Annotated in this window: 54 protein-coding genes and 3 pseudogenes (1 of these 57 only partly in view); 25 read left to right on the plus strand and 32 right to left on the minus strand. The window is 57.4% G+C overall.

Annotated features, from left to right (window positions below; translation table 11 throughout):
- Positions 1 to 687: pseudogene (locus ACQ4N7_RS03995) on the plus strand (cobyrinate a,c-diamide synthase); the annotation flags it as partial.
- 99 nt (positions 688 to 786) lie between these two features.
- On the opposite strand, the gene ACQ4N7_RS04000 reads toward ACQ4N7_RS03995, so the two are convergent.
- From ACQ4N7_RS04000 to ACQ4N7_RS04010, 3 genes are all read right to left on the minus strand, one after another.
- Positions 787 to 960 carry a hypothetical protein gene (locus tag ACQ4N7_RS04000; RefSeq protein WP_430710342.1) on the minus strand — a complete coding sequence of 58 codons (174 nt, stop codon included), beginning with the start codon at positions 958 to 960 and terminating at the stop codon, positions 787 to 789.
- A gap of 255 nt (positions 961 to 1215) precedes the next feature.
- Positions 1216 to 1875 (minus strand): hypothetical protein, encoded by a 660-nt coding sequence (locus ACQ4N7_RS04005; RefSeq protein WP_430710343.1) that lies wholly within the window; start codon positions 1873 to 1875, stop codon positions 1216 to 1218.
- Positions 1876 to 1894: 19 nt separating this feature from the next.
- Positions 1895 to 2176 carry a hypothetical protein gene (locus tag ACQ4N7_RS04010; protein WP_430710344.1) on the minus strand — a complete coding sequence of 94 codons (282 nt, stop codon included), beginning with the start codon at positions 2174 to 2176 and terminating at the stop codon, positions 1895 to 1897.
- 294 nt (positions 2177 to 2470) lie between these two features.
- On the opposite strand from ACQ4N7_RS04010, the gene petG reads away from it, so the two are divergent.
- A complete protein-coding gene (petG, locus tag ACQ4N7_RS04015; protein ID WP_071527173.1) occupies positions 2471 to 2584 on the plus strand; it encodes a cytochrome b6-f complex subunit V in 114 nt (37 codons plus the stop codon).
- 29 nt (positions 2585 to 2613) lie between these two features.
- Here the strand turns inward: petG and ACQ4N7_RS04020 are convergent, their stop codons facing one another.
- Positions 2614 to 3861 carry an FGGY-family carbohydrate kinase gene (locus ACQ4N7_RS04020; RefSeq protein WP_430710345.1) on the minus strand — a complete coding sequence of 416 codons (1248 nt, stop codon included), beginning with the start codon at positions 3859 to 3861 and terminating at the stop codon, positions 2614 to 2616.
- Between the two features lie 54 nt (positions 3862 to 3915).
- Complete coding sequence (gene apcB / locus ACQ4N7_RS04025) at positions 3916 to 4425, minus strand: allophycocyanin subunit beta (protein WP_430710346.1); 510 nt, start codon at positions 4423 to 4425, stop codon at positions 3916 to 3918.
- 488 nt (positions 4426 to 4913) lie between these two features.
- Between apcB and glnA the strand changes: the two genes are divergently transcribed.
- Positions 4914 to 6332, plus strand: a complete 1419-nt coding sequence (gene glnA, locus ACQ4N7_RS04030; protein ID WP_430710347.1) for a type I glutamate--ammonia ligase — start codon at positions 4914 to 4916, stop codon at positions 6330 to 6332.
- 54 nt (positions 6333 to 6386) lie between these two features.
- A complete protein-coding gene (locus ACQ4N7_RS04035; RefSeq protein ID WP_430710348.1) occupies positions 6387 to 7181 on the plus strand; it encodes an arginase family protein in 795 nt (264 codons plus the stop codon).
- 148 nt (positions 7182 to 7329) lie between these two features.
- Here the strand turns inward: ACQ4N7_RS04035 and ACQ4N7_RS04040 are convergent, their stop codons facing one another.
- The 7 genes and pseudogenes from ACQ4N7_RS04040 to rsmH form a co-directional block, all read right to left on the minus strand.
- Positions 7330 to 8121, minus strand: coding sequence for a helix-turn-helix domain-containing protein (locus ACQ4N7_RS04040; RefSeq protein WP_430710349.1), 792 nt, complete (start codon positions 8119 to 8121; stop codon positions 7330 to 7332).
- A gap of 632 nt (positions 8122 to 8753) precedes the next feature.
- On the minus strand, positions 8754 to 12359 hold the full coding sequence (locus tag ACQ4N7_RS04045; RefSeq protein ID WP_430710350.1) for a PAS domain-containing protein: 3606 nt from the start codon (positions 12357 to 12359) through the stop codon (positions 8754 to 8756).
- Between the two features lie 209 nt (positions 12360 to 12568).
- A pseudogene (locus tag ACQ4N7_RS04050) lies at positions 12569 to 14047 on the minus strand (diguanylate cyclase).
- A gap of 573 nt (positions 14048 to 14620) precedes the next feature.
- A complete protein-coding gene (locus ACQ4N7_RS04055; RefSeq protein ID WP_430710351.1) occupies positions 14621 to 15181 on the minus strand; it encodes a DUF4334 domain-containing protein in 561 nt (186 codons plus the stop codon).
- A gap of 309 nt (positions 15182 to 15490) precedes the next feature.
- Positions 15491 to 15700 (minus strand): hypothetical protein, encoded by a 210-nt coding sequence (locus tag ACQ4N7_RS04060; RefSeq protein WP_430710352.1) that lies wholly within the window; start codon positions 15698 to 15700, stop codon positions 15491 to 15493.
- A 145-nt stretch (positions 15701 to 15845) separates the two neighbouring features.
- Positions 15846 to 16031: a hypothetical protein gene (locus ACQ4N7_RS04065; protein WP_106871858.1), complete on the minus strand. Its 186-nt coding sequence runs from the start codon at positions 16029 to 16031 to the stop codon at positions 15846 to 15848.
- A gap of 196 nt (positions 16032 to 16227) precedes the next feature.
- Positions 16228 to 17100 (minus strand): 16S rRNA (cytosine(1402)-N(4))-methyltransferase RsmH, encoded by an 873-nt coding sequence (rsmH, locus tag ACQ4N7_RS04070; protein WP_430710553.1) that lies wholly within the window; start codon positions 17098 to 17100, stop codon positions 16228 to 16230.
- 112 nt (positions 17101 to 17212) lie between these two features.
- Between rsmH and ACQ4N7_RS04075 the strand changes: the two genes are divergently transcribed.
- From ACQ4N7_RS04075 to ACQ4N7_RS04090, 4 genes are all read left to right on the plus strand, one after another.
- Complete coding sequence (locus ACQ4N7_RS04075; RefSeq protein WP_430710353.1) at positions 17213 to 18397, plus strand: photosynthetic/respiratory NAD(P)H-quinone oxidoreductase subunit H; 1185 nt, start codon at positions 17213 to 17215, stop codon at positions 18395 to 18397.
- 143 nt (positions 18398 to 18540) lie between these two features.
- Complete coding sequence (locus ACQ4N7_RS04080; RefSeq protein WP_430710354.1) at positions 18541 to 19263, plus strand: glycoside hydrolase family 24 protein; 723 nt, start codon at positions 18541 to 18543, stop codon at positions 19261 to 19263.
- A gap of 760 nt (positions 19264 to 20023) precedes the next feature.
- A complete protein-coding gene (locus ACQ4N7_RS04085; RefSeq protein WP_430710355.1) occupies positions 20024 to 21262 on the plus strand; it encodes a glycosyltransferase family 4 protein in 1239 nt (412 codons plus the stop codon).
- Between the two features lie 225 nt (positions 21263 to 21487).
- Entirely contained in the window at positions 21488 to 22903 is a 1416-nt protein-coding gene (locus tag ACQ4N7_RS04090) for a cytochrome P450 (protein ID WP_430710356.1), read from the plus strand.
- Here ACQ4N7_RS04090 and ACQ4N7_RS04095 read toward each other — a convergent pair.
- Both ACQ4N7_RS04095 and trpS read right to left on the minus strand, forming a co-directional pair.
- Positions 22889 to 23812 (minus strand): methylenetetrahydrofolate reductase, encoded by a 924-nt coding sequence (locus ACQ4N7_RS04095; protein WP_430710357.1) that lies wholly within the window; start codon positions 23810 to 23812, stop codon positions 22889 to 22891. The genes ACQ4N7_RS04090 and ACQ4N7_RS04095 overlap by 15 nt on opposite strands.
- A gap of 85 nt (positions 23813 to 23897) precedes the next feature.
- Positions 23898 to 24908: a tryptophan--tRNA ligase gene (gene trpS, locus ACQ4N7_RS04100; RefSeq protein WP_430710358.1), complete on the minus strand. Its 1011-nt coding sequence runs from the start codon at positions 24906 to 24908 to the stop codon at positions 23898 to 23900.
- Positions 24909 to 25099: 191 nt separating this feature from the next.
- Here trpS and ACQ4N7_RS04105 point away from each other — a divergent pair, with 191 nt between their 5' ends.
- Complete coding sequence (locus ACQ4N7_RS04105; RefSeq protein WP_430710359.1) at positions 25100 to 25405, plus strand: hypothetical protein; 306 nt, start codon at positions 25100 to 25102, stop codon at positions 25403 to 25405.
- 62 nt (positions 25406 to 25467) lie between these two features.
- On the opposite strand, the gene ACQ4N7_RS04110 is transcribed toward ACQ4N7_RS04105, so the two are convergent.
- The 5 genes from ACQ4N7_RS04110 to ACQ4N7_RS04130 all read right to left on the minus strand — a co-directional run bounded on the left by ACQ4N7_RS04110 (position 25468) and on the right by ACQ4N7_RS04130 (position 29221).
- Entirely contained in the window at positions 25468 to 26181 is a 714-nt protein-coding gene (locus ACQ4N7_RS04110) for an alternative oxidase (RefSeq protein WP_430710360.1), read from the minus strand.
- 547 nt (positions 26182 to 26728) lie between these two features.
- Positions 26729 to 27418 (minus strand): phytanoyl-CoA dioxygenase family protein, encoded by a 690-nt coding sequence (locus ACQ4N7_RS04115; protein ID WP_430710361.1) that lies wholly within the window; start codon positions 27416 to 27418, stop codon positions 26729 to 26731.
- 114 nt (positions 27419 to 27532) lie between these two features.
- Complete coding sequence (locus tag ACQ4N7_RS04120) at positions 27533 to 27790, minus strand: hypothetical protein (RefSeq protein WP_430710362.1); 258 nt, start codon at positions 27788 to 27790, stop codon at positions 27533 to 27535.
- A 328-nt stretch (positions 27791 to 28118) separates the two neighbouring features.
- Positions 28119 to 28670, minus strand: a complete 552-nt coding sequence (locus tag ACQ4N7_RS04125) for a hypothetical protein (RefSeq protein ID WP_430710363.1) — start codon at positions 28668 to 28670, stop codon at positions 28119 to 28121.
- Complete coding sequence (locus tag ACQ4N7_RS04130; protein ID WP_430710364.1) at positions 28667 to 29221, minus strand: restriction endonuclease; 555 nt, start codon at positions 29219 to 29221, stop codon at positions 28667 to 28669. The genes ACQ4N7_RS04125 and ACQ4N7_RS04130 overlap by 4 nt, the downstream gene beginning before the upstream one ends.
- A 465-nt stretch (positions 29222 to 29686) precedes the next feature.
- On the opposite strand from ACQ4N7_RS04130, the gene ACQ4N7_RS04135 reads away from it, so the two are divergent.
- Positions 29687 to 29926, plus strand: coding sequence for a hypothetical protein (locus ACQ4N7_RS04135; protein ID WP_430710365.1), 240 nt, complete (start codon positions 29687 to 29689; stop codon positions 29924 to 29926).
- Positions 29927 to 30381: 455 nt separating this feature from the next.
- On the opposite strand, the gene ACQ4N7_RS04140 is transcribed toward ACQ4N7_RS04135, so the two are convergent.
- Complete coding sequence (locus tag ACQ4N7_RS04140; RefSeq protein WP_430710366.1) at positions 30382 to 30612, minus strand: hypothetical protein; 231 nt, start codon at positions 30610 to 30612, stop codon at positions 30382 to 30384.
- 154 nt (positions 30613 to 30766) lie between these two features.
- Between ACQ4N7_RS04140 and ACQ4N7_RS04145 the strand changes: the two genes are divergently transcribed.
- The 7 genes and pseudogenes from ACQ4N7_RS04145 (at position 30767) to ACQ4N7_RS04175 (ending at position 38919) form a co-directional block, all read left to right on the plus strand.
- Positions 30767 to 31864, plus strand: coding sequence for a DUF362 domain-containing protein (locus ACQ4N7_RS04145; RefSeq protein ID WP_430710367.1), 1098 nt, complete (start codon positions 30767 to 30769; stop codon positions 31862 to 31864).
- 166 nt (positions 31865 to 32030) lie between these two features.
- Positions 32031 to 32882, plus strand: a complete 852-nt coding sequence (locus ACQ4N7_RS04150; RefSeq protein ID WP_430710368.1) for an STAS domain-containing protein — start codon at positions 32031 to 32033, stop codon at positions 32880 to 32882.
- Positions 32883 to 32908: 26 nt separating this feature from the next.
- Positions 32909 to 33325, plus strand: coding sequence for an STAS domain-containing protein (locus tag ACQ4N7_RS04155; protein ID WP_430710369.1), 417 nt, complete (start codon positions 32909 to 32911; stop codon positions 33323 to 33325).
- The gene (locus ACQ4N7_RS04160) at positions 33312 to 33710 is read left to right on the plus strand and encodes an anti-sigma regulatory factor (RefSeq protein ID WP_430710370.1); all 399 of its coding nucleotides are present in this window, start codon (positions 33312 to 33314) and stop codon (positions 33708 to 33710) included. Before ACQ4N7_RS04155 ends, ACQ4N7_RS04160 begins: the two co-directional genes overlap by 14 nt.
- A 14-nt stretch (positions 33711 to 33724) precedes the next feature.
- On the plus strand, positions 33725 to 34732 hold the full coding sequence (locus ACQ4N7_RS04165) for an ATP-binding protein (protein WP_430710371.1): 1008 nt from the start codon (positions 33725 to 33727) through the stop codon (positions 34730 to 34732).
- Positions 34729 to 36882 carry an ATP-binding protein gene (locus ACQ4N7_RS04170; protein WP_430710372.1) on the plus strand — a complete coding sequence of 718 codons (2154 nt, stop codon included), beginning with the start codon at positions 34729 to 34731 and terminating at the stop codon, positions 36880 to 36882. Before ACQ4N7_RS04165 ends, ACQ4N7_RS04170 begins: the two co-directional genes overlap by 4 nt.
- 9 nt (positions 36883 to 36891) lie before the next feature.
- A pseudogene (locus ACQ4N7_RS04175) lies at positions 36892 to 38919 on the plus strand (hybrid sensor histidine kinase/response regulator).
- Positions 38920 to 38946: 27 nt separating this feature from the next.
- On the opposite strand, the gene ACQ4N7_RS04180 reads toward ACQ4N7_RS04175, so the two are convergent.
- The 5 genes from ACQ4N7_RS04180 to ACQ4N7_RS04200 all read right to left on the minus strand — a co-directional run bounded on the left by ACQ4N7_RS04180 (position 38947) and on the right by ACQ4N7_RS04200 (position 45842).
- A complete protein-coding gene (locus ACQ4N7_RS04180; protein ID WP_430710373.1) occupies positions 38947 to 40146 on the minus strand; it encodes an acetate/propionate family kinase in 1200 nt (399 codons plus the stop codon).
- 37 nt (positions 40147 to 40183) lie between these two features.
- The gene (locus tag ACQ4N7_RS04185; protein WP_430710374.1) at positions 40184 to 40822 is read right to left on the minus strand and encodes a histidine phosphatase family protein; all 639 of its coding nucleotides are present in this window, start codon (positions 40820 to 40822) and stop codon (positions 40184 to 40186) included.
- Positions 40823 to 40896: 74 nt separating this feature from the next.
- Positions 40897 to 41535 carry a histidine phosphatase family protein gene (locus tag ACQ4N7_RS04190; RefSeq protein ID WP_430710375.1) on the minus strand — a complete coding sequence of 213 codons (639 nt, stop codon included), beginning with the start codon at positions 41533 to 41535 and terminating at the stop codon, positions 40897 to 40899.
- Positions 41536 to 41583: 48 nt separating this feature from the next.
- Positions 41584 to 44112 (minus strand): glycogen/starch/alpha-glucan phosphorylase, encoded by a 2529-nt coding sequence (locus ACQ4N7_RS04195; protein WP_430710376.1) that lies wholly within the window; start codon positions 44110 to 44112, stop codon positions 41584 to 41586.
- 95 nt (positions 44113 to 44207) lie between these two features.
- Positions 44208 to 45842 (minus strand): alpha-D-glucose phosphate-specific phosphoglucomutase, encoded by a 1635-nt coding sequence (locus ACQ4N7_RS04200; protein ID WP_430710377.1) that lies wholly within the window; start codon positions 45840 to 45842, stop codon positions 44208 to 44210.
- Positions 45843 to 46028: 186 nt separating this feature from the next.
- Here ACQ4N7_RS04200 and ACQ4N7_RS04205 point away from each other — a divergent pair, with 186 nt between their 5' ends.
- Positions 46029 to 47015, plus strand: coding sequence for a GNAT family N-acetyltransferase (locus ACQ4N7_RS04205; RefSeq protein WP_430710378.1), 987 nt, complete (start codon positions 46029 to 46031; stop codon positions 47013 to 47015).
- A gap of 26 nt (positions 47016 to 47041) precedes the next feature.
- Here ACQ4N7_RS04205 and ACQ4N7_RS04210 read toward each other — a convergent pair whose 3' ends face one another.
- A complete protein-coding gene (locus ACQ4N7_RS04210) occupies positions 47042 to 47632 on the minus strand; it encodes a DNA-3-methyladenine glycosylase (RefSeq protein WP_430710554.1) in 591 nt (196 codons plus the stop codon).
- Positions 47633 to 47743: 111 nt separating this feature from the next.
- On the opposite strand from ACQ4N7_RS04210, the gene ACQ4N7_RS04215 reads away from it, so the two are divergent.
- From ACQ4N7_RS04215 to ACQ4N7_RS04225, 3 genes are all read left to right on the plus strand, one after another.
- A complete protein-coding gene (locus ACQ4N7_RS04215; RefSeq protein ID WP_430710379.1) occupies positions 47744 to 47866 on the plus strand; it encodes a hypothetical protein in 123 nt (40 codons plus the stop codon).
- A 147-nt stretch (positions 47867 to 48013) separates the two neighbouring features.
- Positions 48014 to 49624, plus strand: coding sequence for an MBL fold metallo-hydrolase (locus ACQ4N7_RS04220; protein ID WP_430710555.1), 1611 nt, complete (start codon positions 48014 to 48016; stop codon positions 49622 to 49624).
- 130 nt (positions 49625 to 49754) lie between these two features.
- Positions 49755 to 50153: a PPC domain-containing DNA-binding protein gene (locus ACQ4N7_RS04225; protein ID WP_430710380.1), complete on the plus strand. Its 399-nt coding sequence runs from the start codon at positions 49755 to 49757 to the stop codon at positions 50151 to 50153.
- Between the two features lie 37 nt (positions 50154 to 50190).
- Here ACQ4N7_RS04225 and ACQ4N7_RS04230 read toward each other — a convergent pair whose 3' ends face one another.
- From ACQ4N7_RS04230 to ACQ4N7_RS04250, 5 genes are all read right to left on the minus strand, one after another.
- The gene (locus ACQ4N7_RS04230; protein WP_430710381.1) at positions 50191 to 50613 is read right to left on the minus strand and encodes an HNH endonuclease; all 423 of its coding nucleotides are present in this window, start codon (positions 50611 to 50613) and stop codon (positions 50191 to 50193) included.
- Positions 50606 to 51016 carry a hypothetical protein gene (locus ACQ4N7_RS04235; RefSeq protein WP_430710382.1) on the minus strand — a complete coding sequence of 137 codons (411 nt, stop codon included), beginning with the start codon at positions 51014 to 51016 and terminating at the stop codon, positions 50606 to 50608. The genes ACQ4N7_RS04230 and ACQ4N7_RS04235 overlap by 8 nt, the downstream gene beginning before the upstream one ends.
- Before the next feature lie 156 nt (positions 51017 to 51172).
- On the minus strand, positions 51173 to 52126 hold the full coding sequence (era, locus tag ACQ4N7_RS04240) for a GTPase Era (protein ID WP_430710383.1): 954 nt from the start codon (positions 52124 to 52126) through the stop codon (positions 51173 to 51175).
- Position 52127: 1 nt separating this feature from the next.
- The gene (locus ACQ4N7_RS04245) at positions 52128 to 52565 is read right to left on the minus strand and encodes a secondary thiamine-phosphate synthase enzyme YjbQ (RefSeq protein ID WP_430710384.1); all 438 of its coding nucleotides are present in this window, start codon (positions 52563 to 52565) and stop codon (positions 52128 to 52130) included.
- A gap of 149 nt (positions 52566 to 52714) precedes the next feature.
- Positions 52715 to 53038 carry a hypothetical protein gene (locus tag ACQ4N7_RS04250; protein ID WP_430710385.1) on the minus strand — a complete coding sequence of 108 codons (324 nt, stop codon included), beginning with the start codon at positions 53036 to 53038 and terminating at the stop codon, positions 52715 to 52717.
- Between the two features lie 294 nt (positions 53039 to 53332).
- On the opposite strand from ACQ4N7_RS04250, the gene ACQ4N7_RS04255 reads away from it, so the two are divergent.
- The 3 genes from ACQ4N7_RS04255 (at position 53333) to trxA (ending at position 54931) form a co-directional block, all read left to right on the plus strand.
- Entirely contained in the window at positions 53333 to 53692 is a 360-nt protein-coding gene (locus tag ACQ4N7_RS04255) for a hypothetical protein (RefSeq protein WP_430710386.1), read from the plus strand.
- Positions 53693 to 53979: 287 nt separating this feature from the next.
- The gene (locus tag ACQ4N7_RS04260) at positions 53980 to 54366 is read left to right on the plus strand and encodes an alr0857 family protein (RefSeq protein ID WP_430710387.1); all 387 of its coding nucleotides are present in this window, start codon (positions 53980 to 53982) and stop codon (positions 54364 to 54366) included.
- 61 nt (positions 54367 to 54427) lie between these two features.
- On the plus strand, positions 54428 to 54931 hold the full coding sequence (gene trxA, locus ACQ4N7_RS04265; protein ID WP_430710388.1) for a thioredoxin: 504 nt from the start codon (positions 54428 to 54430) through the stop codon (positions 54929 to 54931).
- 28 nt (positions 54932 to 54959) lie between these two features.
- On the opposite strand, the gene ACQ4N7_RS04270 is transcribed toward trxA, so the two are convergent.
- The gene (locus ACQ4N7_RS04270) at positions 54960 to 55667 is read right to left on the minus strand and encodes a hypothetical protein (RefSeq protein ID WP_430710389.1); all 708 of its coding nucleotides are present in this window, start codon (positions 55665 to 55667) and stop codon (positions 54960 to 54962) included.
- A 145-nt stretch (positions 55668 to 55812) separates the two neighbouring features.
- Here ACQ4N7_RS04270 and ACQ4N7_RS04275 point away from each other — a divergent pair, with 145 nt between their 5' ends.
- Positions 55813 to 55851, plus strand: the 5' portion of a protein-coding gene (locus ACQ4N7_RS04275) for a hypothetical protein (protein ID WP_430710390.1). 1860 nt of this gene lie beyond the right edge of the window; the window shows 39 of its 1899 coding nt (coding positions 1-39); the start codon lies at positions 55813 to 55815; its stop codon lies beyond the right edge, outside the window.

The raw sequence follows: 55851 nt of genomic DNA on the forward strand, positions 1-55851 counted from the left end.
ACCTACCCACCTACCCACCTACCCACCCTTTCCCCTGCCCCAAAGCCCCGTCTCGCGATCGCCCAGGATGCCGCCTTCAGCTTCTACTACCCCGACAACCTCGATATCCTCAAATCCCTGGGAGCCGAACTGATTCCCTGGAGCCCGCTGCGGGACGAACACCCGCCCGCCGATATCGATGGCCTGTACTTTGGCGGTGGGTTCCCCGAAATGTTTGCGGCTCAGCTGGCGGCCAACCAGGAGCTGCGCACCAGGCTGAACGTGCTCTTGCGGGCAGGCTTACCGGCCTATGCCGAGTGCGGCGGGCTGATGTATCTGGCGGCAACCCTAGTCGATTTAGATGACCAGCCCTGGCCGATGGTGGGGCTCCTGCCCACGACGGTACGCATGACCCCACGGCTGACCCTGGGCTACCGTCAGGCGATGGTTCAGCAGCCCAGCTTTTTGCTGGCGCAGGGGCAATCGGTCTGGGGGCACGAGTTCCATCGCTCTCAGACCGAGACGGAGCCAGATTATCCCGTTTACCAGCTCAAGCGCTACGGGGCCGAGCAGCCCCATGCCGTCGAGGGCTGGAGCCTGAACCAGGTACAGGCATCGTACCTTCACCTGCACTGGGGCGGCTGCCCAGAGGTAGCTCAGGCCCTGGTTGCGGCCTGCATCCGCTACCGCAAACGGGCCGTTGTTTGAATAAAAAACCTCTTTCCCAATGCGGGAAAGAGGTTGCTGGTTCGCTTCGTACCAATCTTGAATCAGCGATCGCGATCGGCTGTGCTCTGGCTGAAAACCTTACAGATAGGCCTGGCCCATCAGGGCAGAGACTTGAATGTGGCGCTGGGCTGTCCAGCGATCGCCGTTAGCAGATTTGCTTGCTTGCATACCGGGCACATAGCCGCCGCCCAATGCATCGCTCATTTGCACAAGCTGTTCAGAATTCCAGGTTTTGTGGGCTTGGTTTTTCATGACGCCTCCTTTTGAATACATATGCATAGTAACAAAACTGTATTTTCATATACCAAAAACGACGTTTATGCGTTGCATGAGCAGAATTGATGCACAGTCCCTCTTAAGGATGAGGCGCTCAACAATAATTTGTTCGCGCCAGTCCATAACCAAAACAGACTCCCCACCCTGATAGCGGAAAGCCTGTTTATAAGTCATTGCGCCCATTGCTGGGCGCGATCGGTTCTGAGCTTAGCCCAGAGAGTAAAACCTACCCTAATCGCCAAAGCTAGACATAACGGTTTTAGCTGATTCGATCGCTTCAGAGAGCAGGGTAGCGTGCTCGGTCAGGGCAGTGGTGCCTGCGGCGGGATCAGCCGCATCAAGGGTAGTCGTATCTTGCGACAGCAGCGCGATCGCCCCTGACACCTCTTCAAACGCCTTTTGCAGCTCATCAAACTTGGTGCCCAGCTGCATATCAATAGCCTCTTTGAGCTGGCTGGGGGCCGCCTCTAGAGTGGATTTGAAGGAAGCCGCGTCGGCAACTAGGGTGTCAAACGAGGTGGAGGCCGTATCTAGCGCCGCCTTTGCGCTTTCAATTTTGGGATCGAGGGTGGTTGTACCAGCCGAGGTAGGCGCGCTAGCGGCCTTGCTGAGCTGCTTGGTCAAGTCTTTAGTGACAGACTTCAGCGGCTTGACCGCTTCAGAAAACGAATCTTCTAAAGCGTCTGCATAGTCGTCTAACACTGTCTCTACAAATTCTTGGGCCGCCTGGGTCATTTTGAGATCCATCGTTTCGGTCAGAGTGCCCTTGGGCGCGGCCAGCGCTTGAGACGATGCACCCAGCCCGCTCAAAAAGACTAAGGTAATGACCAAAACCCCAGCCGCTATAGCTCTAAATGCTCGGCCAGTGAGTTGAGGCAGATGAGTCAGCATGAAACTGTTCCTAAAAATTCTAAAGAACCACGAACCGCAAGCTGCCCATTAACTTGCCAAAAGTGCAGTTTATCCAGGGCAGTAGCGTGACCAAAACGACCAAAAAAAGCAAAACAACAGGGCTAAGGCGTTGCGAGCCGAAGCGATCGCCCCTGACCTCAGCACAGAAATTTACAGAGAGCAATGCACAATCTTGAGCTAAAGAATCGCCAAGGGGTGTCTCTGTATACAGTCCAGAAGCACTGTACACAATCACCTCATCTTTTTCAATAAGCGCACAAAAATCAAAAGACTCTCTCAAGCATTTGTGCCGCTTAACGGGTATAGTTTTTGTCTCAAACAGCTCATTGCTCCTTTCAAAGTACGGCTATTTGGGCTTTTTTGCTGCTCCTCAAAACCTGAATACACTAGGAGCCAGTTGCCTAAAATATCGGCAATTCCTAACATTTGGTCGGTGAATTGTAGCGGCAGCTCTGTCGCTGGCTGCGACCACTGGCCCAAGCCAAGCCGGTAGCACGACTTGAAAGCCCCTCCTCAGGCTCTGATTAGTGCTATGGTAAGACCTATATATTTTGTTGAAATTAGGAGTTTAGCTGTGGTTGAGCCGTTACTGAGTGGCATTGTTCTAGGGTTTATTCCTGTCACCCTGGCTGGCCTGTTTGTCGCCGCTTATATGCAGTACCGCCGGGGCAACGAACTCGGTCTGTAGGCCAGTCAGCCCAAGGCTCTGTAAGCTAGCTAGCCTAAGGCCAGGTAAGCACTACCTACCGCCGCCTCAATCGAGGCGGCGTTTTTAATGGGCACCGCCATGAGCCCTGCCCGCAGCTGTCGCCAGGTTTCGTTGGCGGCCCCGCCTCCGGCGGTATAGATCTGCCGCAGCGGCGAGGCACCTAGTTCAGCCAGCAGGGTGTAGCCTCGCTGCTCGATGCGGGCTATGCCAACCAGCAGACCGTGTAAAAATTCTGCGTCGTTCTCTGGTCGAGGGGTAAGGCGAGGGGCTAAACCAGGATCGTTGATGGGGAACCGCTCCCCTGGCTGGGTCAGGGGGTAGTAGTCTAGGCGGGTTGGAGCCGCAGGGTCGATCTGCTGGCTTAGGGCCGCCAGGGCATCTCGGTCAAAGAATTTTTCGAGTACGGCACCGCCGGTATTGGAAGCGCCGCCCACTAGCCAGAGGTGGCCTAGACGGTGGCTATAAATGCCGTACTCCACTGCATCGATGCGGCGATCGCTGAGCAGCTTGATCACCAGGGTCGAGCCCAGCGACGTGACGCCATCCCCTGGGGCGCTGGCCCCGCTGGCCAGAAAGGCCGCAATGCTGTCGGTGGTGCCCGCCACCACCTGACACTGGGGCGACAGGCCAAACCGCTGGGCGATCGCCGCCGTTACCGGCCCTACCCCCTCACCGGGAGCCAACACCCGAGGCAGCACGGCAGTCCAGGGCTGCCCCAGCATCTCCGGCGGATAGCTCAGGCTACCGACGTCGTAGCCGAGCTTGAGACTGTTGTGGTAGTCGCTCAATCCCCGCTGGCCGTGGAGCTGGGCGCTGAGCCAGTCGGCCTGGTGCAGCAGGTAAGCGGCTCGCTGCCACAGGTCTGGGGGCAGGCTCTGGTGCCACCACACCAGCTTGGCCAGGCTGGAGGTAGCGCTGGCGGCGGGGCCGTTGGGGGCGATCGCTTTAACCCTGTCTAAGCTTTCTGGGCAGGGGTGGTTGTAGAGCAGCGGCGGGGTGAGGGCAGAGCCGCTGCGATCGCACAACACCGCCGTCCCCGAGGTGCCGTCGATGGCCATACGGCCAATGTGCGGGGCGATCGCCTCGGGCAGCGCCTCTAGCAGGCTAAACAGCGCTCGTCGCCAGCCCTCAGGGGCGGGCAGGTCAGGGTAACCCAGGCGATGCTGCCAACAAAGATGCCGCTGTGGATCGACCACAGCGGCACGTACCCCAGAGGTACCAAAGTCTAGGCCTAGAGCTAGGGGAAGGTCAGTCACAAAGTAACCACATCGCTACGGGCGCTGCGGGCCGCACCATTCGCCCCGCCCTGCCTAGATGCTAACTTCGCTAATTGAGCGGGTCATGTAGTCGAAGGGATAATCGACGACGGAAGGATCGGTAACACCGGCCTCCTGTACTTTGGCCTTGACGATATCTTTCATAATATTGATGCCAATGACCGTGGGGGCAATGGGCACACCCAGGGAGTTGTAGGTTTCGCGCAGGCCCGTGAGCACGCGCTCGTCAAGCACGTCGGGGTTGCCTGCGACCAGGGCATAGCTGCCGTAGCGCAGGTAGTAGTCCATGTCGCGCAGGCAGGCGGCGTAGCGGCGGGTGGTGTAGGCATTGCCGCCGGGGCGAATGAGCTCGGGCACCTGGGCAAACAGCGTAACGCCAGCCTCTTTAACAATGCCAGCGGCGTTGGCGCTAATGACCGCCGCTGCTTTGATGCGATCGAGGCCGCTGTCAAAGTAAGACTTGATAGAGTCGAGGGCGTTGCTATCGAGGTAGCGCCCGGTGTTGTCGTAGGTCCTGATCAGCGTGGTGACAGCGTCCCGCATAGGTGGTTTCTCCCAACTCTCACTTGGCAAACAGCATTTTAATAAATCAACGGTTGCAGGCGCGGTGCGCCCACCCCTGGCCAGAGGCTCTAACCTCTACAGTAGCCATGTTTTATTCTCGAAAGAGTTTACCACGGGGGCTTGGCCCCTGAGCGACCCAGCACCGCCAGAGCCTGGGCTTTATGAGTGAATTGTTACAAAACATCATGGTCTGTCACAGGGCTTTTGTTGGCTTTCCCTGACAAAAAGTATTGGTCGATACAAAATAGGCTAACCCCTCTCCCTAGGATGATTCAGATGAGTTGATGCCTATGGAGCCCGCCGCGTCGGTATGCCCGTGTCGATCATCCCGTATCGATCAGCACAGGGGTATGGCTTGTCTTGGGCCACCGCAGCAGGGTAGACCTATCGGTGCTAGGGCATCACCAACGACGTGTTAAGTCGGTTCTCCCGCAGTTTGAACGCTAAACGAGGCTAAGGAGTAGTTCATGGCAACCCCAGCAGACATCCTGAAATGGATTGAGGATGACGGCATTGAGTTAATTGACCTGAAATTTATTGATATGCCGGGCATCTGGCAGCACCTCACCGTGCACAAGAGCCAAATTGACGAGAGCAGCTTCAGCGATGGGGTAGCCTTCGACGGTTCCAGCATTCGGGGCTGGAAGGCCATCAACGAGTCAGACATGATGATGGTGCCCGATCCCGACACCGCCTGGATCGACCCCTTCATGGCTCACCCCACCCTGAGCATGATCTGCACCATTAAAGAGCCGCGCACGGGCGAACTGTACTCCCGCTGCCCGCGTGCGATCGCGACCAAAGCGATCGAGTATCTCAAGTCCACCGGCATTGGCGACACCGCCTTCTTTGGCCCCGAGGCCGAGTTTTTCATCTTCGACGACGTGCGCTTCGACCAGAACGAGCACTCGGCTTACTACTACGTCGATAGCGTCGAGGGCCGCTGGAACACAGGCCGCGAAGAAGTGGGCGGCAATCTGGGCTACAAGCCCCGCTACAAAGAGGGCTACTTCCCCGTTGCCCCCACCGACACCTCCCAGGATATGCGCAGCGAAATGCTGCTGGAGATGGCCAAGCTGGGCGTACCGATCGAGAAGCACCACCACGAAGTGGCCACGGGCGGTCAGTGCGAGCTAGGCATTCGCTTTGGGCGACTAATCGAGGCCGCCGACTGGCTGATGATCTACAAGTACTGCATTAAGAACGTCGCCAAGCGCTGGGGCAAGACCGTCACCTTCATGCCCAAGCCCTTGTTCAACGACAACGGCTCTGGCATGCACACCCACCAGTCGATCTGGAACAACGGTGAGCCTCTGTTCGCAGGCGATCGCTACGCCGGGCTGAGCCAAATGGCTCTGTGGTACATCGGCGGCATTCTCAAGCACGCCCCCGCTCTGCTGGCGCTGACCAACCCCACCACCAACTCCTATAAGCGTCTGGTACCCGGCTTCGAGGCTCCTGTGAACCTGGCCTACTCCCAGGGCAACCGCTCCGCCTCGGTGCGCATTCCCCTCTCCGGCGACAACCCCAAGGCCAAGCGCCTGGAGTTCCGCTGCCCCGATGCCACCTCGAACCCCTACCTGGCCTTTGCCGCCATGCTCTGCGCCGGTATCGACGGCATCAAAAACCAGATCGACCCCGGCGATCCGCTAGATGTCGATATCTACGACCTCAGCCCTGAGGAACTGGCCAAGATTCCCTCGACCCCCGGTTCGCTGCTCGATGCCCTCAAGGCCCTCGAAGCTGACCACGGCTTCTTGACCAGCACTGGTGTCTTCACCGAAGACTTCATCAGCAACTGGATCGAGTACAAGCTCGACAACGAAGTTAACCCCATGCGCCTGCGCCCCCACCCCTACGAGCTGGCTCTCTACTACGATTGCTAGAGTAGGTGAGCTAGTTCCTAGTTTAGGAGTATGAACAGAGGAGGCCAGGGCTTAATGCTCTGGCCTCTTTTGCTTGTTTCAATGTTAGATGAGCTATTGATGCCAGCATCCTCAACCAGAACCCTCAACCTCTTTTTCCCGCAGTGGCAGGGGTCAGCAAGACTTGAACTTTATGAAGGGGCTAAGCTGCTTCATAAGACTCTACACAACAAAATCTCCTTTGAACAAGTTCCTATTTCTCTAACGTACTCACTTACTATTGAGAAAAATATTTTTGGGTACAGCCAAATATTTTCTCAGCTTTTAGATGCCCGTAAAGTGATTCAAGCCCACAACCCAGAACGCATTTTGACTATTGGAGGAGACTGCGGCGTTGAAATTGCGCTTCATAAGATGCCCCTGAGGGTTTTGCTGGGCGAGGGTGACGCCGAGATTGTCAAGCGTGCTTTCTCAACCTTACGACCAGAGCAGGTATTTCTAATTGGAGCAAGAGAGTTTGATCTAGCCGAAAAGAGCGTGATTTTGGAAAAGGGATTGTCTGTTTTCTCTGCGAAAGATATTAATCTTGAGAGCTTTGGTAAGGTGTTTTCGGCCCTAAATGAGGCGGGTTCTGACAAAATTTACATTCATCTTGATTTAGATGTCATTGATCCTGAAGAATGGCCCCATGTTGCCTGCCCCACTCCAGGCGGGATATATGTGGACAAGCTTAAGAGTTTTTTGAATTCCTTAAGAAAAAACTTTGATGTCGTTGGTTTTAGCGTGCTGGAATTCTTGCCCACTGGTTCTAATCATTCAGCAGCTTTAGAAATTGCCCCTATGCTTGAAGGCATTGAATTAATCCTTTGAAGCCCCTTGCTTCAGCTACGTCATAGAACTTGTCTAAACTAGAATAATGTCTCAGCTAAATTTAAAGGCTTGAGTCAAAATAAGTCACAACGAAGAAAGCATAGGTTTAACTGTTGTGTCTATTTTGCCCCACTCAGCTCAGATATACCTATTTAACCTGCGCTCTCAGCACTGCATGGGTAGCCTCATCGGCGGCAAACAAGTGCTCCACTCGTAGTGACGCTAGAGTGATATCTTGCGGTGTACCAAAGGTTGTAAACATGCTGAAAAATGCCAGTTCGCCGTACTCAGTGGCGTAGCGCGTTGTCAGTACGGGTGCTGTAGGGCGCGTATGTAGATTTTGCTTACCAAGGCGAAGGTATAGCATGGCTTCAAACGCGTCTACCTTGGGCGTCAGTGCAGGTTGTACAGAGGCTTCGTGCCGCAGGTGTGCCAGCAGTGGAGGGCCAACCTCCTCTAAATTGACGATTGGTTTGGCGAACCCTTCTGGATGAGACAACAGATCTAGCAGATTGATTGGCGCATCGGTTGGTAAATCGATCGCTCCTGGCATCAACGCAGCGGCCAGCCACTGGCCGCCCCGGTTTAGGCGCAGCAAATTCCAGTGCTCGTCTATTACCAGCGCGGGCATCGGGTCGTGGGCACATAACAGCTGCTCTAGTGCTGAGTTGATTTGCTGTAGCGCCGGATCATCCAGTAGTGCAGCGGTGTAAACCGGCGCGTAGCCCGCCTGTAACATGACCTCGTTGCGTACCACCAGCGGGGCTTCTAGCTCTTGTAGCCAGGCCATTAGCAGCTCGCGGCTGGGCTTGGCGCGGCCGCTTTCCACAAAACTTATGTGCCGCTGAGACACCCCCAGGCGCAGCGACAGCTCGAGCTGACTCAGCCGCCGAGCCTTACGCACCTGGCGCAGGGTACCAGTCAAGGTTGAAGTCGACATGTCGATCGCCAAAATTAAGCCACGGCCAGCGCCATTTCATTACCTCTGAGGTAATTGATTCTATAACGTAGACGCTCAATACTGGACGTGCCCTTTCTCAAGAGGTTTAGTTATGCAACGCAGTTTGATTGTCTTGACCCTTAGTTTGTTTGGGGCCCTGAGCGCCGTAGCACTTTGGCAGTATGGCTATTGGGGCATTCTCGCACCCCACTTTCAAAGTTTTGGGGAAGGCCAAGTCTTGGCCGATCTGGTTATTGCCCTGAGCCTGGCCATGGTTTGGATGTGGCGAGATGCTAAAGCAATCGGCCGTAACCCGTGGCCTTGGATCGTTGCCACTCTTACCACAGGCTCGTTTGGGCCATTGTTTTATCTTCTGACTCGCCGACCAGCGGTTGTAGACCAGGGCCTCGACAGCTGACCCACAGCCGAAGAACTGCCCTAGGGCGCAAGGGTTGGAGGCATTTGAGATAGCCGTCTCGGCTGTCCAGAGCTAGACAGAATGCCAGTGCCACATCCTAACCACACGGCCCCGATTCTACAGAGGTCGAATTGTAGGGTCAGCCAAAGGCTCTATGGCATGGGCCTGGCGCACCAGGGGGTACCTCAGCAGCTTCTGGGATACCCCCAAATTCTTAGTTTTTAGTGGTGATGGCCTGCTGGAGCAGCGCGTGAATGAGGTCGAAGGCGAAGTTATTGCAGTGCAGATTGAGCAGGTCGGCCAGGGGCCGGTGGTCGGGGGTGAGTTGGGCAACTAGCTGGGTGAGGCGTTGGTTGTCGAGACTGAGGGTGGCTTCGTGGAGCTGGGCGAGGCGGTCTGGGGGCAGGGTGCGCAGGGTGGCGATCGCATCGGTATCGGCTATGGGTGCGGCGGGCGCTGCCGTCGGCTCTGAGCTGTAGGTATACTGCACCCCCAGGTGCTCGGCCAGCTTGGCCAGCACATAGTCAAGCTGAAAGGGCTTGCGCACAAAATCGTCGCAGCCGCGAGCGATCGCCAGGGCGCGGTCTTCTTCAAAGGCGTTGGCGGTGAGAGCAATAATTTTGGTGGGGACTAGGCTAGCGGCCTGTTCTTGCCTGCGAATGGATTGGGCCACCTCGCAGCCGCTCATGACCGGCATGCGCATGTCGAGCCAGATCAGCTGGGGTTGCCAGCGCTGCCAGAGGGCGATCGCCTCCTGCCCGTCTTTGGCTTCGCGAACATCGAACCCGGTGGCCCGCAGCAGCTGGGTCAAGAGCTGCCGGTGCATATCGTCGTCATCGCTGACTAAAATGCGGTAGCGGGGCTGACCAGCCGCCAGCCCGCTAATCTGGGCGGGCAGCACAACCGATTCGGCGACATCCACCGTGTCGGCCACCGGCATGGGAATGGTAAAGGCAAAGGTAGACCCCAGGCCCAGCTGGCTCTCGACGGTGAGGGTGCCGCCCAGCAGCTGCACAAACTGACGGCTAATCGACAGCCCCAGCCCGGTTCCCTCGTATACGCCAGCCCCCTGGTTGACCTGCACAAAAGGCTCCAGCAGGCGATCGAGGTTGTCGGCCGCGATGCCAATGCCGGTGTCGGTGACGGCAAAGGTCATAGGTAGGGTTTTAGCGGCAGGGGGGCGATCGCTAGCCGCCGGAGCCACTCGTAAACAGACCTGCCCCTGCGGCGTAAACTTAATCGCGTTGCTAATCAGGTTAATTAGCACCTGGCGCAGCTTGGCTTCATCGCTGTGCAGGTAGCAGGGCAAAGCCGGATGGCGATCGACCACAAACGTCAGCCCTTTGCCCCTGGCTCGCAGGTGAAACATATCTTCTAGTGTGCGCAGCAGAGCGTCTAGATCAAAGCGCAGAGGGTTGAGGCTGACCTGTCCCGACTCAATTTTGGCCATTTCAAGAATGTCGTTGATCAAGTCGAGCAGGTGCTCACCGCTGCGGTTGATAATCTCTAGCGATTCACGGGTGCTGCTGCCCAGGGCAAAGTCGCGGGCCATGAGCTGAGAAAATCCCAAAATGGCGTTGAGGGGAGTGCGCAGCTCGTGGCTCATGTTGGCCAAAAACGTACTCTTCGCTTGACTCGCCATCTGGGCCGCTTCCATCGCCTGTTGCAGGGCCATAGTGCGATCCTGCACCCGCTGCTCTAGCTCCTGGTTTAGGGTTTTAAGCGCGGCCTCGGCCTGCTTGCTATCGCTAATGTCTTCGTAGCAGCCCAGCACCCCAATCACGACGCCGTTGGTGGTAGTCAGCGGCACTTTGCTGGTCCGAATCCAGATCTGTTCGCCCGTGACGCTGGTGGTGAGTTCCTCAAAGCCCAGTTCGGGCGCTTGGCTGGCCATAATTCTGGCATCGGTAGCCCGATAGGTCTGGGCGTGGGCGGTCCAGGGCAGTTCAAAATCGGTTTTGCCAACAATTTGGTCTGGGGTGAGCCGATAGTCGTTGGCAAAGGCCGGGTTACAGCCCAAAAAGCGGGAGTCGCGGTCCTTCCAAAACACCCGCTGGGGAATAGTATCAAGCACCAGCTGCATCATATTGCGCGATTCTTGCAGCGCCTGCTCGACCCGTTTGCGTTCGGCATCCAGCCGCGCCCGATCGCGCATGTCTCGATAGATCATGGCGACGCAGAGGGGCGCGTGGGTATCGGGGTCGCGCACTAAAAACAGCGTTTGCTCGGTCACAATCTCCTCCCCGGTTTGGCGATCGAGAAAGACCGACTCGCCGCGCCAGTAGCCCTGCTCCATCACAACGGGTAGGGTCTCCCGCTCAAACTGAGAGACTGCCGCTGGGCTGAGAAAAACGCTCCAGGGTTGGCCGATACCCGCCTCAGGCGATAGGCTTAACAGCCGCTGCCCAGCCTGATTTAGGTAAAGCAACTCGCCCGTAAGGCTGGTCATGCCGATCAGGTCGGTGCTGTTTTCGACAATGGCGGCTAGCTTTTGAATGTCTTGAGTGCGCTGCTGCACCCGCTGTTCAAGTTCGCCGTTGAGCCGTTGCAGGGCCAGTTCGGTCTGCTTTAGGTCGGTAATGTCGCGCACAAAGCCGTTCCATTCCAGGTCGCCATTCTCCCGCTGCCAGGGGTGTAGGGCCTCAGCCTGCAGCCACTTCAGCTCGCCACTGGGGGTAAGAATGCGGTGCTCAACCTGAAAACCCCGCTCAGGATAGTGAATTGAGTCTTCCATGCGGGCGATCAGCAGAGGCACATCCTCGGGGTAAACCAGCTCCCATACGCTGCTGGAGTTGGCCATGGCGGCAGCGGCGGTAACGCCGTAAAGGGCTTGACATCCCTGGCTTATATACGTGAACGCATCGGTACCATCGGCATGGCGCAGGTAGCGGTACACTACTCCGGGCAGGGTCTCGGTCAGCTGTTGAAAGTAAATTTCACTCTTCTGCTGGGCCCGCTCGGCCATTTTTCGTTCGCTGACGTTGCGCACCATGGCCAGTACCCAGTTGTCCTGGTAAGGGACAATGCGCACCTCCTCATACTGAATGCGATCGCCAAAGCGCAGCTGCTGCTCAAATCGCTGCAGCGTGCCGGTAGCCAGGGTGCGCCCAATGGCCGCCAGCCACTGCTGAGCCAGGTCTGCCGGAAAGAAATCGCTCAGGTAGGAGCCCATAATCCGGGAGGCCTCCACCGCAAGGAGTTCGCCGCTGAACTGGTTGTACGAAAAATCGACGTACTGCCCCTGCTCGGTCAGCACCGTCATCACGTCGGGCACCGCCAGGAGAATGGCCCGCCTTTGGGCTTCGCTGGCCCGCAGCGCCCTGGCCGTTTCGGGATAGTCAGCCGACTCAGGGGTAGCCAGCTGGCGGTTGAGATCGCTCAGGTTGGCAATGCGCTGCTGGGCTGCCGTCAGGTCGGCCCGCAGCTGCACCAGTTCCTGCTCGTAGTGATAGCGCCGCAGCGCCTCGGCCATCGTCAGCCGCAGGTCAACGGGGTGCCACGGCTTCGGCATACAGCGGTAGATCTGCCCCAGCGGCAGCAGCGCCGCGATCGCCTCCATGTCCTCCACATCCAGCAGCAGCAGCAGCGCTCGTGGAAACTGACGGTAGAGCAGCTCAATCCAGGCCGGGCTAACTAGAGCCTGAGCGGCCATCACCAGGGGGAGATCGGAGTCAGTGCCGTCGATTGCCTGGAGTTGGGCGATCGCCTCCGAGGCCGTAGCCGCCTGGGCAACGCGGTAGTCTAACTCCTCTTTGACCAGCTGAGCCCTGACGAACGGTAGCGTCAGCGGGTTGTCGTCAACACAGAGAATAGTAGCCATGGGGGGCACTGAAAGCTGAAATAGTTGAGTTAGGGCGACGGAACACACCTAGTCGTACAGAGCCGATCGCACCCTTCAAACCTGGCTCTCTGCCATCATGCCCATGCCTTACAGACAAATGCCCGTTTGTCTACCCTGGCCTAGGCCTATTCCTCAAATCATAACTCTGAACCACGGTATGCCTACAGGGTGCTGTCTCCGGCAACAGGCTACCCTTCTTCATCGCCAACGGTTATATCCTCTGCCCTGGCGTCGCTGCCTGAGCCATCGCTGAGGCGCGTTGCTGAGGCCGCCAGACAAACCCGGTTGCCGCCCTGCCGCTTGGCGGAGTAGAGAGCTGTATCAGCCTCTCTCAGCAGCGTTTCTACCGTTCTTGCCAGGCTGGGAACCTGGCTAGCGACCCCCAAACTCAGGCTGACTCGCTCACAGTCGGGTTGTGGTACCTCCAGCCGCAGGTGGGTAATAGCTGCCAACACCTGCTCAGCCACCTGGGCTGCTCCCTACATATTGGTGTGGGGCAGCAAAATGGCAAATTCTTCGCCGCCGTAGCGGGCAACCATATCGGCGGGGCGCTTGACCACCGATGCGATCGCCGCGGCCACCTGCCGCAGGCATTCGTCTCCGGTGGCGTGGCCGCACAGGTCGTTAAACCGCTTAAATCGGTCAATATCGCCCATAATCAGCGAGATCGGCTCCTGCATGCGGGCCAGCCGCAGCCATTCTGCCTGCAAATATTGGTCAAAGGCGCGGCGATTGGCCACCTGCGTCAGCCCATCCTGAGCGGTTAAAATCTGCAGCTCAGCAATGGCGGTCTGCATCTGGGTCACGACCTGCTTGTACTCGGTGATGTCTTTGAGCCGCGCTACCAGGCCATCGCCCAGGCGGCTGGCCATCAGCTCAAACCACAGCGGAATTTCGCCACTGGGTTCACAGAGCAGCTCATACTGTAGCGACTCGCGCCGCTCCACCACCTGAATAAACAGATTCAACAAGTCGTCGCTGGGGTAGTTGATCAAAGCCTCGGAGAGGGGGGCTCCGACCAGCTCGGCAGGCGATCGCCCGGCCCAGCTGGCCCAGGCCCTGTTGCCTAGCAGCCACTGAAAGTCTTCGATTTCTCCCTGCTGGTTGCGCACGGCTCGAAAAGCGGCAATGCCGTCGGCCAGAGAGTCTAACACCTGACTCAGCCGGTGGTAAGACTGCCCCATTTGCGCCAGTGACTGCTGCTGCTCTGCATTTTGCTGGTGCAGGCGACGGTTCTCGGTCTGAAGCTGGATCTGGAGCTGTTGAGCCTGAAAGTGATACTCTACCCGCGCCAGCACCTCCTCAATTTGAAAGGGTTTAGCGATGTAGTCAACCGCCCCCAGCCCAAAGGCCCTTACCTTGTCCTCAGCGTCGTCTAAAACGCTGAGAAAAATCACCGGAATTTGGCGCGTTCTGTCGTTGGCCTTCAGCCATTCACACAGTTCGTACCCGCTCATCTGAGGCATGCGAATGTCTAGCAAGACCATATCGGGCAGCACTCTTTCTACCCTTGACAGCGCCAGGGCAGCGCTTCTGGCACAGCACACCATGTAGCCCTCCGAAGACAGCGCCTGCAGCAGGAGTCGCAGATTGTTGGGAGTATCATCCACTACCAAAATTTCTTTTGGCCTTTCCCGCCGGCCCATTAGCGCAGAATCGTACGACATACCGCAGGAACTCGCTCAGTCATCAGTAAGCGATTGTAGTGTTTATCATTCTCACTCAGTAAGCGTATTGTTCGTGAGTTTGGGCGGCAGCTCTCTGCGATCGCAACCTAACAGAGGGCAAACCCCTTAGACGTCTGCAGAAATTTCCCGATTGTAACGGTAACCAAGCTCAAAAAATCTTGGCTAAAACCATTGTGTCGGCAGCGATCGCGAGACAAATAGAGCACCCCCTGAGTCCAGCGGCTGCCGCAAAAATACAGGCGACAAAAACCGCGCTAGGACCGCGCTAAGCAGGTGGTTCTAAATATAAGGATGCTGTAGCGTGAGTTGTGGCGACCGCCCAACGCACCGCCACGCCTGGGCTAATGCGTAACGCTGACGCGATCGCACATCCTACGAACAATTGAGGCGACCCACTTACCTCAGACGCACCACGAGCAAGAATTACGAAACTGAGATGCACTCACTGTCTTCGCTAAGCCGTCAGTGAAGTTGTTGTATCAATTCGATCTTTTTGAGCCATCTTCGTGAGACCAATACGAAAAATTCTGGCCGTTTTTTACTGCTACCTACCTACTCCAAAGGCGCACGGTGTAATACAAAAAAGAACGGCTGTTCCGCTCCCTTTAAATCCATCAGGCCAAGCATTGTATTGTCGTTGATTTTGCGAAAAACATCGTTAATAGGCAGGGTGTCATAGATCATAGTTGCAGACACTTTGCCTCGATAGTGGGTCAAGCGCAGCCGCGCACAGGAACGGCTGGTAGAAACCAGACCAATGCCCAGCTGAAAAATACGCCCCGCCGCCTGAGACTTGGGAATCGGCAAGCGATTTAGCCACTGAACCACGGGCAGCGCCCAGAGGGGGTTAACGCTTGCGGTGCCGCCACCCATTGTCTCAAAAACTAGCGGGTGAACGTGCTCGGCATGCTCAAACCGCTTACCGTGCCAGTAGTAGGCCTCAAGCGCGCCGTCTAGGGCATGCCCAGTGGGAAAGCTCTCTCCCCGCCACGAGCCGATTAGGTCACCGACACCGGCTGTATCCAGCCCGTCGAAAAGTTCCAGAGCTTCAGCCGTGCTGCTTGCACCAATACCGGCACCATCTGAGTTAATGAAGCTTGAAAATGTCGTCACGCAGGCCCTATTCAACCGTGCAAAGTGCTGGGATGGCTAAGAGCAGGTCAGAACGAGCATTAGTCGTTTCTGTACCACCGCTCAACCCTACCACCAACCACTGTAGAGCATGGGTAGCGTGGCTAAACCGGCTGAAAGTTAGAGATAGCTAAGTACTTGCGGTAGATAGCCCTCTGGCCAATTGATGTAACTTACCCCCAGCCTAAAGCTCGTCATCACTGGCGGGCTTTAGGCTGGGAAACTGCTCATTTGAAGGGGCAAGGGCAACTTAAATACCGCACTGCCCCAACGCTCTCGTTGACAGCTGGCTTAGTATTGATACTGAGCGCTCGATCGCGTGTAGTCCCGCAGGGGAATAGCGCGATTTAGCGCCAGGTTTTTGGCAAATCGAAACAGACTGTCGTAGTTGTGCTGCCGACACACCAGACGCCCGTCGCCCGAGTAGCCACTGCCGTTGTCGCGCAGTTCAACAACCAGATCAGACACGTAAACAGAGAAAACTCGAGTTGCAGCGTTCATTGGTTTCGCGACCTTGGATAAGAAAGAATGACTGTAGCGACGATTCCTCACACGCCGAGTCAACCCTGAGACGGAGTCCAGCTATTGTCTGGTAAACACCCTATCTAGGGCAGACCAAAGGCCCCAATTGGTGGCCCATTAACTATCAAAGAGACTGAATATTGGCGGGGTCTACGTAGTAGCAGGCGGCACTGTCTAAACAGATACGAGCCCACCCCGCATCGCTGACATCAACCAGCTCATAGGTTGTCTCTTGAACGAAGAAACCGCGGTGATCCCGAGTGCCAGGCAGCACAGAAAAGCGGTAGTTGCCGTCGTTTTGAGTATTCATGGTGATTTGTAAAAAGAATTTAATGGGACAGGAAACCTTCCCTGCTCCTCAATCTTATATGAAGGAACTGTGAGGCAAAACTATTTCTTGCGAATTAATTTTAATCTTTACCTTGGTTTGCGGAATTGTTGCCTCAAATACGGTTGCGACTATTCCTTCATCAATAAACATAACAATTGCGGCTTTGAACGATTGGCTACAGCACAACAATACGCTCAGCTACTCGCAGCTTGGCCGAGCGGGCGCGAGGATTTTGGCTCAGTTCGGCTTCGGTTGCAATCACCGGCTTTTTGGTCATGACTTTGAGGTCAGAAGACTCTTTGAGCGTGTGCTTGACCAGTCGATCTTCCAGGCTGTGAAAACTGATGATCACTAATCGTCCGCCAGGGGCCAGCCAGGTCGGGGCGACCTTGAGCAGAGTCTCTAGTACCTCCAGCTCTCGATTGACCGCAATGCGCAGGGCCTGAAAGGTGCGGGTCGCCGGATGAATGCGGCCATAGCGGTAGCTGCGCGGCACGCAGTGGGAGATGGCCTCAGCCAGATCGGTCGTGGTCTGCCAGGGGCGCTGGCCGACAATTTTGCGGGCGATCCGGCGCGAGAGGCGCTCTTCACCGTAGGTGTAGATCAAGTTGGCCAGCTCGGTTTCGTCCCAGTGGTTGACGATGTCGGCGGCGGTCAGATCCTGGCGCAGGTCCATGCGCATGTCGAGGGGGGCGCTCTGGCGAAAGCTAAAGCCGCGATCGCCCACGTCGAGCTGCACCGAGCTCACCCCCAGGTCGGCCAGAATGCCGCTAAAGGGCGCACCCGAGGGCTTGAACTCGGCAAAGTTGCCGTGCCAGTAGGACACGCGATCGCCAAACTCGGCCAGATTGGCCTGGGTGGCCGCGATCGCCGCAGCGTCTTGGTCGACCGCTACCAGGCTCACCGTGGGGTCAGCCGCCAAAATTAACCGGCTGTGGCCGCCGCCGCCAGCGGTCGCATCTAAGTAGCGGCCACCGGGCTGAATGTTAAGCCCTTCGATTACGGCCTCAGGCAGCACCGGCACATGATTAAACTCTGGCTCTGCCATCAGCAATCCCAATCCCTGCTCGGTATCGCACTCTGTATCGCAAACTGAGGCGATACCCATTAAGATACTCAAAGATACAGCAGAACAGTACTTTGGCCATTGGGTAGCCCCTATGTCAATCATTGAAACTAAGACCGAACCCATGGTGCTCAACATGGGGCCTCACCACCCCTCGATGCACGGGGTGCTGAGGCTAATTGTCACCCTCGACGGCGAAGACGTCGTTGACTGCGAGCCGGTGATTGGCTACCTGCACCGAGGCATGGAAAAGATCGCTGAAAGCCGCACCAACCTCATGTTTGTGCCCTACGTTAGCCGCTGGGACTACGCGGCGGGCATGTTCAACGAAGCTATCACCGTCAACGCCCCCGAGAAGCTGGCCAACATTGAGGTACCCAAGCGAGCCAGCTACATTCGCGTCATCATGCTGGAGCTGAACCGCATCGCCAACCACCTGCTGTGGCTTGGTCCCTTCCTGGCCGATGTCGGTGCCCAGACTCCGTTTTTCTACATTTTCCGCGAGCGCGAACTGATCTACGACCTGTGGGAAGCTGCTACGGGCTATCGCATGGTCAACAACAACTACTTCCGCATCGGTGGTGTGGCGGCCGACTTGCCCTACGGCTGGCTCGAAAAGTGCCTCGACTTCTGTGACTACTTTTTGCCCAAAGTCGACGAGTATGAAAAGCTAATTACCAACAACCCCATCTTTCGCCGCCGCATTGAAGGGGTAGGCACCATCTCCCGCGACGACGCGATCGCCTGGGGTCTGTCTGGCCCCATGCTGCGCGGCTCGGGCGTCAAGTGGGATCTGCGCAAGGTTGACCACTACGAGTGCTACGACGACTTTGACTGGGACGTACACTACGAAACCGCTGGCGACTGCATGGCCCGCTACCAGGTACGCATTCGTGAGATGCGCGAGTCGGTCAAAATCATTCGGCAGGCCTGCAAAAACTTGCCCGGCGGCCCCTTCGAAAACCTGGAGGCCAAGCGCATGGCCGAAGGCCCGAAGTCGGACTGGAACAGCTTTGACTACCAGTTCATCGGCAAAAAAATTGCCCCCACCTTCAAAATCCCCGCTGGAGAGCACTACGTGCGCTTGGAAAGCGGCAAAGGCGAGCTAGGCGTCTTTATTATGGGAAATGACAACATCTTTCCCTGGCGCTTCAAAGTGCGCGCCGCCGACTTTAACAATCTGCAAATTTTGCCCCACCTGCTCAAGGGGGTTAAGGTGGCCGATATTATGGCGATTCTGGGCAGCATCGACATCATCATGGGCTCTGTAGACCGCTAAATAGGGTGCCACCCCAGCCCAGGTTTTTGAGCTAATGAACTAATATAGCGATGGCTGCTCTGCCTGCAGGACTAGGTAAAGCAGCTTTCGCTTGCCAGGCTAGCTGCCGCTGTTCAGACCTGTTCCTGATCGTTTCGTCGCCTGTGACCTCACTGCCCTCAAGCTCGTCCCCTCATCTAGCCCGACAGCGCCGTATTCAGCAGGCAAAACGGCGGCGAGCGGTGACGATTGCGTTTTTGCTGCTGCTGGTGGGGGGCGCGCTGAGCCTGCGATCGCTGCCTCGCACCTCGCTGCGGCACATTCAACAAACGGTGTGGGTCAGCCATCCCGAACCGCTAGCGATGGCTGGCGGCGACCCCTACATCAGGGCGCTAATGCGGACCATCTCGGCGGCTGAGTCCAACATCAGCAAGCCCTACAACGTGCTCTACGGCGGGCAGTTAGTGGCTCAGCTCAATCGCCACCCCAATATCTGCGTTGAGATTGTCGCTGGGCCAAACCAGGGCCGCTGCACCACCGCCGCCGGACGCTACCAGTTTTTAACCAGTACCTGGCAAGAAAAGGCTCGGCAGTACCACCCCAAATCGTCTAGCTGGTTCGGGGCCTGGGGCGACTACAGCTTTGACGCCGAATCTCAGGATTTGGTGGTCTACAACTGGCTCAAAGATTCCTCAGCCTGGAATCTCGATATTTCTACCGCCCTACGCGAAGGGCGGTTAGACGAAGTCTTGCGCCACCTGTCTGGCACCTGGACCAGCCTCGGCTATGGTATTGAATCAAACAGCATGACAGCCCGACTACCCCGCATCTACGACAGTCTACTCAAGGAAGAGCTAGAGCAGTCGTCCTCGGGGCGGTTGCCTTAGGGCTGTCATCAATTTTGGCCATCATCCTTGTAGGCAGTTACGATCTACCTCCAGCGTTGCTACAACGCTCGCAACCGCTGCCCTAGAAAATCCCTCTGTGGCCACGTCCTGATTCAGGTGACGGTTGCTATAGCTGATGGTCTAAGCTACCAAATCAATCAAATCAATACAGTGGCCAGGGTCTTACCTTACGGTAGCAGAGCACCAGGACACCACCACCGGTAGTCGCAGGGGTTGTATGGGATAGCATTACGAGTATCGCGCCAGCGTAATGCATCAGCCCAGGCCTCGCGGCGCGTTGGGCGGTCGCCACAACTCACCTTACAGCATCCTCTATTGAGGACCACCTACTTAGGCGTGCTGGGTGAGCTTTATTGCATTACGCACGGCGATGATCTACTCCGCGAATTTAGTTGAGATCACCAATTTACTGAAAGGCTAATTGCCATGTATTTTTTGTCTCCCTAGCCATCCGGTCCGCCCACCGCGATGTTCAATCGGAGCCAATAAAGATATCTTTAAGTTAATTATTTTTTGATGAAGATTGCAGGGCCAATTGGGGAACTATAACGTCTGGTGGAGAAGAAAGCCTTTAGAATTCACTCGGGCCAGTTTCCATTGGACGCATAAACTCGTTATTTTGTGTCGTTTTCAATCAACAGGTAGTTTTAGATACTTTTCGGAATACTTGAGACATTGCCGTAAACAATTATTTTCTCTAGACTGTAGACTATAGCTGTATCTAATAAATTTAATCCCTATGTCTAATTTGGCTGGAGTCCGCCTGGTGATTCTTCAGTATGCCGGCGATCTGCGAGAGACTTATCAGCTTCTCTCCCAATCCGGCAAGCAACAATATTTTGGTCATAAATATATTTTAGAAAGCATCCTTGCGATTGGCCAGCAAGTCAATGAGGTAATCTTTGTTTGCTGTAGAACGAATTCTGAATACAACGAGGTTTTAGCACCTGGATTGCGTGCTGTCGGCGGTAATCTTGACCCCTATAAAGATACTAGTCATCTCCTCGATTTGCTTGACCAGCAAAAACCTACCCATTTAATTGTCCATTTCCCTGTGACCTCTGCGTTTAAGTGGGCTAAGCGCAACCAGGTAAAGACGATGGGACTGTTCGCTGACTCATTTCAGGGGAGCAACATTCTTGCTAAGCTCCGTCACAGACGGTTGGCTCGCGTGCTGAATGATAAAGCAATTGATTTAGTGGCCAACCACGGCTTGAGTTCGTGTCATTCTCTAGAGCATATTGGCGTTCAGTCTGGCAAAATCATCCCCTGGGACTATCCATACGAAACGACTCCCGAAGATTTTACGCCTAAGAGTTTAGGAAATGCACCGATTGGTGAGCGAAATATTGTCTACGTTGGTGCTATTCATGAGGTTAAAGGGGTAGGTGACATCTTAAATGCCCTGGTCATACTGAAGGACGCTGGTATAACCCCTAACCTAACTCTGATTGGGAGGGGAGAACTAGATTCTTTTCGAGCCGAAGTTGACCGCCTGGGGTTAGATAAGCAGGTGGTTTTAACGGGAGGATTGCCCAATGATCAGGTTTTAGAAAAGATGCGCTGGGCTGATGTGGTTGTAGTGCCTAGCCGCCATGTCTACCCAGAAGGATTGCCTCTGACGATATACGAAGCGTTAACGGTTAGAACGCCATTGATTCTTTCCGACCACCCTATGTTTTTGCAAAAATTTGAGCTAGGAAAAGATGTGCTGATGTTTCCTGAGAAAGACGCCGTCTGCCTGGCTCGCTGCATCAAGACTCTGCTCACTGACGCAGGGGTCTACAACACCCTGTCCTTAAATGCTGCCGACGCCTGGGCTAGGCTACAGCTGCCCGTTAAGTGGCATGACCTAATTGGGCAGTGGATCGCAGATACGCCGGAGAGTCGTCAGTTTTTATTTGGCCACAGCTTGGGGCAGTGCTCGTATCAGCAGCAGCAGCTCAAGTCTAGCCCAGTCCTGTCAACGCTGAGCTGAGCGCACCAACTGAGAGCAGAATGGCCGCTGCTGAGCCTGGGCAGGTAGCTGAGGTGGTCTGGCCTGAGGTGGTCTAGCATGGAAGGGTTGTCTACCAAATCATGCATGAGCGCCCTCGATTTGTAGGGGTACGGTATGTGTCGCCCCTGCAGGGTCCCTGACGATGAATCGGGGTTGACCAAATCAGATTTCGTATTAGGCAGTAGCTCGGACTGGTCTAACTCTATGTCTATCAGCATTTCTACGCTTTCCGGTTCTAAAACGCCCTTTTGGCAGCGCGCTCCTAAGCTGATTCTGCGCCCGCTAGAGTACTTCGAAGACAACTATCGCCGCTACGGCCCAGTATTTCAGGTGGGAGAAGGGCCGCCGCCTTCGATCTATGTGGCCGACCCGGCGGTAATTCAGGGCATTTTTCAGGCTGATGCGGCTCAGTTTCATGTGCCGCCCCAGAGCGCGGGCAGCGGGTTGACCTTTTTGCTGGGCGATCGCTCTCTACTGCTGCTAGATGGCGATCGCCACCGTCGCCATCGCCGCTTGCTGATGCCGCCGTTCCACGGCGATCGCATGCGGGCCTACGGCGATGTGATCTGCGATCTGACCGCGCAGGCGATGGCTGACTGGCAGCCGGGCACGGCGTTTAACGTGCGGGCCGCCATGCAGGACATTACCCTGCGGGTGATTCTCAAGGCGGTGTTTGGGCTGGAGGACGGCGATCGCTACGATCGCCTGCGGCAGCTGCTCAGCACCCTGCTGGAGGGGTTGGGCACGCCCTTTAGCGCCTTTTTTATTTTCTTTCCGGGGCTGCAAAAGGACCTGGGGCCGATCAGCCCCTGGGGCCGGTTTGTGCGTATCAAAGCCGAGATCGACGCTCTGATCTACGCCGAAATTGAGGAGCGGCGGCGGCAGCCCCAGCCTGAGCGCACCGATATTCTGTCGCTGATGATGGCCGCCCGCGACGAGCAGGGCCAGCCCCTCAGCGACGGCGAGCTGCACGACGAGCTGATGACGCTGCTGGTGGCGGGGCACGAAACCACCGCTTCCGCGCTGACCTGGGCGCTGTACTGGGTGCACTGGCTGCCGGAGGTGGGCGATTCCGAGACGGAACGCGTTGCGAAGCGCCTGCGCCATGACCTCGATCGCCTGGGTCCAGAGGCTGACCCCCTGGCGATCGCCAGCCTGCCCTACCTCACAGCCCTCTGCCAGGAAACCCTGCGCATTTACCCGGTGGCCCCCACCACCGGCATTCGCATTCTCAGCCAGCCGCTGACGGTGGCGGGCTACGAGTTTCCGGCGGGGGCGGTGCTGTTTCTCAACATTTACCTGGTGCACCACCGGGAAGATCTCTACCCCGAACCCGATCGCTTTAGGCCCGAGCGGTTTTTGGAGCGGCAGTACTCGCCCGCCGAGTTTTTGCCCTTTGGCGGCGGCCACCGCAGCTGCATTGGCATGGCCTTTGCGCTGATGGAAATGAAGCTGGTGCTGGCCACCGTGCTGCGCTACTGGGATCTGGAACTGGCCCCACGCGATCGCCGCCCGCTGCGCCCCGTGCGACGCGGCCTCACCCTGGCCCCGCCGGGCAACCTGAAGCTGGTGCCGATCGGCCAGCGGGTGCCCCAGGCCCAGGCCCTACCCCTGAGCTAGCGCTGCATCCACTGGGGCAACGCCCCCCTGGTCTAAAATCTGAGGAATCAAATCTTCGCGGCGCACCGCCATCAGGTGTACGCCCTGGCACACCTGCCGGGCCGCCTGCACCTGCTCGGCGGCGATCTGTACCCCCTCTTGCAAGGGGTCAGCGGCGGCGGCCAGGCGATCGACAATGGCTTGGGGAATGGTGACCCCTGGCACATTGCGGTTGATGAAATTGGCGTTTTTGGCCGACTTGAGCAGGAAAATGCCCGCCAGCACCGGGCGATCGCAGCCCACAGCCACTTGATCCATAAACTTAGCTAAGCGATCGAAGTCAGTGATCAGCTGGCTTTGAAAGAACTGCGCCCCCGCCTTGACCTTGGCCTCAAACCGCCGCTGCAACCCTGACCAGCTCTGCGACTGAGGGTCGATCGCGGCCCCGGCAAACAGATCGAGCGCTCCATCGGTGAGGGGCTTGTCGTTGCTGTCTACCCCGCAGTTAAGCTTGTCGAGCAGCTTCAGCAGCCGCACCGATTCTAAATCGAACACCCCCCGCGCCTCAGGGTGGTCGCCCGCCTTGATCGGGTCGCCTGTGAGGGCCAAAATGTTGCGCACCCCCAGGGCATAGGCCCCCATCAGGTCGGCCTGGAGGGCGATGCGGTTGCGATCGCGGCAGGCCACCTGGCACACCGCCTCCACCCCCTGCTGTTGCAGCAGCAGCGCCGCCGCCCACGACGACATCCGCATCACCGCCCGGCTGCCGTCGGTAATATTCACCGCGTGCACCCGGCCCTTGAGCAACTGCCCCATCGCCAGCATGTGCGCTGGGTCGCCCCCCTTGGGCGGCATCACCTCTGCCGTTACCAAAAACTGGCCAGCCTGGGCCGCCGTGCGCAGCCGATAACCCAACGGTGCAGAAGTCAAAAAGTCCTCCTCCGGAATCCGTGCCTCGGATTCGATGTAATACGGGGTGATGTAATAGGGGTAGTTGATCAGTATATCTCGATGGCTACAGCGGCTTAGAGTAGCCCAGGGCTGTTTTTACCCGGTCTAGAGTCTGATTAGCTACCGCGCGGGCCTTTTCGTCACCCGCTTTGAGAATGCTCTCTAGATAGGCGCGATCGCCCATCAGCTCGCTAAATCGGGTCTGAATCGGGGCCAGCGCTGCCACCGCCGTTTCGGCCAGCAGGGGCTTAAACTGGCCCCAGCCCATCTCGCGGCACTCTGCTGCCACCGCCTCCTTGGTTTGCCCCGACAGCAGCATGTAGAGGGTCAGCAGGTTGTGGCACTCGGGCCGGGCCGGGTCGTCGAACCACAGGCCCCGTTCGGGGTCGGTCTTGGCCCGCTTAAACTTTTTGACCATTACCTCAGGCGGGTCAGTGAGGTCAATGCGGCTCTGCTCAGAGGGGTCTGACTTCGACATTTTTTTGCTGCCGTCGGTCAGGCTCATCACCCTCGCCCCCTCCTTGCGAATCATGGGTTCGGGCACCTTGAGCACCGGGTTGTCTTCGCTGCCAAACTGAAAGTTGAGCCGGTTGGCAATGTCGCGGGTGAGCTCTAGGTGCTGCTTCTGGTCTTCGCCCACGGGCACCAGGTCAGGCTCGTAGAGCAAAATGTCGGCGGCCTGCAGCACCGGGTAGTCGAGCAGGCCAATGCTGACGTTTTCCCCCTGCTTGATGGCTTTTTCTTTGAACTGAATCATGCGCTCTAGCCAGTTGAGCGGCGTGATGCAGTTAAACAACCAGGCCAGCTCCGAGTGGGCCGACAGGTGCGACTGCACAAAAATGGTGGCCTTCTCGGGGTCAATGCCGCAGGCAATATAGGTAGCCGCCACCTTGTAGGTGTCTTCGGCCAGCCGGGTGGGGTCGTGGGGCACGGTAATGGCGTGCAGGTCGGCCATAAACAGAAAGGCGTCGTACTCTTCTTGCAGGTCAACCCAGTTGCGAATTGCGCCCAGGTAGTTGCCCAGGTGCAGGTTGCCGGTCGGCTGAATGCCTGAAAGAATGCGCTGTTTGGCCATAGGTCAGAAAAGGTGCGGCTAGAAGAATGGAACGGATGCAGAGCCAGCAGGTGGCACAGTCCCTTACGAATCTACCCTAATCTCTGCCTGCCGCAGTAGCCAGACATGAACCAACGGTCAGACTTTCCTTGCCGGGATTGGTTTAATTGTTTAGCGTTATGAGTAGCAATCGTCAGCATTCACTAAACCCTATGAATACTTCCACCGACTCCGCCGATCTGTCGAGCCGTTTGCAAACCGCGATTAGCCTGGCCCAAAGCGTTCAGCAGCACCCTGAGGCCCACGAGGCGTTTGAGGCTTTGCTGGCAGAACTTAAAACTCAGACTCCCGAAACCGCCGATCTGCTGGCGCAGCTCTGGCAAGAGTACATCAGCTCGAAGCGCTCTTCGCTGTTTTGGGAACAGCTCTCTGAGGTTGAGAAGAACCTGTCCGATCGCCTCAGCGAGAGCCACATGCAGCTCAAGCAAAACTACCTGCGCCTGATGCAGGAGCAGTAGGCGCAGGTAGTTTGATCGGTTAATTTTGTGGGTCTAAGGTCAGGGCTAAGCAGGGGTAGCTATCAGCCTTCCCTGGCCAGCACCTGGTTTTCAACAGCCGCTTCCTCTGCAGGCTGAAGAGTGGTCATTACTACGGCTGTATGGGGGCTGAGCAGGTCTTGCTGGGCGTTGGGCTGCTGGCAAGCCACCATGGTTTTAACGTGCTCCATCTCGTCATCTCGGATGGCGACAAAGACATCGTAAAGGTTGTTGACCTGGGGACGGCGATCGGCTGCAACCTGGGAGGTTTGAAACTCGTCAAACATATACAGGTCGCCATCGCGGTAGTACTGCACAGCTACGGCGGGGGCAGGCCGGGCTTTCAGCGTCTCAGCTTCGGCATTTAGGAACTTGTCGTAGGTGGCGTAGGCGTGGCCTTCCACCAGTTCCATGAAGTGGTATGCCGAGCGAGGAGAGACCAGGTACAGGGCCGCAATCACCCAGTAGTAGATTAGGGCGGCGGTTTTTGCTAGCAGGCGATCGCCCCAAAAGTCAGCACCTCCCAGGTCTTCCATAATCAGCAGGTGGTGCAGCTCATTCCAAGACTCGGCGAAGTGAATTTTGAGCCAGTCGGCCTTGCGCCACAGGCCCAGGGTTTCGTACAGGTGCAGCACCGACAGATAAGAGAAATAGGGCACCCGCGCCACGGTTTCGAGCACGTAGAAGCGCGGATAGGGGCGGTTGGCATAGACGGTGTTGATCACAAAGACCAGAATGCCGACGAGTAGACGAATCATCAGTAGTACCTCGTGGGTTGTAGCGGAGGAAAGGTGAGGAAAACCTCGTCACTTAAAACCAGATCCTGGAAAGAACAAACTTTGGCAGAAGGTTTTCCATAGCTAAAGTAGACTTCTAGTTCAGAACTAGCCAGAGAATTTTAGATGGATTTCATAATCCCTTCAGGCTTCTTCATATATCTCCTGCCCCCCTATAAAAGCAACCTTTCTGTTGTTTTTGTAAGGGCAGCTATAGGGTGAATACGTAGTAATAAAAACCAATCCCTATTTCGGGGAAAATACCTATACTTACATCTGTTGCAACAGGATAATTTACAGGATTTAATGGCAAATTTAAGCTATATAGCTCTGAATACCAAAAGGCTAAATTGCGAGGGAGCCTATCCTTTAGCTGATTAACTGACAAAAGTTCTAATGTGAATCGGGCGTTGAGCGCAGCGTTCGCGCAGCGTCTCCAGAAGAGAAAACCCAACATCAGTAACGGTTTTGTTGCGTTGCTCCAATCTACGGGTGAGCGATCGCAGGCTATGCCCTATTCGTAACCACCTTATGCCAACAAGTACTGTACTGTTGCCATCATTCGAATGGTTTTCGATGAATTGATGGACGGTGTGTGCAGCAGCCTCATATCCATCAAATACACATCTCCGGCCTGGCCAGACATTTCCACAATGGATAGATTGCTGCGACCCAGTTCGATTTCCATGTCACTACCGTTTCGCAGTACCTCACGGATGTTTCGGCGCGATTCTCCGCGATTGCTCAACAGATGTGATCCGGCTAAGGCTAAGGTGGCACCACCGTGAGGGTTAACATCATCAATCAAAATGAAAGCTTGAATACCGGGTATGCGCTGCTGGTGGGATGAAATGTCGGTGTGCCAGTTCAGTCCGTTCAGAGTCCAGTCGCCCTGGTGTGGAAGAGAAATGAGTAGCTGACTCTGGGCTGGAGCTAATTTCCCATTAGCTAATGAGTTTATTAATGCAAGCGTGTCTGGCGTTATGACTTTAGATTGAAGGTCGTGATGGTTTACCAGTCCAGACAGTTTTGCTATCTGCTGGAAAGCAGGCATCTGTTTAATAGAAGCCGACAAGTTTTTTCCTGAAGACCAGATTTTTAGCCTGCTCAGTTCGGCCAAGATGTGTTCTTTGATGGGCCTGACCTGTCTTTTTGAAAGGGCTCCTTTTAATCGTAGATAGCCTTTTGTTTGAAAAGAAGACTTTTGTTCTGGTGTCATGGAACTAATCTGCATGCGCACAGGGCATAACGATTACGCTCACAGCCGTAGGTGGCTGTTGTTGGTAGATATTGGGTTTGCTTTGTCGACTTAATCTACGGGCGAGCGATCGCACTATTCCCGTGCAGCGCGTTCCTCACTGATTTGCTGATCGATCTCTAGAGCTGTTCGCTGGTGCTCGGGCGCTAGAGGATGGTTGTGCAAAAACTGCAAAATGGCTGTGCTGCTGCCTTTTTCTGGCTGTTCAGCTTGAGGATGCTCTTGAGTGGCTACCTGGCTTTTTTTGAGCAGTTGAATAAATTGAGCCAGCAAATCCAGCGCGTCTTGGGGCAGGGTTTGAAGGTCTTGCTGGATTTGTTCGAGGGTGGCCACAGGTAGACCTCTCCGGGGATAAAGGATTGGGTTGTAGAGTAATCTGGTTTTAGTTTATCGCTCTGGTCGGGTGGATCGCTTTCGTCTGGGCAACTTGGCTGCTTTGGGTTGGGCGACTTTGGCGGTATGAATGCGAGCACGATACAGCGGCAGGCTCATCGTTGGAGACTTGAGGCCCTAGCTGAAGGACCTTAAAAATCAGAGATTGCCAATCTTTTCAGTGCGTGTGAAGGGCAGATGGCGATTGCTGAAGCAAGTGAGATGGGTGGTTAAGGAGTTGTTGGGTTTCCTTCGCCAACCAATCTACGGGCTATATTTGAAAGCCACCTTATAAAGCATCTGCGGTTTCTCGCACAGACTGAAGAAACTGAATTATTTCTTGAACAACTGGGGCTTTACGGAGAAGCTTAAGATCTTCATCTGTGAGTTGCTCGACTAATTGAGCCTGACTCTGAAGATTCTTTGATTGAGAAATCAGTTGTTTTAAGGCTTGCCAAGGCTGGTACACCGCCAAACTAAGTACATCTTGAGAAGGTGCATACCCTAGCAAACGCGAAAGTAGGGAAACATCTTGGAAAAAAATGATTTCGAAAGTAGGAACAGCCAGTATTACTTTAACTGGTGTATTCACAGCAATGTTTCCAACAATTTCTTCAGTATCTTTGAGTCGTTGTTCAACTTGCTCCGGGGTAGTTGCATCAGCATCCGCTACGATTGCAACGGGGGATTGTCGGCGAACAATCAAAGAACGAGCTAGCGACTTGGTTGCAGAGAGTCCACCTGCCGCAACAATCTCAACATTGCTAACGAATTCTTCTGGAAGAAGACGCTTCAATAACTGTGCGTCACGCTCCCCCTCACATACAATGTAAGTCGTCATGGGATATCCCTCTCTCTAACATCATAGTCAGGCAACCCATCTTCTACGCACACGCGATACTTAAGAAGGAGCAGTTCACAGATCGACTCTCGCTCTAAAGCATATTTTAGCTCTTCTCCACTCCAAAGCAGAATTGTCTGAGGCAATGAGAAGTAGGAGAGATGGCGGGCTGGATCAGTAAAACCTGTTCGACTAAAGACCAAACCAAGCGTACTTGCAGGACGACGTAAAAGTTGGTTACGCAGTTTAGCGATTGGTGCAATGTCAACATTGACCTTGTCGGCAAAGTCTTTGCTCTCTACTAGGCAAGATAACCCTGAACAGTAAACTACACCATCAACTTGTTCAACCTCTTCCCCAAACAATCTTACGCTATACGAATACTTGACCTCTGCCCCATCAAGCTGAAAAGCTCGTAGAACCAAGTATTCAAAGGCTTTCCCAGGATCCCATCCTAAAGTGTTACGGTTCTCAATGCTATCCCAAAGCGATCGCAAATCTTTCCACCCTAGGGACTGAATCATCGCTTCGTATTCTGCTGCTGCTGTCAATCCCAAGCCTCCAAGCCTTGTCTCGTGACTTGCTAGGACTAGTTTACAACGTTAACTCAATTGCTTAATTAGAGAGAAAGTTTCGGCCTATTTACCCTAATTCAGGTGGATAGACTGAGCCCTTCCATATATAGACCTGCATTGGCCGATCGCCGCCAACCTTCCGCATATCTCAACAAAGCTGGGCTAGCTCACCAGCCGCGAACCAGAGCCGTCACAAAACTTTGACATATCGACCAGCCAATACGGTTGAACTTATCGCCCAATTCTGGCAGGGTAAGACTGCGGGGAATGATTTCAGGCGGGAGCCTGAGGAGTTGCACCTCCTCAAGCGCCCTAATCGTCCCAACTTAATCACGGTAAGCTGCGACGACTGGGTTCATTCTAGATCCGGTCTCTCGCTTTGCCGAAACGAGGGATCTGGATAGTTCCCCGTTTTCTTTATCGAAAACGGAGACAACCCGAATGTTTTTAGACAACGCCCCAGAGGGCACCGGCCCCGACAGCTTTGTTTTGCCGACCTATCGGCAAGAAACCCTGCGCCATATTTTGTTGGGCGACTACAGTGCCCTCATCGACGGCATTAGCCATTTGGTTTCGCTGGGCTACTGCGACAGAGTCGCCTGGTCAGAGCCCATCCCCACCGGGCGCAGCGGCGAATATATCAGCGTCATGACCCGCAGGCGAGGGGGCAGCAGGCCCTAGCGATCGCGTTGTAGGTCAGGCTCACACCCGTGGAACCCAGTAGGCCCACGGCTATTGGGTTCCATTTTGTTTTTAGGCTGGTGGAAGACTCTCTAAAACTGCTTAAAGAGTCTTTGAGAGTGCCTGGAGAGTCTTTGGGATTGTTGTGAGAGTCTTGAGGATTGTCGGGAGAGTCTTTGGGATTGTTGCGAGAGTCTTGAGGATTGTCGCGAGAGCCTTTGGGATTGTCGCGAGAGTCTTTGGGATTGCCGGGAGAGTCTTTGAGATTGCCCGGAGAGTCTTTGGGACTGTCGGGAGAGTCCTTGGGATTGTCGCGAGAGTCTTTGGGATTGTCGGGAGAGTCTTCAAGCTGGTTCTTAGCGTTTTACCGCTTGGCGCAAGAATGCCCCTGCCCCCTACCTGAAGAACGTTAGCAAGGGTAGGCGACTGTCGATGGTGCGCGATGTTGGGGCTGTCTAAGCGCGATCGCCCCGCTTGATGCATTCCATGCAGACATGAAACAAGCTGACGATTAAAGCCACCTCAACGCCAATTTGTAGCCTCGTGGGGGCCGAGAGCAAACCCGCCAGCACCAGTACCGAACCCACAATTAGCGCCGCAATCAGCAGCACCTCGTCGTCAAACAGCCTTAGCCCTGCCCAGAGGGTGGCAAAGCCAACCAGCCAAAAGATTAAGTAGCTGTTCATGGGTGTGGCACGGCCAGGGCGCAGGTGCAGAAGTAGGGGCACAACCATGCTACGTCCTTTAGGCCCGCCGTTATCTATGGGCTTGCCGCTGTGCCCACGGTCCCCGTGGGAGATTTCTATAATTAACCCATGCCGTTCTGCCCCAGGGGCTGCCATGTCAGATTCACGACCCAGGCCCGAGTCGCGCCGCAACGTGCTCAAGTATGCTGGTCTGCTGGCGGGGGGTGCGGCGCTGCCTGCCTCACTGCGGGCCTTTGGTGCCCAGCTGGGCTTTTCGAGTCGTTTGGGGCCGGGGCTGTCGGCGCTGCCGGTCGATATCGCTGAGGCTACACCCCTGGCGACGGCTAGCCTCAGCCCCCACCGGGTGGCGCTGGTCAAAACCACCGATCGCGCGGCAGGGGTACGGCAGGCGATCGCCCTGCTGCAGCCGCCCAGCTTTAGCGGCAAGAGCGTATTCATCAAGCCCAACTACAACACGGGCGATCCGGCCCCGGCCTCCACCGATCCGGTGGTGCTAGAGACCCTGGTGCAGGAAATTCAGGGCGCAGGCGCAACCTCAATTACGGTGGGCGATCGCTCCGGTATGGCCGCCACCCGCGCCGCTATGACCCAGCAGCAGGTGTTTGCCCTGGCCGATCGCCACGGCTTTACGCCCCTCGTCTTCGACGACCTGGGCCGCGACGACTGGCAGTATTTTGAGGCGGCGGGCACCAGCTGGTCGCAGGGGTTTGCGATCGCCCGCCCGGTGCTCAACGCCGATGCGATCGTCAGCGTCTGCTGCCTCAAGACCCATCGCTTTGGCGGTCACTTTACCCTCTCGCTGAAAAACTCGATTGGCATGGTGGCCCGCCGGGTACCCGGCGATGGGCACGACTACATGCGCGAGCTGCACCGCTCGGCCAACCAGCGGCTGATGATCGCCGAAGTCAACCGCGCCTATCGCCCCGCTCTGGTGGTAATCGACGGGGTCGATGCCTTTGTGGGCGGCGGCCCCGAGCAAGGGCAAAAGGTGCGGGCGGGTGTGGTGCTGGCCAGCACCGATCGCGTTGCCATTGACGCGACGGGCATTGCTCTACTGCGCCAGCTGGGCACCACCCGCGAGGTAGCGGACGGGTCGATCTGGCAGCAGGCGCAGATTCGCCGCGCCGCCGATTTGGGCCTGGGGGCCACCCGTCCTGAGCAAATCGAGCTACTCACGGCGGATGCGGCCAGCGCCCAGATGGCCGACGAGATTCGCCCGTTTTTGAGCTAAGGGTCACCGCTCAGGCTCTGGCCACGCTACCAAACCATGGGGCTGGAATAGTCCTACACTGATGGTGTCGTTCTAGATCTGCCATTGGCAGGCGCGTCAATCGCCCCTCAATTGCGGGTTTAAAGCAAAGCCCACACTGGTCTTAGTGGATGAAGGAAAATGCCGGATGGAAATGACCCGCAGCAGTAAGATACCGGAAATACTCAAAGCTCATGAAGCAGATCTGCTGTTGGAGTGGAACCAGGAGCTGATTGCGACCAACACCCGCAAAGGGCTGATTAAAGAGGCCGAGCTACAGGAAGAGTGTCGAGAATTTCTCAAGCTGCTGCGTATGGCGGCGCAGTCGGGCAACCTGAGCAACATTCAGGCACCCGAATGGCGGGAGGTGCGGGAGATGCTGACCAGCATTTCGCGATCGCGCTCTCAAAAAGGCTTCACCCCTACCGAAACGGCTACCTTTGTCTTTTCATTCAAGCGACCGCTGTTTGATCGGCTGCGGCAGCAGCTGCACGACCCCGCCGAGCTGGGCGAAGAGGTTTGGCAGGCCACCGACCTGCTCGATTCCCTGGGCCTGTTGGTGATGGAAGTTTACCAAAAGTCGCGCGAAGAGGTGATTTTGCGGCAGCAGGAAGAGCTGATGGAGCTGTCTACGCCCGTGGTCAAACTGTGGGACGGCATTTTGGCGCTGCCGATTATTGGCACCCTAGACAGTGCCCGCACCCAGGTGGTGATGGAGTCGCTGTTGCAGAAGATTGTCGAAACTGGCTCAGAAGTCGCCATCATCGACATTACCGGGGTGCCCACCGTTGACACCCTGACCGCCCAACATTTGCTCAAGACCGTGACCGCCGCTCGCCTGATGGGGGCCGACTGCATCATCAGCGGCATTCGCCCTCAAATTGCCCAAACGATTGTGTATCTCGGCATCGATTTAGCTGATGTGACAACGAAAGCAACCCTGGCCGATGCCTTTCTGACGGCACTCAAGCGCACAGGAACCGCGATCGCCCGCAAGTAGCCTGCAAGTCGGCAGAGGAGAGACTGATGGAACGGATTCCCATCCTGCAAATGGGCGAATTTTTGCTCGTCACCATTCAGGTCGACATGCACGATCGCCTGGCGATGACGCTACAAGATGATCTGACCAACCGCATTAGTCAAACCCATGCCAGCGGGGTTTTGATTGACATTTCTGCCCTGGAGATTGTCGATTCTTTTATTGGCAGAATTTTGGGCAACATTGCCAAGATGTCGCGGGTCATGGATGCTGAGACGGTGGTCGTTGGCATGCAGCCCGCCGTCGCGATTACCCTGGTGGAGCTGGGGCTGTCGCTCACCGGCATTCGCACAGCATTGAATGTGGAAAAGGGAATGGCGCTGTTGCGATCGTCAGTGGGTGAACCTGCCACTGTTCAGGCCATTGAGACAGAGTGGGACGTAGAGGACAATGCAGAAGATTGAGGAGATGGTCATTCAATCTTCTGCGGATGTAGTTTTGGTGCGCCAGGCCGTGCGCCAGTTCGCCGTTGAAATTGGTTTTGGTTTAGTCGACCAGACCAAAATTGTCACCGCCGCCAGCGAGCTGGCCCGCAACACCCTCGACTATGGCGGCGGCGGCACCGTCAGGCTAGAAGCGCTGCAGGAAGGCGGACGGCGGGGGCTGAGGCTTACCTTTGAGGATCAGGGGCCGGGCATTGCCGATATTGACATGGCGCTGCGGGATGGCTTCACCACCGGGGGCGGGCTGGGCATGGGGCTCGGGGGGGCCAAACGGCTGGCCAACGAGTTTGAAATTAAGTCTGTGGTAGGAGAGGGAACGCGGGTCAGCATCGTACGCTGGAAATAACTTGAGGAAACCCATTGAATGAATCGACGGCGATCGCGATTACCGAGCCAAGCCAGACTGGAGAAGCCCGGCGAGCCGCTCTGGCCCTGGCCACCCGGCTGTGCTTTGCGGAAACCGAGCGGGGCAAAATTGGCCTTTTGGTGACGGAGGTTGCCACCAATCTCATTCTACACGGGGGCGGCGGCGTGGTTGTGCTGCGGGCGATCGAGCAAGATGACATGCTCGGCATCGAAGTGCTCGGCCTAGATCGAGGCGCTGGCATGGTGGATGTGGAGGAATGCCTGCAAGACGGCTTTTCGACCGCAGGCACAAGGGGCAACGGGTTGGGTGCCATTCGCCGCCTCGCCGACTTTTTTGAAATCTACTCGCAGCCCAACAAAGGCACGGCCATTCTGGTGCATCTCTGGGCCAAAGCGTCACCCCATGCGCCACCCAAAATCATTGAAATCGGTGTGGTGGCGTTACCCAAGCTGGGCGAAGAAATTTCTGGCGATGCCTGGGCCTGGGAGGGGGATCAGCACCGCAGCCTGTTTCTGGTGGTGGATGGGTTGGGCCACGGCCCGGCGGCGGCCAGCGCCTCTTCCGCCGCGATTCGGGTGTTTCACGATCACCGCCATCAGTCGCCCCAGCACATTGTCGAAGCCGCCCACGCGGCGCTGCGCAGCACCCGAGGGGCAGCGCTAGCGATCGCCGAAATCAACTTTGAGCAGCAGACCGTTTGCTTTGCGGGCGTTGGCAACATTGCGGCCAGCATTTCTTCAGCCACCGAACACCACAACCTGATGTCGTACAACGGCACCGTGGGGCATGAGGTGCGTAAAATCAAAGAATTCACCTACCTCTGGTACCCCAGCGGGCTGCTGACGATGCACTCCGACGGCATCAGCACCCAGTGGAAGCTCGATCGCTACCCCGGCCTCAGCCAGAAACATCCCAGCCTGATTGCCGGAGTGCTGTACCGCGATTTTTCGCGCGATCGCGACGATGTGACTATGGTGGTGGCGAGAGGAACGGGCCTATGATCACCCTCTTCACCCTGCAAATTCACTACGAACAGGATGTAGTGCAGGCGCGGCAGCGCACCCGCGAGCTGGCCGAGCAGCTGGGCTTTGACGGGCAAGATCAGGCGCGGCTGGCCACGGCGGTTTCAGAAATAGCCCGCAACGCGTTTCAGTATGCCCAGGGTGGCACGGTGCAGTTTGACCTGGTAGAAAACCGCCAAACCTTTTTGATTCAGGTGCAGGATCAGGGCCGGGGCATTCCCCATCTGAGCGACGTTTTGGCGGGCCGCTATCAGTCGCCTACGGGCATGGGCTTGGGGATTGTTGGCACGCGGCGGCTAATGGATGCCTTTGAAATCGAGTCGAGCGAGCAGGGCACCACCGTGCGGCTGAGCAAGGCGCTGCCCAAGCGTTCACCACGTGTCTCCTCAGGGGAATCGCCCCCGCTCACCGACTCCCAGCTGCAGCAGATTCGAGAGGCGGTTGGGGGGCGATCGCCCCAGAACCCCTACGACGAAATTCAGCGGCAAAACCAGGAGCTGCTGCGGGCGATGGCCGAACTGCGCAAGCGCGAGGAAGAGCTCACCTTCCTCAACCGCGAGCTAGAAGACACCAATCGCGGCGTGATCGCTCTGTATGCCGAACTGGATGAGAAAGCCAGCTCATTGCAGCAGGCCAACGAGCTCAAAACGCGCTTTCTCTCCAACATGAGCCACGAGTTTCGCACGCCGCTTAACTCAATTTTGTCGCTCTCGCGCATGCTGCTGGCCCGCATGGATGGCGATCTGACTGCGGAGCAAGAAAAGCAGGTGACCTTCATTCAAAAAGCAGCCGATGGCCTGTCGGAGCTAGTGAATGACCTGCTGGACCTGGCCAAGGTAGAAGCGGGCAAAACCGAGGTGCGGCCCAGCGCCTTTGAGGTAAGCGACCTGTTTGCCACCCTGCGGGGCATGCTGCGACCGCTGCTGGTGCAGGGGTCTTCGGTGTCGCTGGTGGTGGAAGAACCGGACGCACTGCCCCCGCTCTACAGCGATGAGGGCAAGATTGCTCAAATCCTCAGAAACTTTGTCTCAAACGCGCTCAAGTTTACGGAGCGAGGAGAGGTGCGAGTCACGGCAGAGCAAGTGGGTCACATGATTCAGCTCTCGGTGTCTGATACGGGCATCGGCATTGCCCCCGACGACCAGGAGCGCATCTTTGAAGATTTTGTCCAAATTGAGTCTGACCTGCAAAAGCAGGTGAAAGGGACGGGGCTGGGCCTGCCGCTGTCGCGCAAGCTGGCCGAACTTATGGATGGCAGCGTTTCGGTGCAAAGCGAACCGGGTCAGGGGTCTACCTTTTCGGTCTGCATTCCCATCGTCTACCCTAAAGCGGCAGAGCTGCCCGCCTCACTGCAGCCCGTCACCGCCCTCAACCCGGCCCGGCTGCCGATTCTGGCGATCGAAGACCACACCGAAACGCTATTTATTTACGAAAAACACCTGCAGACATCTCGATATCAGCTAATTGCCACTCGCACCCTGGCTCAGGCCAGACAGGCCCTACAGCAGCTTAAGCCCGCCGCGATCGTGCTGGATATTCTGCTGGAAGGGCAAAACGGCTGGACATTTCTGCGCGAGATCAAGAGTGATGAAGCCACCCGCGACATTCCGGTGCTGGTCATCACGGTTGTGGATAACGAAAAACAGGCGATCGCCCTGGGGGCCGACGGGTTTTTAATTAAACCTGTCGACCAGTTACCCTTGCTTACCAAACTCAACACGCTAATCAGTCAGGGCAAGGCCCAAAAACTCTTACTTATTGATGATGACCCGGCTTACCGATATGTGGTTAAACAGTGGTTGACGGATATGCCGCTACAGTTTTTAGAAGCTGAAGGTGGACGACAAGGATTGGCCGTGGCAGAGAGTGAACAACCCACTGCAATTTTGCTTGACCTGGAAATGCCAGAGTTCAGCGGATTCGATGCGCTCGATCGGCTTCGTCATAACCCCGTTACTCAATCCATTCCTGTGATCATTCACTCGTCAACCCAGTTAACCGTAGAAGCCCAGAACCGTTTAGCTCAACAAGGTGTCGCCATCCTGTCTAAGGAGAAAACATCTCAAGCAGAAGCCGTTTCTCATCTCCGAGAAGCCCTCGCCAAAGCTGGACTCGTTCTAGATGCTTGAGGATGTACCATGTTTGAGCCCAGCGAAACCATCCTGCACATTGATGATAACGAGGCCAATCGCTACATCGTACGGCGAATTTTGCAAAACGCAGGCTTTGCCGTCGTAGAAGCGGCAACCGGATGCGCAGGCCTAGAGGCGATCGCTCAACATCAGCCAGCGCTGGTCATTTTAGACGTAAGACTGCCCGATTTAAACGGGTTTGAAGTCTGCCGCCAAATTAAATCTAACCCCCAAACTCGCTTTATTCCGGTACTGCATCTCTCCGCCAGCTTTGTCAAAAGTCAGGACAAAGCCGAAGGGCTAGACAGCGGTGCCGATGGCTATCTGGCCCAGCCGGTGGAACCGATTGAACTGCTGGCCACAGTGCGATCACTGTTTCGCATTCGCCAAGCCGAAGAGCTAGCGCTAATTTCAGCGCGCGAGTGGCAAACCACCTTTGACGCCATTAACGACAGCGTTTGCCTGCTCGATCAGCAGGGGGCCATTTTGCGCTGCAACCAGGCCACAACGCGGCTTTTTGATCGGCCTGCGGACGCTATTTTGGGGCAGGTTCACTACGAGTTAATGCATGTCACCCTGGATGTGGGTGACGGCACCTGCTTCTACCGCGCCAAAGCAACGCACCAGCGTCAAATGCTAGAGCTGCAAAGCCAGGCCCGCTGGTTTGCCAAAACTATGGACCCGGTGCTGAATGAATTTGGCACCTTCACAGGGGCGGTTTTGACCCTGGTCGACATTACCCATCGCAAGCAGATCGAGTCTGAACGCAAGCAGGCAGAACTGACTCTGCAAGAGCGCAACCAGCGCCTGGATGCGCTGTACGAAACGACCCGTGAACAAGCCGATCAGCTGCGGCAGGCGAACCGCATTAAAGACGAATTTTTAGCGGTGCTATCCCATGAGCTCAGGTCGCCGCTGAACCCGATTCTGGGCTGGGCCAGAATACTGCAAACGAAGCAGCAGGACGCCGCCAAAACGCAGTACGCGCTGGAGACAATCGAGCGAAACGCCAAACTACAGGCCCAGCTCATTGAGGACTTGCTCGATGTTTCTCGCATCCTGCAGGGCAAGCTCAATCTCAATATGGTTCCAGTCAGCCTGTCATTCACTATTAAATCTGCGCTTGAGACCGTGAAACTCGCGGCTGAGGCAAAATCAATTCAAATTGAGACCATTTTTGAGCCCAACGTCGGGCAGGTTTTAGGAGATTCTGGCCGTCTACAGCAGGTGGTTTGGAATCTAATTTCCAACGCCGTTAAATTCACCCCTCAGGGCGGTCATGTGCAGGTGCGGCTAGAGCAAACTGAAGCCGCCGAAGATGTGCAAGCAGAACAGGCTGTATCGCCGCAGCGCCCCGTTACCTACGCTCAAATTACGGTCTGTGATACGGGGCAGGGCATCACGGCTAGCTTTTTGCCCTACGTCTTTGACTAATTCCGGCAGGCCGACAGCACAACGACTCGAAGTTTTGGCGGGCTAGGGCTGGGGCTGGCGATCGTCAGCCACCTGGTTGCGCTGCACGGCGGGACGGTGCAGGCGGCCAGTTTGGGAGAAGGGCAGGGCTCGACCTTTATCGTGAAGCTGCCTGTGATCGCGGCCTCAAATCCGCACCCAGATCATCCCTCGGTGCGCGATCGCTCAGATCTGCACTTCCACGGGTTGCGAGTGCTGTTTGTCGATGATGAACGAGATTCACGCGAGCTAGGTACTTTTTTGCTAGAGCAGCAGGGGGCCAATGTGACTCAGGTGGGGTCGGCCAATGAAGCCTTAAGTCAGCTGCAGCAGGCGGAGTTTGATCTGCTCATTAGCGATATCGGCATGCCCGATATGGATGGCTACGCGCTACTTCGCCACATCAAAGAGCAGTTGCCCGAGCAGAACAGAGACATGCTGGCGATCGCCATTACTGCCTACGCCGGAGAAAAGAATAAGCAGCAGGCCTTAGCCGCCGGATTTCAGCAGCACATTACCAAACCAATTGAGCCAGAAACCCTGCTGCAAACCATTTGGACGCTCGTGCAGGAAAAGGCGTAGCGCCGCACAGCGATCCCAACCTGCTGGCTAGAGAAGCGCCAGGCAGGCTTGGGCGATCGCCCATTCTTCCTGAGTGTGAATCACCAGCGCCCTTACCCTCGAATCGGCTGCCGTAATCTCCTGATCGTCCTTCGAACGGTCCAGACTGTTCTTCAGCCGCAGCCCCAAAAACTCAAAGCCCTCGCAGGCTCGCTGCCACACCAGCGGGCTGTTCTCGCCAATGCCTGCCGTGAACACCACCCCATCCAGCCCGCCCAGGCTGGCGATCATGCCGCCCATTTCGCGGCGCAGGCGGTGAATGAAGGTATCCACGGCTAGCCTGGCCTGCTCATTGCCCTGCTCCATCGCCTCGACTACCGATCGCAGGTCATTAGATATTCCCGACAGTCCCTTTAGCCCCGATTCCTTATTCAGCAGCGTATCGAGCTGGTCGGCGCTGTAGCCCTCCTGGCGCATCAGATACATCAAAATGCCGGGGTCAACGCTGCCTGAGCGACTACCCATCATCAGCCCCTCTAGCGGCGTAAAGCCCATCGTCGTATCCACGCTGATGCCCCCCTTCACCGCCGCCAGCGAGCAGCCGTTGCCCAGGTGGCAGGTGAGCAGCTTGAGGTCGGCCAGATCGCGCCCCATCATATCGGCGGCTCGCTGGGCCACGTACTGGTGGCTAATGCCGTGGAACCCGTAGCGGCGAATGCCCTGCTCGACCCAATCGTAGGGGCCGGGATAGGTGGCAGCCGCCTCGGGCATGCGGGCGTGAAAGGCGGTGTCGAACACCGCCACCTGGGGAATGTTGCCCAGAATGTGCTCCATCGCCTCGATGCCCTGCAAATTCGCTGGGTTGTGGGCCGGGGCCAGCGGCATCAGCCGCTGAATCGCGGCTTTGACCCGCTCGTCAATGCGTACGCTGTCGATGTACTCGCGCCCGCCGTGCACCACGCGGTGGCCCACGGCATCGATCTCTGAGAGGCTGTCGAGTACCTGAGTTGGCCCCTCCACCAGCGTTTTCACCATCGCCTTGATGCCCTCGGCTTTGTCGGCAATGGGCAACACCTGCTGCATCGATTCTCCTGCACTGCTGGCAGAGAGTTCGCCCTGGCCCTGCTGATGGGTCCAGTCGAGGGCGGCACGCCACAGGGGATTCGGAACTTCAGAATTGTCCTGATCCAGATCAAACAGGCAGCTTTTGTGGCTGCTCGACCCGGCATTGAGTACGAAGATTTTCATCCCCTCTTTCCTGGCTTCAACTCAAAGCGTAGCGGCACTACGTCCCCGGTCTCGAATCTAGCTCGTCGGGCAAGTGGGAGCGATCGCCGTGTTTGGCCAGCATCGGCCCATGCTGGTCGAACCGCACCAGGCTGAGCGAGGCGACGGGCAGCTCGATGCGATCGCGGTACCGACCGCTATCGATACCCAAAAGATTGCAGAGAATCAGCCGAATCGTGGTCTTGTGCGACACAATCAGCACGTTGCCCGAGCTGTGGTTGGCCTCAATTTCGGCAATCACCAGGGCGGCGCGGCTGGCTACCTGTACCCCCGTTTCGCCTCCGGTGGGCGGGTTCCAGGCGGGCTCGGCCAGCCAGCGAACGTAGTCTTTGCGGTAGCGGCGCTCTACCTCCTCGTGGGTTTGGCCCTCCCATTCGCCAAAGTACATTTCCTTTAGCCCGTCGCGCTGCTCCATGGTCAGGCCCGTCGCTTTGCAGATGGGGGTAGCGGTGGCCACGGTGCGCCGCAGCGGGCTGGCGTAGATGGCCTGCCAGGGCAAGTGCTGGTACTTGTCCGCAAAAGCCTGGGCCATGGCCATCCCCTCAGCGGTCAGCTCCGGGTCAGATAGACCGCAGTAGGTGCCGGTCTGGCTCGATTCGGTTTCGCCGTGGCGCAGAAAGTAGAGGTTAAGAGACATGGGAGAGAGAAATTTAAAGGAAACGGGCGATCGCCTTCCTATCGTCCTTGCCGACTCGATCGCTGGCATCCCCCCTAGGTACCTGGTCTGGTCTCTAGCTCTGTGGGCAGGTGAGTGCGATCGCCGTGCTTCATCAGCATGGGGCCGTTGTTGTTGAACTGCACATGGCTTACCGAGGCCACCGGCAGATTGATGCGATTGCGATACCGCCCCACGTCCATCCCCATCAGGTTGCACAAAATAATGCGAATGGTGGCCTTGTGAGACACCACCAGCACATTGCCCTCGGTAAAATTCTCTTCGATTTCGGCCATCACCAGCGAGGCCCGACTGGCGATTTGCACCGAGCTTTCGCCCCCGGTGGGCGGGTTCCAGGCGGGTTCGGTGAGCCAGTTCAGGTAGTCGTCGGCGAAGTGCTCGCGCACATACTCGGCGGTTAGCCCCTCCCACTGGCCGTAGTTAATTTCCTTGAGCCCGTTGCGAATCTGCACATTCACACCCACAGCTTTGCTCAGGGGCATAGCCGTCGCGATCGTGCGCTTCATCGGGCTGGCAAAAATCGCCTGCCAGGGCACGGCCTGATACTTGGCCGCAAAGGCATCGGCCATCGCCACGCCTTCGGGGGTCAGCTCGGGGTCAAGCTCGCCGCAGAAGCCGCCGGTTTGGCTGTACTCGGTTTCGCCGTGGCGCAGGAGGTAGAGGTTGAGGGGCATAGGAGCTGTTTAGTAAAGGTACCGTGATAGTTAATTGAAAATTAACTATCACGGTACCTTTAATCCCGCCTGGGTCTGGTCGTACTCCAGCAGCTCTACCGGCACGGGCGATACCTTCCAGATGCCGTTGCAGTAGTCGCGGATGGAGCGATCGCTCGAAAACTTACCCATCCGCAGGGCGTTGAGAATCGACATGCGCGACCAGTGTTCCTGGTCCTGGTAGGCGGTGCCGACCTGGTCTTGGGCGTCGATGTAGGCCTGGTAGTCGGCCAGCAGCAGGTAGGGGTCGCTGTAGAGCAGGTTGTCGGTGAGGGGCTTGAACAGACCGCCGTCGCCCTGGGCAAAAAAGCCGCAGTTGACCAGGTCGATTACCTCTTTGAGCTGGGGGTTGCTGCTGTAGTAGTCCCAGGGGTTGTAGCCGCTGGCTTTGAGGGCCATCACCTCGTCGGTGGTGAGGCCAAACAGAAAGAAGTTTTCGTCGCCGACCTGCTGGCGAATTTCGACATTAGCGCCGTCGAGGGTGCCGATGGTGAGGGCCCCGTTCATAGAAAATTTCATGTTGCCGGTGCCGGAGGCCTCTTTACCAGCGGTGGAAATTTGCTCTGATAGGTCGGCGGCGGGGTACACCCGCTGGCCAAAGGAGACATTGTAGTCGGGCAAAAAGACCACCTTGAGGCGATCGCCGATAGCCGCATCATTATTCACCACATCGCCGACGGCGGTAATGAACTTAATTATCAGCTTGGCCATATGGTAGCCGGGGGCCGCCTTGCCGCCAAAGATAAAGGTGCGGGGGGTGATATCCAAACTGGGGTTTTGCTTCAGCCGCTCGTAGAGGGTAATGATGTGCAGCACGTTGAGGTGCTGGCGCTTGTACTCGTGAATGCGCTTGACCTGAATATCAAACAGCGAGTCGGGGCTGACGGCGATGCCGGTGCGGCTGTGGATGTAGCTGGCCAGATTTTGCTTGATGTCGCGCTTGATCTGCCGCCAGTATTGCCGAAAGCCGGGATCGTCGGCGTAGCCTTCTAGCGATCGCAGCTGCTCCATATCCTGCAGCCAGCCGTCGCCCAGCTTTTCGGTGTAGAGCGCGGCCAGGCGGGGGTTGCTGAGGGCCAGCCAGCGGCGAGGGGTAACGCCGTTGGTGACATTGCGAATTTTGCTGGGGAACAGCTCGTGAAAGTCTTTGAGGATCGTTTTTTTCACCAGCTCGCTGTGCAGAGCGGCCACCCCGTTGATGGCGTAGCTGCCCAGGCTGGCCAGGTTGGCCATCCGCACGTAGCGCTCGCCAGACTCGTCAATCAGCGATAGGTTGGCCAGCTTGGCGGGGTCGTTCAGGTACTGCACCCGCACCTGATCCATAAACCGCTGGTTGATTTCAAAGATGATCTCCAAGTGGCGGGGCAGCAGGCCGCCAAACAGCGAAATCGGCCACTTCTCCAGCGCTTCGGGCAGCAGGGTGTGGTTGGTAAAAGCGAAGGTGTGCTGGGTGATATGCCAGGCTTTGTCCCAGTCGATGCCGTACTCATCGACCAGCAGACGCATCAGCTCGGCGACGCCAACGGCGGGGTGAGTGTCGTTGAGCTGGGCGGCAAACTTTTCATGGAAGCTCTCCAGGGAACGGCCCGAGGCCAGGTGAATGCGAATCATGTCCTGCAGGGCGCAGGAGACAAAGAAAAACTGCTGCTCCAGGCGCAGCTGCTTGCCTGCGATCTGCTCGTCGTTGGGGTAGAGCACCTTAGAGATATTCTCGGAGGTGACTTTGCTGTCGACGGCACCGTAGTAGTCGCCCACGTTGAACGACTGAAAGTTAAACGATTCCACCGCCTCGGCCTTCCACAGGCGCAGGGTGTTGATGGTGTTGACCTGGTAGCCCGGAATCGGCGTGTCGTAGGGAATGCCCTTCACCTGCTTGCCGGGAATCCAGCGCTTGCGGTAGCGACCATCGGAGTCGGTGTAGCCCTCGGTATGGCCGCCATAGCCCACCGTCACCGCCGACTCGGGGTGAGGAATTTCCCAGGGATTGCCGTACTGGAGCCACTTGTCGGTGATTTCGACCTGCCAGCCGTCGCGAATATCCTGATCAAAAATGCCGAATTCGTAGCGAATGCCGTAGCCAATGGCCGGAATTTGCAGACTGGCCATCGATTCCATATAGCAGGCGGCGAGGCGGCCCAGGCCACCGTTGCCCAGGCCGGGCTCTTCTTCCTGGGCGATCAGCTCGTCAAAGTTGAGGCCCGATTCTTCAATCGCCTGCCTGACCGGCTCGGTAATGCCCAAATTGAGCAGGTTGCGGCCCAGGTGCGGCCCCAGCAAAAACTCCGCCGACAGGTAGCACACCACCCGCACCTCGGGCTTGAGGTAAGTGCGAATGGAGCTGAGCCAGCGCTGCATCATGCGATCGCGCACCGTATAGGCCAGCGCCAGGTAAAAGTCGTTTTGGCTGGCCACCTGGGGCCACTTGCCCTGGAGGTAAAACAGGTTGTCGGCCAGCGCCCGGCGCAGGGTGTCTACACTGAGGCCAGTGCGATCGTCCTCAATATCGACCGTGGGGCAACCGATGGGGATTGTTGTCATGGAACCTTTGGGGGTTGAGGGCAGGGGGAGTTTTGAGGATGGGGCTGGCTTTGAATTCAAAGTTCAAAGTTCAAAGTTCAAAACTCCCCAGGGGGTTAGGTGATCACCGTGGGCTGGTCGCGTCCGGTGAGGGTTTTGATCTGGGCGATCTCGTCGGCGAGGGCAATTAAATCGGCCAGGGCTGCTTGCGTATCCTGATCGTGCTTGGCGGGGTCGGGCTCGTAGCGCTCGACGTACAGCCGCAGGGTTGCGCCCGAGGTGCCCGTGCCCGACAGGCGAAAGACAATCCGCGAGCCATCGGTAAAGCCAATCCGCACGCCCTGTTTAGTGGCTACGCTGCCGTCTACCGGGTCGGTGTAGGCAAAGTCGTCGGCGTAGTCCACGGTGTAGGCCCCGAAGGTTTTGCCGGGCATCGAGCTTAGCCCCTGGCGGAGGTTCTCCATCAAGGTGTTGGCGCGATCGCTCTCCACCCCCTCGTAGTCGTGGCGAGAGTAGTAGTTGCGCCCGTAGGTGCCCCAGTGCTCTTTGACAATTTCTTCAACCGACTGGCCCTTGACGGCCAAAATATTCAGCCAGAACAGCACGGCCCACAGGCCGTCCTTTTCGCGAATGTGGTTGGAGCCGGTGCCGAAGCTCTCTTCGCCGCAGAGGGTAGCCTTGCCCGCATCCAGCAGGTTGCCAAAGAACTTCCAGCCGGTGGGGGTTTCGTAGCAGTCGATGCCCAGCTTTTCGGCGACGCGATCGGCGGCCTGGCTGGTGGGCATGGAGCGGGCAATCCCCGCTAACCCGTTGCGGTAGCCGGGGACCAGGGTGGCGTTGGCGGCTAAAATGGCCAGGCTGTCGCTGGGGGTGACAAAGAAGTTGTTGCCCAAAATCATGTTGCGATCGCCGTCTCCATCCGAGGCCGCGCCAAAGTCGGGCGCGTTGTCGCCAAACATGGTCTCGACCAGGTCATGGGCATAGACCAGGTTGGGGTCGGGGTGGCCGCCGCCAAAGTCTTCCAGCGGTTCGCCGTTGACCACGGTGCCTGCCGGAGCATTCAGCCTGCGCTCGAACAGGGCCTTGGCGTAGGGGCCAGTGACGGCGTGCAGCGAATCCATGCAGAAGCGGAAGCTGCCGCCGGAGAGCAGCTGCTTGATCTGGCCGAAGTCAAACAGGGTCTCCATTAGCGCCCCGTAGTCGGAAACGGAGTCGATCACTTCCACAGTGGTGTGGCCGAGACTGTGGGTGGCGACGCGATCGAGGTCAATGTCTGAGGCGTCGAGGATTTTGTACTCGGTGATGGTCTTGCTGCGATCGTAGATGGCGTCGGTAATGCCCTCGGGGGCGGGGCCACCGTTGCCGGTGTTGTACTTAATGCCAAAGTCTTCGTCGGGGCCGCCGGGGTTGTGGCTGGCCGAGAGAATGATGCCGCCAAAGGCCTTGTTCTTGCGAATGATGCAGGAGGCCGCCGGGGTGGAGAGAATGCCGCCCTGGCCCACCAGCACCCGGCCAAAACCGTTGGCCGCCGCCATTTTGAGAATAATTTGAATCGCTTCGCGGTTGTAGTAGCGCCCGTCACCGCCCACCACCAGGGTCTGGTTTTGGTAGCCCTCCAGGCTGTCAAAAATCGACTGAACGAAGTTTTCTAGATAGTTGGGCTGCTTAAAAACCTTAACTTTTTTGCGTAAGCCCGAGGTGCCGGGCTTTTGGTCACTGTAGGGCTGGGTGGCAATAGTTTGAATACTCATAGGATCACAATTTGCTCTCAGGTCAACCAGGTGCAACCTCAGGATAAATCCCTGGCTAACCCCCGAGGATAAATCCCTATCTAACTTAGGGGAGAAATCGTAAGAGTTGGTTAAGGGGCGCTGAGAGTTCGGGAAAGGGCCTCTCTCAAGGTGTAGCAGTCCTAAAGCCCCTAATCTGCTGCATCTATGACGAATCAACTGCTGCTGTCGGTCAGCTCGCGCCCCAGTACAGGTGCCGACGATCTGCCCGCGATCGCCGCTTTTTACGCCATCTGCGAACAGGTTGACCAGCTCGACAACACCGCGACCCTGGCCGATCTCCAGCGCCGTCTCGACCACCCACCTCCCGGCGGCACCCACCAGCGCCAGCTCTGGGAAACCCCCACCGGTGAGCTGGTAGGCTTGGTTTCCCTATGGATCGATGATCCCACCGACGTGCCCACCGAGGCGTTGGAAGGCTGGGTGGGGATCTTCGTCCACCCCGACCACCGTGGCGCTCACCTGGAAACCGAACTGCTGAGCTGGGCCGAGCAGCAGGTGCGGGAGCAGGCTACCGTCGCCCAGCGACCCGCTCAACTCTGTGCTGGCACCAGAGCCGATGCGCCCTACTACCGAGCCATCTACGAGACCCCAGGCTACGAGATGATCCGCCAGTTTCACACCATGGCGCGATCGCTGCTCGACCCCATCCCGCAGCCGCAGTTCCCTCAGGGCTTTACCTCTCGCCCCACCAACGCCGACGAGGCTGCCGCCTGGGTAGAAATGTTTAACCAGAGCTTTGTTGATCACTGGCACTTTAAGCCCATGACCCTAGAGGATCGTCAGTACCGCCTCACCTACCCCACCTATCAGCCCGAACTGGATTGGGTGGCCGTCGCCCCCGATGGCACCCTAGCCGGGTTCTGCAAAGGCCACATTGACCACGACGACAACGCTCGCAAGCTACGCAACGAGGGCTGGATTGGGATTTTGGGCACCCGGCGCGGCTATCGTCGTCAGGGACTGGCGCGGGCGATGCTGCTGCAAGGGCTGCACCAGCTGCATCTGGCGGGCATGGATACGGCGCTGCTGGGAGTAGACACTCAAAACCCCAACCAGGCCATGGGGCTGTACGAGTCGATTGGCTTCACCGTCAAGGAAACCCACCTCACTTACCAAAAGATCCTGGGCTGATAAACCAGGTTTCCGCGCCAGAGAATCTACCGCTTCGACACAGCCTTAGAGTCGCTGACGTACCAGCGCCAGGGCAAGTCGGCCCCCTGAGTCAGGCCAATGCGGGTGGTCTGGGTGAAGGCGATCGCCCCCGTCTCCAGCCGCTGCTGCCAGTCAGCATCGCGATGCTCTAGCCAGAGCCCTGTGGCGGGCACCAGGGGCAGATCGGTGAGGGTGCGATCGATATCCAGAAGCTGGCACAGCTTGCCGGGGCCAGCCCCCCAGCGGATCGGTTTTTCAGCCCGATAGCCCGCCCGCCAGGGGGGAATCGCGTCGAGTTCGACGGCGCGAATCAGGACGGCGCTGGGGGTGCGATCGCGATCGGTCACCACATTAAAACAGTGGTAAATGCCGTAGATCAGGTACACATAGCTAAACCCTGCTGGGCCGAACATCACCCGGTTGCGGGTCGTTTCGCGGCGGTAGGCGTGGCAGGCGGGGTCGCCCTCGGTATAGGCCTCGGTTTCGACAATGGTGGCGCTGAGCTGGCGACCGTCGGCCCAGCGGCGCACCAGGCGACAGCCCAGCAGGTCGGGGGCGACCTCCAGCGACGATCGCTCCAGCCAGGTCGGCACAATGAAAGCGGACTGATTACAAAGCTTCACATTGTCCTCTGAGGCAGACTTGTTAAGATGACTCAAAACCAAGGCTCCGATAACACCGACCTTTCTATCATCGCGACTGCTCCTATGGATATCAAACTCATCCTCGCTGTACTGACCGGACTGTTTGTGGTGGCCACTCTGTTCTTTGGCACCAAAAACGGTTTCTACGACACCGACAACTACCACGGCAACGGTTCGGCCCACTAGGCCTGCTGGGCTAAAGCTCCGCTACTGGCCCAGTCTATTGGCCCAAGTCGTGCCACTGCTTAGGGTGTTTGCCATTCCGTGAGTAATCTGGTCTGCTTTCCGTTTGGTGCGGGTCACGGCCAAGAAGGGCTGTGCCTAGAGCTGCGCATGGGGCCACGGCGCATCGTGCTCGACTGCGGGCTGCGCGACCTGAGCGTGCTGGAGCCAGCCAGATCGCGCCTTGAAACCGCCGATCTGCTCTTTTGCAGCCATGCCCACAGCGACCACGCTCGCGGCGTGCTGGAGTTTAGTCAAAAATTTCCCCAGGTGCCCATCTACGGCAGCGAGGTGACGGCCCAGCTGCTGCCGCTCAACTGGCTGGGCGAAACGGTGCCGCCCCACCTGTGCCAGGCGCTGCCCTGGCAAACCCCGATTAGCCTGGCCGACGACCTGACCGTGCAGATTTGGCCAGCCGGTCATCTGCCGGGGGCCGCCTGCGCCCTCTTTACCTACCACTCGCCCCAGCGCCCCTACACGGTGTTTTTTACGGGCGATTTTTTTATGTCGAACTCGCGGCTGGTCGATGGCCTGCCCCTGGAGGCGCTGCGCGGCCTCAAGCCCGATGTGCTGATTATCGAAGGCAGTGCCGGTACCACCCGCCACCCCCACCGCCGCCAGCAGGAGAATTTGCTGGCCAGCACGCTCTACAACCTGGTGCAGCAGGGGCGATCGGTGCTGCTGCCCACGCCCACCCTGGGCATTGGCCAGGAGCTGGTGATGCTGTTGCGCAGCCACCACCAGTTCACCGGGCAAGACATTACCGTTTGGGTCGATCAAACCGTGGCGGCGGGCTGCGACCTGTACCTGGAGCTGATGTCGGAGTTTCCCAGCAGCGTGCAAAATTTTGCCCGCCACCAGCCGCTGTTCTGGGACGATCGCATTTTGCCCCACGTGCGGCGGCTGGGCGTAGACGGCCATCCCGACGGGGAGCGCCCCTGCATTTTGATTGCCCACCGCGAGGCCGATCTCAGCGACCACTGCCGCGCCTGGAATCAGCCCTGGACGGTGCTGCTGCCCGACTCGCTGGCCTCGTCCATTGCCGATACGCTGCTGGCGGCTAGCGCCGTCCCCAGCCCTACCCTAAGCTGGCTGCAAACCCTGGTGCCCGAGCTAGAGTCGGAGCAAGTGCAGATCGACACCTATCAGCTCACCACCCACAGCGATCGCGTTGGCACCACCCAGCTGATTCACAACCTCAGGCCTCAGCATGTCGCCTTTGTCCACGGCAAGCCTGCCGACCTGGCCGACCTGGCCGGGCTGGAAGAACTGCAAACCCGTTACCAGTTGCACCTGCCCTCTGCTGGCAACGAAGTAGAGTTTCCGATCGGCGATCGCTTCATTCAGCCCGCCGCCCCCGAACCGATTTTTGAAGGCGAAATCACCGAGATTGACGACAGCGTACTGCTGCTGCTGCCCGACGCCCTCACCACCGACCCTCGCTGGGTCGCCTTGGCCGACACCGGCCTGGTGCAGGCCCGCTGGCAGGGCAGTGAACTGGTGATTAAAGGCCTCAACCAGCGCGACTTGATGCGCACAGTAACCAGCAGCGATTCCCCCTGGCAACTGCCCAGCTGCCAGACCTGCCGCCACCAGCGCGAAGGCCGCTGCCGCAACCCCGACTCGCCCCTCTACGGTCTTCAGGTCAGCCCCGAGGGGGTGTGCCCGGCGTTTGAAGCGCGTCCGGCTCGCTCAGAGCGGGATGATGAGGCGTCGGCGTAGGGGGTTGAAAAGATGAGGGGGATGAGGGGATAAGGAGGACGGGGAAGCCGTACGCCAAATCTCCTTCCTCATCTCCTCACCTTCCTCATCTCCTCACCTTCCTCATCTCCTCACCTTCCTCATCTCCACTGTGCAAACCTACTGTTTCCGCCTCACCCCCGGTCAAGATCTCAAGCAGGAATTACAGACTTTCGCTCAGGCCCAAGCGCTAGAGGCTGGGGTGATTCTCACAGGGTTGGGCAGCTTGACGCAGGCCTCGCTGCGGTTTGCGGCGGTAGAGGAGGCGAGTGCGATCGCTGGCCCCCTGGAGCTAATTTCTCTCAGCGGCACGCTGTCGCGGCACGGCATACACCTGCACGGGGCCGTAGCCGATGACCAGGGCCGAGTCTATGGTGGCCACATTATGCCGGGGTGTATGATTCGCACAACGGCGGAAATTGCGATCGCCAATCTGTCTCACCTGCGCCTGCACCGCCAGGCCGATCCAGCCACCGGCTACCTGGAGATGGTCGTTGATGCTTTGCCCTGAAGTGGGCTCTGCTTTGCTTTTCAACTTTGCCAAATTCTCAAGGCGGATGCTTGCCAGTTGCGGCTAAAACCTTGCGAAGATTGATGATACCTTCCCGATTGAGCGCCAGTTTGTCTACGGTTGCTCTGCCAATGGGTGTGATGCCCAACATGAGGGTCAAATCTGGGCTCCAGACAAAGTGTGCTTGCCACTGGTGCTGGCGCGGATTGTAGAGAGAAACCATACGGCCTGTCACAGGGTCATAGGCTTCGGTTTGAACATACTTACGGTTGTTGCAGCCCTGGCAAGCTAACGCTAAATTCTCTAAATTGTCGTTGCCGCCCTTTGATCGGGGGATGATGTGCTCGATGGAGAAAGGGTCTGGGGAATATTTAGCCTGGTAAAGACAGTACTCACAACAACCAGAGGCCCGTTCTGCGACGGCTTGTTTTTGTGACGAACTCAATGAGGGCTTAGCCATAGCCAACAGGCTTGATACCTAAATCGTCCATAACATCGTCCAAAGATTGCTGCCGTAGCGCGGCGAGTTGTACGAGGGCCTGGATACGCTCTACGTTGAGATCTTCGATCTGGTCTGAGATCTCAATTAGTCGATGATGCTCATTGGCGGTTAAGGTCTTGGTCTGACGCTTGTCGATGAGGGCATAGTACTCGTCCCACACATCGGCGGAGAGACCGAGATTGATCTGCCGAAGTAAATCAGCTTCTACTGAGGTCAGATGATTAGTTACAGCCTTGTTGGCCGCTAAACGAGTATGCAAAGTCTCTAAGATATAGCGCTGCGGATCAAGCCCCTGCTTAGCGGCTTCTGCCCGAAGCTGAGCTTCCAGTTCTGGGGAGAGATCGAGCGTGATTTGAGTCATAGGATCAAATAAGAGGCTAAGCCTCTATTCTGGCAAGTCTGCCTTAAAAAGGCAGTTAGTTTTTGGGGCTTGATCAAGCTTAAGACCGCTACAAGGTATCAGTGTTTCAGTACATGTCTAAAGAACTAGCGCTGGAATTAGCGATGTCATTTGGCCCTACTCTTCCACTCGGTAGCCGAAGTCTTCGAGGCGGCTGCGGGACTGTCGCCATTTGGGCACGACTTTGACGAATAGCTCCAGGTAGACCTGGCCCATGACCAGCTTTTGAATTTGCTGGCGGGCATCGGAGCCGATCACCTTCAGCATGCTGCCCTTTTTGCCGATTAAAATGCCCTTTTGCGATTCGCGCTCGACGTGAATGGTGGCGAGAATGCGGGTAATGTTGGTGTCTTCTTCCACGCGATCGACGGCGATCGCGACCGAATGCGGCACCTCCTCCCGCGTATTCAGCAAAATTTGCTCCCGAATCAGTTCGCCCATGATGAAGCGCTCGGGCTGGTCGGTGACCAGATCGGGCGGGTAGTAGTAGGGGCCGGGGTCAAGCTGGTCGATCAGCGTCGCCAGCAGGGTGTCGAGGCTGGTTTCGTGCAGGGCCGAGAATTTGACCAGGGGCCAGCCGTGGGCGTCAGCCAGGGTCTGGTAGCTGGCGTCGAGGGGGGCGATCGCATCGTCCTCCTCCGGCTGCTGGTCAACTTTGTTCATGCCCAAAATCACTGGGCCGCTGCTGTGGGCCAGCAGTTCGGCCACAAACTGGTCGCCGCGCCCCGCCTCGGCGCTGCCATCGACCACAAACAGAGTGGCATCCACTGAGTCGATCGCCATCCGGGCGTTTTTGACCAAAATTTTACCCAGCTCGTGGTGGGGCTTGTGGATGCCGGGGGTATCGACAAAAATAATTTGTGCCTGGTCGTTGGTTAAAATGCCGCGCAGGCGGTTGCGGGTGGTCTGGGCGGTGGGGGAGGTAATCGCCACTTTCTGGCCCACCAGAGCATTCATCAGGGTCGATTTGCCCACGTTAGGGCGGCCCACAATGCCCACAAATCCTGACTTAAACCCCTCCGGCGGGGTAGGAATCGCGCTGTAGCCGACCGGGTCAAAGGTATCCACCATGCTAGTAGCCCGTGACGTGAACCACGACCTCGCGGCTCGACCCCCGCGCTCGGTGCTCCCATAGGTAAAGGCCCTGCCAGGTGCCCAGGGCCAGCCGCCCCTGCATGACGGGGATGGTTTCGCTGGTGTGGGTCAGCACGGTGCGAATGTGGGCGGGCATGTCGTCGGGGCCTTCGGTGCTGTGGATGTAGTGATTGCCCTCGGGCACTAGCTGAGAGAGAAAATTCTCCAGGTCAACCAGCACGTCGGGGTCAGCATTTTCCTGAATGATCAAGCTGGCGGAGGTGTGGCGCAAAAACACCGTGCACAGCCCGTTCTCAACGCCGGAGGCGCGCACCACCTCGTTGACCTCAGCGGTAAACCGCTGGAGCGACTTGCCCCGCGATCGCAGGGTGAGCACCTGCTGATGGTGGCGGGTGGTGGCGGTATGGGGTGTCATCGGTTAAATCACCAGAATAGACCGTTCTCTATTCTGTCAGAATTAATCACCACTGACAGAATTAATCCTCAGTCAAAACGACCGTTTGCTCGAGAACGCGGGACAGACGAGTGCTTCTGAGAGTCGCTTAGAACTGTTACGTCACGCCGCTACTCGACGCTGAGGGGCACCAGGCGACCCTGGGTGGTCAGCCCCAGCCGCATGGGCGCATTGGCCAGAATGGGATTGCCGGTCAGGGCGCACACCTGCTCGCGCTCGGCCACCGCGCCAAAGCTGGCGCAAATATCGTCGGGCTGAACCCGGGCGGAGCATTCTGTCGGCCCTTGTTCCACGTACTGCCAAAGAATGTCGCGAATCAACGCCTGATACCCCCGATCGCCCGCCAGGGCTTTCAGTTTTTCCTTCAGCGATCGCTCCAGGCGAATGCTGGTCACTTCCATATCAGTGGTCGATACGCGGGTTAGGGTTGGCATCGTCGGGCACACCTCCAAAAAAGAACTAGACATTGGGCTCGATGACCTGTCACAAACAGGCGGGTGGTGACACTAAAGAGAGTCACCCGGTCTGTGTCATGGCTATTTGTGTCCTGGGCTACAGGTCACTACTTAATAGTTTAGACAGACTAGACACGTTTGTATTACACGTGTAGTATTAACGTTATTCGAGCGTATCCGTCAAGCCTCAGCCCCTGAAGCCAGGTGCCCAAGCCAAACGGTGCTCTCGCTGCCTTCCTAAGCCTTGTTGTTTCACGCTTGAGGAACTCCGCTATGTTACGGATCCTGTCTACTGGCAACGCATTTGATATCGCCGTCACCACGGGCGATGCTGGCCAGCTAGGCATGGCGGCGGAGTTCGATGGTTACTTGACTCAAGCAAGTGACCGCATTGGCGGCCTGATTAGCGACCTGATGCACCCCATCTTTGGGGCGGTCCTGGGCGATTTTGACAGAACTGATCTATCCACAGGGATGGCCCTCGGGGGCGATCGCCGCTGGGATGATCGGTTTCTGGGGTCCAAGTTATCTCCCAAGTGGTGGGGATATCTGAGCCAGGGCGATTGCACCGCGTATTGCATCAGTCGGCGATATCTCCGCCCTCTCTCCCAGCATTCTGTGTCTCAGCATTAACCTGACCTCCCCACTGGATTAGTCCCTCGGGACTTATCGCCTGGGAATGGCCGACGACGGCCAGTTCCGCTTCGATCAGGCTCCAGAGTCGGGTTTGCAGCACCGTTGCCGCCGCCGTTGGCCAAGAGCGCCAGGGGTTCGCGTCGGTCTTTACTCACGGCATGGCTTTTAGTCGCCAACTTCTTTGCCCGTGGGCCACCGTGCGATTACGGCGGGCCGCTGCCGCCTCGACACAGCAGAACTTAAGCGCCGAAACCAATTCACAAGTATTCAAGGCATGAGAGCTCATGTTGAAGTTGACCTATTCCGATGCCGATTTATTGGTTGAACAGTTAGACCTCACCGTAGAAGCCGTGGTGGCCCAGCGCAGTATCGTCGCCCTGCGGGCCGGACAGCCCCTGGTGGTGCAGCCTGGCTACGGGGCCTTTGCCCTGCCCGCCGACCTGCCGGGGGTAGCGACCCTAAAAACAGTGGGCCAGGGCGCGATCGACATTGCCCCCTGCGATATCGACTGGCTTGAAGTTACCCTGCGCGGTACCTGGCTGGCCGACAGTGCCCTCAGCGCCGAGGGCATTCTGGTGTCCGAACTAGGGGTCGCCCTGGAGCGCCAGCTCGTTGCCCTCTGGCAGCGCAGCCTGAGCTGGGTAGCGGCCCCCTGCTCAGGCGGGCGCTAAAGTTGGGCTAACCGTAAACCCATCGCCCAGGCTTTGCAGTACCGTAGAAAATGAGTGCCGAATGGGTTTTAGATATAGCGATGGCCATTGTGCTCAGGATATTAGCCTCTTTCAGTCGCAAAAACCTGAGACAGCGCGATGGCCATACTTCACCCATTCCAGCGCCGACCAAACGCGCAGATCCAACAACGACGCAGACAAGGAGCGATTGACTATGGCCGACGATGCAACCTATATCACCCTGACCGCCGACAACTTTGAAGCCGAAGTGATGCAGAGCGATGTGCCGGTGCTAATCGACTTTTGGGCCGCCTGGTGTGGCCCCTGCCGCATCATGAACCCGATTGTCGAAGAACTGGCCGAAACCTTTGCCGGGCGGGCCAAGGTCGCCAAGCTCAACGTCGATGAAGAAGATGCGCTGGCCCTGCAGTACCACGTGATGGCCATCCCCACTCTGATCTTCTTTCAGAACGGAGAGCGGGTCGATACTATCGAAGGCGTCGTTGCCAAGGATGACCTGGTAGCGCGACTAGAGGCTCTGGTGACGGCTAACTCGGCGGCATAGGTTCGCCTACTGGGTGGTTGCCGAGCGCTTACTGGGCCACACCCCGCAGCACCGCTTCGCCATTGACAAACTCCAGGCCGTCGAGGGTCAGCCCGGCCTGGGGCAGGGCGAGGTTGATGCGTTCGGTGATCTGGGCGGGGTCGAGGCCGGTAAGGCGAGCTACGTCGTCTATGGATAAGTTGACGCGACCAATCTGCACGCGGGTGTCGTTCCCCAGCACCAGGCGACCGTTATCAATGCGGGGGCTGCCTTCAATGCCGATGTAGAGGGGGCGATCGCCCAGCATGGGCACGGTGTTCAACGCGGTGTCTAGGGCCTGCTGCGCCTGGGGCGGCAGCGATTGGGTAGGCAGGTCGGCGGGGTTGACCACGATGCCGCCAGCGACGCGATCGCCGCGAATGGTGGCGTTGAGACTATCTGCCGCTGGCAAAAACTGGGCCACCTGGGGTGTCTGGGCGATGCCCTCGGCCAGCAGCTGGGTGAGTTCAGCCTCGCTTAGCGAAATTTCGACCCGGTTGTCGGTGCCATAGCGCACCCCCTGGCCGCTGGCCAGCTTGCTTTCAAGCAGGTTGCCGCTGCTGCCGACATCGGCCACAACAGTATCGGCACCGCTGGTGCTGTACCAGGTGGGCAGCGCCGTGGCCCGGTTCCAGTAGAAGGCGGTGGCGGCGGCGGCTCCTGCCGAGAGCCCGATCACTAGCGAGAGCGCCAGTACAACAGCCTGTTTTGTCCGCATCTCAGCCAACTCCCCAGTGTTTAGTGAGTACCGTCGAGTCAGTGTAGCTCAGCTCTCATAGCTGCGCAAAAACCTGTGTGGCGATCGCTGTAAAGACCCGAAAGTGGCCTATGGTAATAGGTGAAAAGACGTAGAGAATAGCAGCATGGGCACGACACAGGGGTTCATCCGCAAGGTCATGGGG

It is taken from the genome of Nodosilinea sp. AN01ver1, assembly GCF_050565655.1.
Classification (GTDB): Bacteria; Cyanobacteriota; Cyanobacteriia; order Phormidesmidales; family Phormidesmidaceae; genus Nodosilinea.

What these genes read in the sequence shown, in the direction of transcription:
- trpS (WP_430710358.1), bottom strand. Translation starts at nt 24,908, where the DNA reads ATGGCCAAACAGCGCATTCTTTCAGGCATTCAGCCGACCGGCAACCTG.
- ACQ4N7_RS04160 (WP_430710370.1), top strand. Translation starts at nt 33,312, where the DNA reads ATGCAGAAGATTGAGGAGATGGTCATTCAATCTTCTGCGGATGTAGTT.
- ACQ4N7_RS04045 (WP_430710350.1), bottom strand. Translation starts at nt 12,359, where the DNA reads ATGGCTACTATTCTCTGTGTTGACGACAACCCGCTGACGCTACCGTTC.
- ACQ4N7_RS04075 (WP_430710353.1), top strand. Translation starts at nt 17,213, where the DNA reads ATGTCAATCATTGAAACTAAGACCGAACCCATGGTGCTCAACATGGGG.
- ACQ4N7_RS04245 (WP_430710384.1), bottom strand. Translation starts at nt 52,565, where the DNA reads ATGACACCCCATACCGCCACCACCCGCCACCATCAGCAGGTGCTCACC.
- ACQ4N7_RS04090 (WP_430710356.1), top strand. Translation starts at nt 21,488, where the DNA reads ATGTCTATCAGCATTTCTACGCTTTCCGGTTCTAAAACGCCCTTTTGG.
- ACQ4N7_RS04180 (WP_430710373.1), bottom strand. Translation starts at nt 40,146, where the DNA reads ATGAAAATCTTCGTACTCAATGCCGGGTCGAGCAGCCACAAAAGCTGC.
- ACQ4N7_RS04005 (WP_430710343.1), bottom strand. Translation starts at nt 1,875, where the DNA reads ATGCTGACTCATCTGCCTCAACTCACTGGCCGAGCATTTAGAGCTATA.
- ACQ4N7_RS04110 (WP_430710360.1), bottom strand. Translation starts at nt 26,181, where the DNA reads ATGATTCGTCTACTCGTCGGCATTCTGGTCTTTGTGATCAACACCGTC.
- ACQ4N7_RS04220 (WP_430710555.1), top strand. Translation starts at nt 48,014, where the DNA reads ATGGGGCCACGGCGCATCGTGCTCGACTGCGGGCTGCGCGACCTGAGC.
- ACQ4N7_RS04060 (WP_430710352.1), bottom strand. Translation starts at nt 15,700, where the DNA reads ATGAACGCTGCAACTCGAGTTTTCTCTGTTTACGTGTCTGATCTGGTT.
- ACQ4N7_RS04125 (WP_430710363.1), bottom strand. Translation starts at nt 28,670, where the DNA reads ATGACGACTTACATTGTATGTGAGGGGGAGCGTGACGCACAGTTATTG.
- ACQ4N7_RS04230 (WP_430710381.1), bottom strand. Translation starts at nt 50,613, where the DNA reads ATGGCTAAGCCCTCATTGAGTTCGTCACAAAAACAAGCCGTCGCAGAA.
- ACQ4N7_RS04215 (WP_430710379.1), top strand. Translation starts at nt 47,744, where the DNA reads ATGGATATCAAACTCATCCTCGCTGTACTGACCGGACTGTTTGTGGTG.
- ACQ4N7_RS04170 (WP_430710372.1), top strand. Translation starts at nt 34,729, where the DNA reads ATGATCACCCTCTTCACCCTGCAAATTCACTACGAACAGGATGTAGTG.
- ACQ4N7_RS04235 (WP_430710382.1), bottom strand. Translation starts at nt 51,016, where the DNA reads ATGACTCAAATCACGCTCGATCTCTCCCCAGAACTGGAAGCTCAGCTT.
- ACQ4N7_RS04200 (WP_430710377.1), bottom strand. Translation starts at nt 45,842, where the DNA reads ATGAGTATTCAAACTATTGCCACCCAGCCCTACAGTGACCAAAAGCCC.
- ACQ4N7_RS04205 (WP_430710378.1), top strand. Translation starts at nt 46,029, where the DNA reads ATGACGAATCAACTGCTGCTGTCGGTCAGCTCGCGCCCCAGTACAGGT.
- era (WP_430710383.1), bottom strand. Translation starts at nt 52,126, where the DNA reads ATGGTGGATACCTTTGACCCGGTCGGCTACAGCGCGATTCCTACCCCG.
- trxA (WP_430710388.1), top strand. Translation starts at nt 54,428, where the DNA reads ATGGGTTTTAGATATAGCGATGGCCATTGTGCTCAGGATATTAGCCTC.
- ACQ4N7_RS04185 (WP_430710374.1), bottom strand. Translation starts at nt 40,822, where the DNA reads ATGTCTCTTAACCTCTACTTTCTGCGCCACGGCGAAACCGAATCGAGC.
- ACQ4N7_RS04105 (WP_430710359.1), top strand. Translation starts at nt 25,100, where the DNA reads ATGAATACTTCCACCGACTCCGCCGATCTGTCGAGCCGTTTGCAAACC.
- ACQ4N7_RS04195 (WP_430710376.1), bottom strand. Translation starts at nt 44,112, where the DNA reads ATGACAACAATCCCCATCGGTTGCCCCACGGTCGATATTGAGGACGAT.
- ACQ4N7_RS04150 (WP_430710368.1), top strand. Translation starts at nt 32,031, where the DNA reads ATGGAAATGACCCGCAGCAGTAAGATACCGGAAATACTCAAAGCTCAT.
- rsmH (WP_430710553.1), bottom strand. Translation starts at nt 17,100, where the DNA reads ATGGCAGAGCCAGAGTTTAATCATGTGCCGGTGCTGCCTGAGGCCGTA.
- ACQ4N7_RS04035 (WP_430710348.1), top strand. Translation starts at nt 6,387, where the DNA reads ATGCTCTGGCCTCTTTTGCTTGTTTCAATGTTAGATGAGCTATTGATG.
- ACQ4N7_RS04270 (WP_430710389.1), bottom strand. Translation starts at nt 55,667, where the DNA reads ATGCGGACAAAACAGGCTGTTGTACTGGCGCTCTCGCTAGTGATCGGG.
- ACQ4N7_RS04140 (WP_430710366.1), bottom strand. Translation starts at nt 30,612, where the DNA reads ATGAACAGCTACTTAATCTTTTGGCTGGTTGGCTTTGCCACCCTCTGG.
- ACQ4N7_RS04260 (WP_430710387.1), top strand. Translation starts at nt 53,980, where the DNA reads ATGTTGAAGTTGACCTATTCCGATGCCGATTTATTGGTTGAACAGTTA.
- ACQ4N7_RS04115 (WP_430710361.1), bottom strand. Translation starts at nt 27,418, where the DNA reads ATGACACCAGAACAAAAGTCTTCTTTTCAAACAAAAGGCTATCTACGA.
- ACQ4N7_RS04155 (WP_430710369.1), top strand. Translation starts at nt 32,909, where the DNA reads ATGGAACGGATTCCCATCCTGCAAATGGGCGAATTTTTGCTCGTCACC.
- glnA (WP_430710347.1), top strand. Translation starts at nt 4,914, where the DNA reads ATGGCAACCCCAGCAGACATCCTGAAATGGATTGAGGATGACGGCATT.
- ACQ4N7_RS04135 (WP_430710365.1), top strand. Translation starts at nt 29,687, where the DNA reads ATGTTTTTAGACAACGCCCCAGAGGGCACCGGCCCCGACAGCTTTGTT.
- apcB (WP_430710346.1), bottom strand. Translation starts at nt 4,425, where the DNA reads ATGCGGGACGCTGTCACCACGCTGATCAGGACCTACGACAACACCGGG.
- ACQ4N7_RS04190 (WP_430710375.1), bottom strand. Translation starts at nt 41,535, where the DNA reads ATGCCCCTCAACCTCTACCTCCTGCGCCACGGCGAAACCGAGTACAGC.
- ACQ4N7_RS04145 (WP_430710367.1), top strand. Translation starts at nt 30,767, where the DNA reads ATGTCAGATTCACGACCCAGGCCCGAGTCGCGCCGCAACGTGCTCAAG.
- ACQ4N7_RS04000 (WP_430710342.1), bottom strand. Translation starts at nt 960, where the DNA reads ATGAAAAACCAAGCCCACAAAACCTGGAATTCTGAACAGCTTGTGCAA.
- ACQ4N7_RS04250 (WP_430710385.1), bottom strand. Translation starts at nt 53,038, where the DNA reads ATGCCAACCCTAACCCGCGTATCGACCACTGATATGGAAGTGACCAGC.
- ACQ4N7_RS04255 (WP_430710386.1), top strand. Translation starts at nt 53,333, where the DNA reads ATGTTACGGATCCTGTCTACTGGCAACGCATTTGATATCGCCGTCACC.
- ACQ4N7_RS04085 (WP_430710355.1), top strand. Translation starts at nt 20,024, where the DNA reads ATGTCTAATTTGGCTGGAGTCCGCCTGGTGATTCTTCAGTATGCCGGC.
- ACQ4N7_RS04040 (WP_430710349.1), bottom strand. Translation starts at nt 8,121, where the DNA reads ATGTCGACTTCAACCTTGACTGGTACCCTGCGCCAGGTGCGTAAGGCT.
- ACQ4N7_RS04065 (WP_106871858.1), bottom strand. Translation starts at nt 16,031, where the DNA reads ATGAATACTCAAAACGACGGCAACTACCGCTTTTCTGTGCTGCCTGGC.